Genomic DNA, 44,310 nt, shown 5'->3' on the forward strand with positions numbered 1-44,310 from the left:
CTCGAACCCAGGGGGCGCGATGACGCAACAAGGACCGATCCGCCACGATCTCCCTGGCCCAGCCGGTGAGGACCAGTCGCTCGGCTTCCGCGGATCGGGCGGGCGAGGCGAACAGGGCCGCGCATCCGGTTTCCGTGGCTCGCAGCAGCAGGACTTCACGGGCGTGGTGGTAGGGGGCACGCGGCTCCTGGTGAGCCGTATCGTGATCGTCCCACATGGCCACCAGACCCAATCTCGCCACCGGCGCGAAGGCGGCGTTCCGGGTGCCTGCCACGATCGACACCTCATCGCGCACCACCCGGAGAAAGGCTCGGTACCGCGCCGTGGGCCCGTCGTCCGCGCTCAGCCGCGCGTAACCGCCGGAACCGACCGCGTTGTCCAGGGCATCACACAGTCGGTCCAGGTCCCGGGCGTCAGGCACCACCACAACGCTGCCGCGCCCGGAACGGGCGGTGGCGGCCGCCGCAGCGGCCAAGCGGTCGGCCCAGCCCGCCCCTGAATCCGGCAGGAAGGAGGTCACGACCCTGTCGTCGCCTCCGGCGGCGAGGGTCGTGAGGAACTCGGTCCCACCATCGTCGTCCACCCAGCCCATCGGTTCCACCGGCCCGACGGCGCGGGGCACGGGAATCCCGCGACCCTCCTTCTCGACCTTGGCCACGCGGGCGGGAACCGCCTGCCGCACCACGTCCGCCACGGTTCCTGCGTAGCGCTCGGCCACGTCGCGGCAGAGGCGGAGAACATCCGGGTGCAGCACCGGGATGGGCGAGACCACGGCCTCCAAGGGCACCGGGTGCACGCCCGGCTCGGGTTCAGCGACCCTGTCGACCAGCCACCCGTTCAGTCGCCGTCCGCCGAAGCGCACGCGTACTCGCACTCCCGGCCGGGCGGAGTCGTCGAGCGCCTCCGTGACGAGGTAGTCGAAGGTCCGGTCGAGCTGCGGCAGCGGCGATTCCAGCGCGACCTTGGCGATGGGCAGTTCGGCGGCGGGCACGGGGGCCCCCAACCGCGCTCCCCGCTTCGTGGTCGCGGGCTCCTCCGGTAGGTCGAAAAGCCCCTCGGCTCCCCCGGTCATCGGCGGACGAGACTCATGGAACTCAGGAACCTCAGGCGTTGAACCAGGAGCGCAGCGCGTCGGCGCGGTCCACGTTCTCCCACGTGAAGTCCAGGTCGCTGCGTCCGAAGTGGCCGTGCGCGGCGGTCTTGCGGTAGATGGGACGCTTCAGGTTCAAGTCCTCGATGATGCCCAACGGGCGCAGGTCGAAGACCTCGCGGATCGCCGCGGGAATCTTGGCGGGGTCCACGGTCTCCGTGCCGAACGTTTCGACGTACAGGCCCACCGGGTGTGCCTTACCGATGGCGTAGGCCACCTGGACCTCGGCGCGGCGGGCCAGCCCTGCCGCGACGACGTTCTTGGCGACCCAGCGCATGGCGTAGGCGGCGGAACGGTCCACCTTGGACGGGTCCTTACCGGAGAAGGCGCCACCGCCGTGGCGGGCGAAGCCGCCGTAGGTGTCCACGATGATCTTGCGCCCGGTCAGACCGGCGTCTCCCACGGGTCCACCGATGATGAACGGGCCGGAGGGATTCAGGATGATGTCGGTGTTGGAGGTGTCGAGGTCCAGCGTGGACAGCAGTGGGCGGACCACCGCGTCCATCAGATCGTCCCGCACCGCAGCGATGTCGTAGTCGGCCGCATGCTGGCTGGAGACCACCACGGTCTCGAGGGAGACCGGCTTGTCACCGTCATAGCCCACGGTCACCTGCGTCTTGCCGTCGGGGCGCAGGCCGGTGAGGATACCGTCACGACGCACACGGGTCAGCTTCTCGGAGAGCTGGTGTGCCAGGTGGATGGGGGTGGGCATGTAGGCGGAGTTCTCGTCCGAGGCGTATCCGAACATGATGCCCTGGTCGCCTGCACCCTGCATGTCGCGGGCGTCCACGGCGGTGCCCTCGCGGGCCTCAAGGGACGTGAACACCCCATCGGAGATCTCGGCGGACTGCTGTCCGATCGAGATGTTGACGCCACACCGGGCGCCGTCGAACCCGTTGGCCGAGGAGTCGTAGCCGAGGTCGAGGATGGTGTTGCGCACCAGCTGCGGGATCTCCACGTAGCCGTTGGTGGTCACCTCCCCCGCCACCTGCACCAGGCCGGTGGTCGTGAGGGTCTCGACCGCGACCCGGGATTCCGGGTCCTGGGTCAGCAAGGCGTCGAGAATGGCGTCGGAGATCTGGTCGCAGATCTTGTCCGGGTGTCCCTCGGTCACTGATTCCGAGGAGAAGAGGCGCAGGTCGTTACTCGTCACCCACCCCACTTTACCGCCGCTCGGGGACCGGGCGCTGTGTCGGCGAGATCAGGTCAGCAACCCGGCCATGATCTTGGCCACCCCACGGGCCACCTCGACCTTGCTTCCCTCCAGGTGGGCCGGCTCGTCTCCCGCCGCGGAAAGGACATCAACGACGTTCTCGTCACGGCCGAATCCTCGTGTCAGACCCACCTCGTTGACCACCAACAGCTCGCAGCCCTTCTTGGCCAGCTTGGCCGTGGCGTAGTCGACGACGCTGTGCTCGGCGTCCCCGGTCTCGGCGGCGAAGCCAACGATGAGCCCGGGCCACGCGGGCCCGTCGCCCTCGTGCTCGGAACGGGATCGGACTGCGCCGGCCAGGATGTCCGGGTTCCTCACGAGCGTGATCACCGGGTCCTCGCCGTCGTCACGCTTCTTGATCTTGGTGTCCTGCACGTCCGCTGGACGGAAATCCGCCACGGCCGCGGCCATCACCAGGGCATCCGCCCCGGGTGCCGAATGCCCGACGGCGGTTTCCAGGTCCCGCGCGCTCGTCACCTGGGTGACCCGCACCCCTGCGGGGGCCGGCACCTCCAGGTTGGCCGCGATCAGGTCCACGTCGGCGCCGAGATCGCGCAGGGCGACGGCCAGGGCCACACCCTGCTTTCCGGAGGAACGATTACCGAGGTAACGCACCGGGTCGAGCGCCTCACGCGTGCCCCCCGCACTGACCACCACGCGGCGGCCCGCCAACGGTGCACCCGCACCAGCGGAGCGCTCTGCGGCCAGCAGTGGCGCAACCGCGGCCAGGATGTCGGAGGGTTCCGGCAGGCGCCCGGGGCCCGAGTCGGGGCCGGTCAGCCGGCCGACGGCGGGGTCCAACACGATGACGCCGCGGGAACGCAGAGTGGCCACATTCGTCACCGTGGCCGGGTGCTGCCACATCTCGGTGTGCATGGCAGGGGCCATGACCACCTGCGCCTTGGTGGCCAGCAGTGTCGCCGTCAGCAGATCGTCGGCACGCCCAGCGGCCGCGCGCGCGAGCAGGTCAGCGGTGGCCGGAGCAACCAGCACCAGATCGGCCTGCTGCCCCAGCGCCACATGGTTGACCCGGTCCACGGCCTCGAAGACCGAGGTGTGTACCGGCTGACCCGAGAGCGCCTCCCACGTGGGGGCGCCGACGAAGCGCAACGCGGAGTCGGTGGGGACCACGTCAACGTGGTGTCCGGCTTCCTTCAGCCCACGCACCAAGGCGGTGGCCTTGTACGCGGCAATGCCCCCGGCCACACCGAGCACCACACGGCGCACGGTCGGCTCGGGGGCGATCGTCACTTCTTCCACGGGTTTCACATCAGCACTGCCAGAGCCCGCAGGGCTCACTCTGCCGGAAGCTCAGCGGCGGCGTCGGCCGCTGCTGCGGCCTCGGCGGCCCGCTTCTCCGACAGCGGCACGACCTCCAGCAGACCCTCATCGAATTCGCGCAGGGCGATGGAGAGCGGCTTCTCGTTCATGTGGGTGTCCACGAGGGGACCCACGTGCTCGAAGAGGCCGTCGTGCAGCTGGGAGTAGTAGGCATTGATCTGACGAGCGCGCTGAGCGGCGTCGATCACCAGGGCGTACTTGGAACCGGCCCGCTTCAGCAGGTCGTCGATCGGCGGGTTGATGATGCCTTCGAGGTTCTCGGCCACAGGGTTCCTTCACAATTCATGTCTAGTGGTGGTTACCGACTCCAGGGTGCGGAATCGGCTCTTACGCATGTCAGGCGTCGTCGACGCCCATCACCCGAACCAGCTCCCGAGCGGCCCGTTCCACGTCGTCATTGACGATCGTGACATCGAACTCCGGCTCGGCAGCAAGTTCCAGTTTAGCGGTTTCCAGCCGACGCTGCTGTTCCTCGGGTGACTCCGTCCCGCGACCCACGAGTCGGTTCACGAGTTCCTCCCAGCTGGGAGGGGCAAGGAACACGAATCTGGCGTCTGGCATGGTCTGCTTGATCTGACGCGCTCCCTGCAGATCGATCTCCAGCAGCACGTGCTTTCCGTCTTCCGCCGCGGAGACCACGGTGGAGCGCGGGGTGCCGTAACTGTTGAGCCCGTGCACCACGGCCCACTCCAGCAGCTCCCCCTCGGCCTTCATGCGTTCGAAACGTTCGGGACCCACGAAGTGGTAGTGGACTCCGTCGATCTCCCCCGGCCGCGGCGACCGCGTGGTCGCCGAGACCGACAACCAGACCTGCGGGTAGTGCTCACGCACGTAGGCGGACACGGTGCCCTTCCCCACAGCGGTGGGTCCGGCCAGGACGGTGACGCGGGTGGGCTGCGCCTCGGATTCAAGCATGATCCCCAGACTACCTTTTCTCCTCAGCCCAGATCCCCGGCAGCGGCCGTGACCGCCGCCACGACGCCGTCCGGCCCGTTGGCAGCGAGCGAGCGCGACGCCGGGACCAGAACCTGATCCCACACGTGACCGAGATCCCTGCGCAGGTCCTCCCCCGTGGCACCCTGAGCGCCGTAACCGGGGGTGAGCAACGGTGGGGCACCCGCCGCCAGATCGATGCCGAGCCGCTGAGCGTCCCCGCCCACGGTGGCGCCGACCACCAGGCCGGCGTAACCAAGCCCGCTCCCGCCTGCCGCGAGGTTGGCCGCAGCCACGTCCTCCACGATCCGCTTGGCGGCCGAGTCGGCGCCGCCCGCATGCTGCACGCGCGCCCCGTCGGGGTTGGAAGTCAAGGCAAGGACGAACAGGCCGCGCCCGGTCTCACGCGCCAGGTCGAAGGCCGGAGCCAGCGCCCCGACCCCCAGATAGGGGGACACGGTCACGGAATCGGAGCGCAGCGGCGAATCATCGGACAGCCATGCCGAACCGTAGCCCGCCATGGTTGAACCGATGTCCCCTCGCTTGGCGTCGGCAACGCTGAGCACACCGAGCTCCCTGGCCCGAGCCAGGAGTTCCTCGAGTGCGGCGAAGCCGGCGGAACCGTGACGCTCGTAGAGCGCCACCTGCGGCTTGATGGCCGCGGCGCGGTCCACAGCGGCCTCCAACATCACGGTTCCGAAGCGCCTCAGCCCGTCCGCGTCGTCGGGCAGTCCCCACCCCGCCAACAGGCCGGGGTGGGGATCGATGCCGACGCAGAGGTGCGAGCGCTCCGCGATGGCGCGGCCGAGGCGTGAGCCGAAGGACTCAGACACGAGCCGACTCCGCCTCACGGGCCTCCGACAGAGTCACGGCGTGCTCCTGCAGGCTGGCGACGGACCACGGGTAGGTGCGCTGAGCCTCGATGGCCTGCACCGCTGCGGTCAACTCCGCCACGGTGGTGATCACCGGGACGCCCACGCTCGTGGCCGAGGCACGCAGCTCGTAACCATCGGATCGAGCGTCTCCGCCTGAGGGCGTGTTCACGATCATCGCGATCTCGCCCGCCTCGACCATCCGGATGATCTCCGGGGCCTCTCCCTGCTCCTCGTGCACCTTCGCCACGATGGTGGCGTCGATGTCATTGCGAGCCAGCACCTGGGCGGTGCCACCGGTGGAGACGATCTCGAAGCCGAGGTCGCCCAGACGCTTGACGGCCAGCACCATGGAGCGCTTGTCCTTGTTGGCCACGGACACGAAGATCTTCCCCTGCGTCGGCAGCGGATTGTTCGCGGCCGCCTGCGACTTGGCGAAGGACGTGTCGAAGTGGTGGTCGATACCCATGACCTCACCCGTTGACCGCATCTCGGGGCCCAGCAAGGAATCCACCACGTGCCCCTCGGGCGTGCGGAAGCGGGCGAAGGGCATCACGGCTTCCTTGACCGCCACCGGTGCGCCGGTGGGCAGCTTGCCGCCGTCGCCCTCAGCGGGCAGGATGTCGCCGCGCAGGGAGGCGATGGTGTGTCCCACACCGATCAGGGCGGCCGCCTTGGCCAGCTGCACGCCGGTGGCCTTGGAGACGAACGGCACCGTGCGGGAGGCGCGGGGATTGGCCTCGATCACGTAGAGCACGTCGGAGGCCAGGGCGAACTGGATGTTGATGAGGCCGCGAACTCCGACGCCCTCCGCGATGCTGCGGGTCGCCTCGGCCACGCGGGCCACGGCGTCCGGGCCCAACGTGATGGGGGGCAGGGTGCAGGCCGAGTCGCCGGAGTGGATGCCGGCCTCCTCGATGTGCTCCATGATGCCGCCGACGTAGAGGTCGGTGCCGTCGAAGAGCGCGTCGACGTCGATCTCGATGGCGTCCTCGAGGAAGCGGTCCACCAGCATGGGGTGCTCGGCCGTGATCTCGGTGGCCTCGCGGACGTACCGGGAAAGGTTGGCCTCGTCGTAGACGATCTCCATGCCACGGCCGCCCAGGACGTAGGAGGGACGTACCAGCACGGGGTAACCGATCTCGTCCGCGATGGCCTTGGCCTCGTCGAAGGACACCGCGGTGCCGTTCTTGGGGCTGATCAGACCGCCACGGTCCAACACCCGGGAGAACTCGCCACGATCCTCGGCGAGGTCGATGGCCTTGGGTGAGGTACCCAGGATCGGCACCCCGGCGTCCTGCAGCTGCTGCGCGAGCTTCAGCGGGGTCTGGCCACCCAGTTGGACGTACACACCGAGCACGCCACCGGAGACCTCCTCCGCGTGGATCACCTCGAGGACGTCCTCCAGGGTCAACGGTTCGAAGTACAGGCGGGTGGAGACGTCGTAATCCGTGGAGACCGTCTCCGGGTTGCAGTTGACCATGACCGTGTCGTACCCGGCCGAGCGCAACGCCATGGTGGCGTGCACACAGGAGTAGTCGAACTCGATGCCCTGACCGATCCGGTTGGGACCGGAACCGAGGATGATGATGGACGGCGTATCGTGCCGTGCGATCTCCGTCTCCTCGTCGTAGGAGGAGTAGTGATACGGGGTGAAGGCCTCGAACTCGGCGGCGCAGGTGTCCACCGTCTTGTAGACGGGACGCACGCCCAACGCATGACGGATGCCGCGCACCACGCCCTCACGCTGATGCGAGAGCTGCGCGATCTGTGCGTCGGAGAAGCCGTGGCGCTTGGCCAGACGCAGCGTCTCCTCGGTGAGGTCGGGATCGGCGGCGATCTGGGCCGCGACCTCGTTGATCAACTGCAACTGGTCAAGGTACCAGGGGTCGATACCCGAGACGTCGTAGAGCCGCTCGATGCTCGCACCGCCCAGCAGGGCGCGCTGGGTGTTGCGCAGGCGGTCCACGCTGCCGAGTCGGGTGGACTCCACGAGGGCATCCAGCTCCGTTTGGTCCGCGGGCGCCTGGAAGGAGAGTTCAGAACCCTTCTGCTCCAGGGAGCGCAGGGCCTTCTGCAACGCCTCGGTGAAGTTGCGGCCGATGGCCATGGCCTCGCCCACCGACTTCATGGTGGTGGTCAGGGTGGCGTCCGCCGCCGGGAACTTCTCGAAGGCGAAGCGAGGAACCTTCACCACCACGTAGTCGAGCGTTGGCTCGAAGGACGCGGGCGTCTTCAACGTGATGTCGTTGGGGATCTCGTCCAGGGTGTATCCCAGGGAGAGCTTGGTGGCGATCTTGGCGATCGGGAAGCCGGTGGCCTTGGAGGCCAGCGCGGAGGAACGAGACACGCGGGGGTTCATCTCGATGACCACCACGCGGCCCGTGTTGGGCTCCACAGCGAACTGGATGTTGCAGCCGCCGGTGTCCACACCCACGTTGCGGATCACCGCGATGGAGATGTCGCGCAGCTTCTGGTACTCGCGGTCGGTCAGGGTGAGGGCCGGGGCCACGGTGACGGAGTCGCCGGTGTGCACGCCCACGGGATCGAAGTTCTCGATGGAGCAGACCACCACGACGTTGTCGTTGCGGTCGCGCATCATCTCGAGTTCGTACTCCTTCCACCCCAGGATGGACTCCTCGAGGAGCACCTCTGTGGTGGGCGAATACTGCAGGCCGGCTCCGGCGATGCGGTGCAGGTCCTCCTCGTCATAGGCCATGCCGGAACCCAGACCGCCCATGGTGAAGGACGGGCGGACCACGAGGGGGTAGCCGAGCTCGTCCGCCGCGGCCAAGGCCTCCTTCATGGTGTGCACGATGATGGACTTCGCGGACTCTGCGCCGGAACGCTCCACCACGCCCTTGAACTTCTCGCGGTCCTCACCGAGTTCGATGGCCTCGATGTTGGCGCCGATCAGCTCGACGTCGTAGCGCTCCAACGCACCGGACTTGTCCAGAGCGATGGCGGTGTTCAGCGCCGTCTGGCCGCCCAGGGTCGGCAGGATCGCGTCGGGGCGTTCCTTGGCGATGATCTTCTCGACCACCTCTGCGGTGATGGGCTCCACGTAGGTGGCGTCCGCCAGCTCCGGGTCGGTCATGATGGTGGCCGGGTTCGAGTTGACGAGGATGACCCGCAGGCCTTCCTCCTTCAACACGCGCAGGGCCTGGGTGCCCGAGTAGTCGAACTCGGCCGCCTGCCCGATGACGATGGGGCCGGACCCGATGACGAGAACGGACTTCAGGTCTGTACGTTTGGGCACTTGGGTCAGCCTTCCTTGGGTGCTGCTGCCTGGCCGCTGTAGGCTGCCATGGCGTCTGCGAAACGATCGAAGAGGTAGGCGGCGTCGTGCGGGCCGGCCGCGGCCTCGGGGTGGTACTGGACGGAGAATGCGGGGATATCGAGGCAGCGCAGGCCCTCCACGACATCATCGTTGAGGCACACGTGGGAGACCTCGACCTGACCGAAACGCTCCTGCGGGGCGGTGACGGGCCCGTCCAGCGGGGCGTCGACGGCGAAGCCGTGGTTCTGCGCTGTGATCTCCACCTTGCCTGTGGTGCGGTCCATGACCGGCTGGTTGATGCCACGGTGGCCGAAGGGCAGCTTGTAGGTACCGAAGCCCAGCGCGCGGCCCAGGATCTGGTTGCCGAAGCAGATACCGAAGAACGGCAGCCCACGGTCCAGGACGTCACGGGTCAGTTCCACCTGTGCGTCCGCCGTGGAGGGGTCACCCGGTCCGTTGGAGAGGAACACGCCGTCCGGCTGCACGGCAAGGACGTCCTCCAGCGTGGAGTCGGCCGGCATCACGGCCACGCGGATACCGCGTTCCGCGAAACGGATGGGAGTCATGCCCTTGATGCCGAGGTCCAGGGCCGCCACGGTGAAGCGCGGCTCGCCCTCCCAGCCATGGTCCTTGGGCTCGACCCAGTAGGTTTCCTCAGCGCTGACCTCCTCGGCCAGACGGGAGCCGGCCATGGCGTCCTGACCCGCGACCTTCGCCACGAGCTCCGCCACGGGCGCCTTGGCGTCGTCACCGGAGAAGATGCCGGCCTTCAGCGCACCCTTGTCTCGCACGTGTCGAGTGATCGCACGGGTGTCGACGTCCTTGATACCCACGATGCCGTCGGCGATCAGGTCCTCGTCGAGGCTGCGCTGAGAGCGCCAGTTGGAGGGTCGGCGAGCAGCATCGCGGACCACGTAGCCTGCCACCCAGATCCGACGCGACTCGTCGTCCTCGTCGTTGACTCCGGTGTTGCCGATGTGCGGTGCGGTCTGCACCACGATCTGGCGGGCGAAGGAAGGATCGGTCAGGGTCTCCTGGTACCCGGTCATACCCGTGGTGAACACGAGCTCACCGAGCGTGGTGCCTGTGGCGCCGTACGGACGCCCGGAGAAGACCTTTCCGTCCTCGAGAACGATCAACGCCTCGGCAGTAGCGACGCGTGTGGGAGTGGGACTCACAGGTTTTCCTTCCCGGTGGAGTTCTTGGTCGTGTGCTCTCCGGGGCGACCCGGGAGCAGAGAGTTGAGTTCGGTGAGCAGTTCGATCTGCTGAGTGTGGTGGCGGACGCGGAAGCCAGTGTCGTAGCTTCTCTCCCCCACCGAATAGCGCATCACCACGATCCCGTCCTTCTCCACGGCCTTGCCGACCATGTTGGAGGTGGTGCCGATCAGTTCCAGATCGGTCGCCGGGATGAAGAACGAGGGGCTGCCCTGACGCAGTACCGCCACTCCGTCGGCTCCGACGGAGAGCAGCGCGTTGCCGCGGACACCGAGCCCGTGGGCGGCGATCCGGTCCAGGCGGTCACCGGCGGTGGTGGTCACCACGTAGGTGCCCTCGAAATCGGACCTTGGCTCCCCCAGGAGGTCCGGGACATCGGCCGGCCGGGGAAAGTCGGCCTGGCGCCTGCCTCGGCGGAACCAACCGAGCAGCATCAGGGCGCAGAGGCCGAGTCCGATGAGAACCGTCCAGAGAACGGCCCATCCGTATCCGCTCATGCGTGCACCAGTTCCCCGTTCGCCACGGTACGACGGCCGCGGAAGAACACGTGCCGGACGCTTCCCGGCAGTTCCAGACCGCGGAACGGCGAGTTGCGGCCCTTGGTGGCGTGGGTGCTCGGGTCCACGACGGTCCGGGCATCGGGATCGACCAGCGTCACGTTGGCGGGTTCACCCACCTGGAGCGGTCTGCCCTGGTCCGCGACCCGACCGATGGTGGCCGGGGTGGCTGACATGATCCGGGCCACGTCGGCCCAACCGATCAGGCCGGTGTCCACCAGGGTCTTCTGCACCACGGACAATGCGGTCTCGAGGCCGGTCATGCCCATCGCGGCCGCGGCCCATTCGCATTCCTTCGATTCGGAGGGGTGCGGGGCGTGGTCCGTTCCGATGACGTCGATGACGCCGTCGGCCACCGCTTGGCGCAGGGCCACCACGTCGGACTCGGTGCGCAGCGGTGGATTGACCTTGTAGACCGGGTCGTAGCCGCGCACCAATTCCTCGGTGAGCAGCAGATGGTGGGGAGTCACCTCAGCGGTGACATCGACGCCGTCCTCCTTGGCGCGGCGAATCAGGTCGACCGATCCGGCCGTGGAGACGTGGCACACGTGCAGGCGGGAGTTCACGTGCTTGGTCAGCAGGATGTCGCGGGCGATGATGGCTTCCTCGGCCACAGAGGGCCAGCCCGGCAATCCGAGTTCTGCGGAGACGCTGCCCTCGTTCATCTGGGCGCCTTCGGTCAGGCGGGGTTCCTGGGCGTGCTGCGCGATGACCCCGTCGAAGGCCTTCACGTACTCCAGAGCGCGACGCATGAGGGCCGGATCGGAGACGCAGATGCCGTCGTCGGAGAACATCCGCACCGCCGCACTGGAGTCCGCCATGGCGCCCAGCTCGGCCAGTTGCTTGCCCTCGAGGCCCACGGTGACCGCCCCGACGGGGCGGACCTCGACCCAACCCGACTCCTGTCCCAGGCGGAAGACCTGCTCAACCACGCCTGCGGTGTCGGCCACGGGCAGGGAGTTCGCCATCGCGTGCACCGCGGTGTAGCCGCCGCGTGCCGCGGCACGGGTGCCGGTCTCCACGGTCTCGGCGTCCTCACGACCGGGCTCCCGCAGATGAGTGTGGGTATCGACCAGGCCGGGCAGCGCGATGAGGCCGTCGGCGTCGACCACCTCGGCGTCACCGGCCGTCAGCGACCCAGGTGCGCCGATGGCGGCGATCACGCCGTCCGTCAACCGCAGGTCTGCCGGGTCGGCGCCCAGCGGGCGTACGCCCTTCAACAGGAACTCAGACAAGGCCGTCTCCTTCTTGGGTGGGTGCGGCAAGAACCAGGTACAGCACGGCCATGCGGACGGCCACCCCGTTCGAGACCTGGTTGAGCACCCTGGACCTGGCAGAATCCGCGGCCTCGGACGAGATCTCCAGGCCGCGGTTCATGGGTCCGGGATGCATGATGGTGGTCTGGGGAGGCAGCACCGTGAGGCGCTGCGCAGAGAGTCCCCAGCGGCGGGAGTATTCCGCCACCGAGGGGAAGTAGGAGCCGTGCATGCGCTCGGCCTGCACGCGCAGCATCATGACCGCGTCAGGTCCCTGCGCCAGCGCGAGGTCCAGGTCCGTCTCCACCGTGCACGGCCACGATTCGACGCCCACCGGAATGAGCGTGGGGGGCGAGACCAGGGTGACCGTGGCACCGAGATGATGCAGCAGCCACACGTCGGACCGGGCAACACGGGAGTGCAGAACGTCGCCGACGATGACCACATGGGCGCCGTCCAAGCCACGTCCGGTCGGGGACACGCCGTCGCGCTCGGCCAAGTCACGCCGTAGCGTGAGCGCATCCAGCAGGGCCTGCGTCGGGTGGGCGTGCGTGCCGTCGCCCGCGTTGACCACGGCGGCGTCGATCCAGTCCGTGCTCGCCAGCCGGTGCGGAGCGCCGGAGGCAGGGTGCCGGATGACCACGGCGTCGGCTCCGATGGCCTCGAGCGTCTGGGCTGTGTCCTTCAGCGACTCGCCCTTGGACACCGAAGAACCCTTGGCAGAGAAGTTGATGACATCGGCGGAGAGCCGCTTCGCTGCGGCCTCGAAGGAGGTTCGGGTCCGGGTGGAATCCTCGAAGAACAGGTTGACCACGGTGCGGCCGCGCAAGGCGGGAAGCTTCTTGACCTCGCGGGAGGCCACGTCTGCCATGGTGTCGGCCACGTCGAGGATGCGGATCGCGTCCTCGCGGCTGAGGTGGACGGTATCGAGCAGGTGCCTCATTCGCCCTCCCCTTGCGCGTCCACAGTCGGTGACGTCTCGGCGGTGGGCGCGGAGATCATCACCCGGTCGATCCCGTCGGTCTCCTCGAGTTCCACCAGGACGGATTCCGCGGCGGACGTCGGCAAGTTCTTGCCCACGAAGTCTGCACGGATGGGCAACTGCCTGTGTCCCCGGTCCACGAGCACCGCGAGGCTCACCACTGCGGGGCGGCCGAGGTCGTTGATGGCGTCGAGTGCCGCGCGGATGGTGCGGCCGGAGTAGAGCACGTCGTCCACCAGCACCACGTGGGCGCCGTCGATCCCGCGTTCGGGAATGCGGGTGGGTACCGGGGTCCGTGCCACCGAGTGGCGCAGGTCGTCGCGGTACATGGTCACGTCGAGGGCGCCGACCATGGAGTCCGCGGGATGCGAGGTGATGTCTTCCAGGCGCCCGGCCAGCCGTGAGGCCAGATGCACTCCCCGGGTGGGGATGCCGAGCAGAACGACGTTGTCCGCCCCCTTGGTCCGCTCCACGATCTCGTGCGCGATCCGGGTCAACGCCCTGGTGATCTCGGCTGCCGTCAAGACCTCGCGTGCCTGCGCGTCGCCGCGCGCACCTCGAATGTGGTCCTGGCTCATGCACCGACCTCCTTCCCCGCCTCTCCGGACGGAATTTAAAGGTTGTCCTCATGCTGACCCGCGCCAACTCACCCTTTTTCGGCGGTCTCGGGCGCGGATCTACCGCTCTCAAGAATCTACCACGCAGGCCCCTCCCGACACCGGTCGATGACGCCCCTCGCGACGTGATCTGCGCCAACCCGGATGGCCGTGCCGCCCGGAACGCGAAAGGTGCCCGACGACGGGTGGTCACCACACGTCGTCGGGCACCTTCGGTGCGTTGGCACTGGATGGTTTCAGAGCAGCGGCTGCCCCACGAAGGGATCCACGGCCACGGCCAGGAAGAGGAAGGTCAGGTAGATATTGGCCAGGTGGAACACCCGCATGGCCTTGCGGTTGATGGAGCGCGGATCCGGATCCGTCCGCGCCTCGCCGTAGAGGCGGTGGCATTCGATGACGAACCAGCCGCCGGCCAGCAGGGCCACCGCGGTGTAGACGATGCCCGCACTGCCCATGGGGATCAGCAGCAGGGAGCAGCCCACCGTGGCCCACGCGTAGAGCACCACCTGAGCGGAGACGGTACGACCGGCGGCGACGGCGCCGAGCATGGGCAACGATGCCGCCGAGTAGTCCTCGGAGTACTTCATGGACAGCGGCCAGTAGTGCGGTGGGGTCCACAGGAAGATGACCATGAACAGCACCACGGCAGGCCACTCGATGGTCTCGGTGACCGCGGCCCAGGCGATGAACACCGGCATGCAGCCAGCCACGCCGCCCCACACGATGTTCTGCGTGGTGTGACGCTTCAGGATCAAGGTGTAGAGCACCACGTACAGCAGGATCGCGGCGACGCCGAGGACGGCCGCGAGCCAGTTCGCGCCGAGCCACAGGATCGCCGTGGACACGATGGCGGTGACGAAGGAGAAGGTCAGCGCCTTGCCCGGCGTGATCTCACCGGTGACCAGCGGACGATCCTTGGTCCGCTTCATGAGGCGGTCGACGTCGCGGTCGAAGTAACAGTTGAAGGCGCCGGCACTGCCGGCTGCCAAGGCTCCCCCGACCATGGTGGCGACCATGGTCAGCACATCCGGCCACCCGCGCTGCGCGAAGATCATGGTGGGCAGCGTGGTCACCAGCAGGAGTTCGACGACCCGCGGTTTGGTGAGGGCCAGGTACGCGCGCGCTTTACGGGAGACGAAATCACCCATGCGCTCGCCTGGGGCACGAACGGACAGGTCCGTTTCCGACCCGGGCGCGATGGTGCTGGTCATGAAGATGCTTCTTCCTTCGTTCCTCGACAGGGCACTGTGACGATGCTTGTCGGTCAGTCTACCGCCTGTAGAAGTACGAAATAGTGACGAAACACGCGTGATACTGAGCACCGACCGCTAGGCTGGTCAATGACGTGCCACGAGGAAGTGGAGTACACCGGGAACCCGGCCCGCTTCTGCGGGTTGCGCCTTTCAAGTTCCCGGTCACGACTGTGAATCAATCCTTTCACCCCCAAGGAGCTTGACGGTGACTCAGCCCGAGCAGGAATTCGTGTGGACAGAGCAGGACGCACGCGCCGTGGACACGGCCCGTGTCCTGGCTGCCGATGCAGTGGAGAAGGTCGGGAACGGCCACCCCGGTACGGCCATGTCCTTGGCGCCGGCCGCCTACCTCCTGTATCAGCGCCACCTGCGCCACGACCCCACCGACCCTGATTGGGCCGGTCGTGACCGCTTCATCCTCTCCGCGGGGCACAGCTCCCTGACGCTGTACCTGCAGCTCTTCCTCTCCGGCTACGGCCTCGAGGTGGACGACCTTGCATCGCTGCGCACCTGGGGCTCGCTGACCCCGGGGCACCCCGAGTACGGCCACACCCCAGGCGTGGAGATGACCACCGGCCCGCTGGGTCAGGGTCTGGCGACCTCCGTGGGCTTCGCCTACGCCCAGCGTCGTCTGCGCGGCCTGTTCGATGCCGACGCCGAACAGGGGACCAGCCCGTTCGACCACCGCGTCTACGTGATCGCCTCCGACGGTGACCTCGAGGAGGGCGTGACATCCGAGGCCTCGTCCCTGGCCGGGCACCAGCAATTGGGCAACCTCGTGGTGATCTGGGACGACAACCGGATCTCCATCGAGGACGACACCGCCGTGGCCTTCTCCGAGGACGTCCTGGCCCGCTACGAGGCCTATGGCTGGCACACCCAGCGCGTGGACTGGACCGAGTCCGGTGAGTACGTCGAGGACGTGTCCGCTCTGGATGCCGCGCTGAACGCGGCAGAGAACGAGACCGGCCGCCCGTCCATCATCGCCCTGCGCACCATCATCGGTTGGCCCTCCCCCTCCAAGCAGAACACCGGCGGCATCCACGGCTCCAAGCTGGGCGGCGACGAGCTGGCGGGCCTGAAGCAGGCTCTTGGCTTCGACCCCGAGCAGCACTTCGTGATCGATCCAGCCGTTCTCGACCACGCTCGCGAGGTCAGCGCCCGCGGACAGGCCGCACACGAGGCGTGGAATGCGGACTTCGAGGCCTGGCGCGCCCGCACGGACGCGACCGTGGTGGCAGAGTACGACCGCATCACGCGTGGCGAGCTGCCGGACGGCTGGCTGGAGAACCTTCCCGAGTTCGAGGCCGGTAAGGACGTCTCCACCCGTGCAGCGTCCGGCAAGGTCATCAACGCTGTGGCCGATGTACTCCCCGAACTCTGGGGCGGCTCCGCCGACCTCGCAGGCTCCAACAACACCACCATCGAGTCCGCGAAGAGCTTCAACCCGGCCTCCGCCACCACGAAGACCTACACCGCGGATCCGTCCGGTCGCGTGCTGCACTTCGGCATCCGCGAGCACGCTGCCGCCGCGATCGTGAACGGCATCGTCACCTCTTCCACGACGCGCGCCTTCTCCGGCACGTTCCTGATCTTCTCCGATTACCAGCGCCCTGCCATCCGGCTCTCCGCGCTGATGGGTATCCCGTCCATCTACGTGTGGACCCATGACTCCATCGGCCTGGGCGAGGACGGACCGACGCACCAGCCCATCGAGCAGCTGGCCGCACTGCGTGCCATCCCCGGCCTGGACGTGATCCGCCCCGCAGACGCCAACGAGGTGGCCCAGGCCTGGCGCCGCATGTTGGAGATCCAGGACCACCCCACCGGCATCGTGCTCTCGCGTCAGAACCTGCCGGTCTACCCGCGCGGAATCGACGGCTTCGCTCAGGCCGAGCTGACCTCGCGCGGCGGTTACGTCCTGAAGGACGCCTCCGACGGCGCTCCGGACGTCATCCTGATCGGCACCGGTTCCGAGGTCGCCATCGCCGTCGAGGCACAGGAAGCGCTCGAGGCCGCAGGCACCCCCACCCGGGTGGTCTCCATGCCGAGTATCGAGTGGTTCCGCGCCCAGGATGCCGAGTACCGCGAACTGGTGCTCCCCAAGGCCGTGCGCGCCCGCGTGGCCGTCGAGGCCGCCTCCCCGCAGAGCTGGTTCGAGTGGGTCGGCGACGCCGGCCGGCTCGTCACCCTGGATCACTACGGTGCCTCCGCCGATCAAGCAACGCTCTACCGCGAGTTCGGCATCACGGCCGATGCCGTCCAGGCCGCCGCCCGCGAGTCCATCGCCGCCGCCGGCGCCTGATCACCACTTCTCACCGACCAGAAAGGTTGCACCTGATCATGAGTGCACACACTTCAGCCCTCGCCGCAGCAGGCGTCTCCCTGTGGCTCGACGACCTCTCACGCGAACGCCTGAACTCCGGCTCGCTCGCGGCACTGGTGGAGTCCTCCGACGTCTCCGGCGTGACCACGAACCCCTCCATCTTCGCTGCTGCCTTGAAGGACGGTGCCTCCTACGCCGAGCAGGTGGCCTCGCTCGCCGCCGCCGGTGCGGACGTGGATTCCGCGGTCTTCGAGATCACCACGGACGACGTCGCCGCAGCCTGTGACGTCATGGCACCGGTGGCCGCCGCCACCGACGGTGTGGACGGACGCGTGTCCATCGAGGTGGATCCCCGTTTTGCCCACGACACGGCAGCCACCGTGGCCCAGGCCAAGGAACTTGCCGCCAAGGTGGAGCGTTCCAACGTCCTCATCAAGATCCCCGCGACCGTGGAGGGTCTGCCGGCCATCACCGAGGTGCTCGCCGCCGGAATCAGCGTCAACGTGACCCTGATCTTCGACCTCGAGCGCTACCGCGGCGTCCTGAACGCCTACCAGCTGGGTCTGGAGCGCGCCCGCGACGCCGGGATCGACCTCAGCACCATCCACTCCGTCGCCTCCTTCTTCGTCTCCCGTGTTGACGCCGAGATCGATGCCCGTCTCGATGCCATCGGCACGGAGGAAGCGCTGGCGCTGCGCGGCAAGGCCGGCCTGGCCAACGCCCGCCTGGCCTACCAGGTCTTCGAGGAGGCACACTCCTCAGAACGGTGGGCTACCCTGGCCTCCGCAGGCGCCCGTCCGCAGCGTGCCCTCTGGGCCTCCACCGGCGTGAAGAACCCCGCCTACCCGGACACGCTCTACGTGGACGGCCTGGTGGCCCCCGACACCGTCAACACCATGCCCCAGGCCACCCTCGACGCAGTGGCTGATCACGGTGGCGACGGCTCCGAGACGGTGCGCGGCACCTACGAGGAGTCCGACCGGGTGCTCGATGCCCTGTCCGGCCTCGGCATCGACTACGACGAGGTCGTGTCCAAGCTGGAGACGGAGGGTGTCGAGAAGTTCATCGTCTCCTGGAACGAACTCTTGGAGAACCTCTCCGCTTCCCTCGAGGAGGCCAAGGGCGCCTGATGGCCGGTTTCACCAATCCCTTACGGGACCGCCATGACCGGCGCTTGGCCCGCATCGCAGGCCCCTCCACACTGATCTTCTTCGGTGTGACGGGCGACCTGGCGCGGAAGAAGCTTCTTCCTGCCGTCTACGATCTTGCCCACCGGGGGCTGTTGCCTGCCAGCTTCGGGGTCATCGGCTTCGGCCGCCGCGACTGGAGCCATGAGCAGTTCGTGGAGCAGGCACGCGGTTGGGTCAAGGAGCGCTCCAGGACCACGTTCGACGAGGACGTCTGGTCACAGCTGGCCGGCGGATTCCGGTTCGTGACCGGTGGTTTCGACGACGACAACGCCTTCGAAACCCTTGGTGAGGTGTTGGCCGAGCTCGACCGCGCACGCGGCACTCGCGGCAATCGGGCGTTCTACCTCTCCATCCCACCCAAGGCCTTCGAGGCGGTGTGCGGGAAGCTCAACGATCACGGTCTTGCCGCGGAGGGCGAGGTCGACCCCATCACCGGGATGCCGCCATGGCGCCGCGTGGTGATCGAGAAGCCGTTCGGCCACGACCTGGCCTCCGCCCGCGAGTTGAACTCCGTGGTCGAGTCCGTCTTCGCGCCGGACGACGTGTTCCGCATCGACCACTATCTGGGCAAGGAGACGGTCCAGAATCTGCTGGCGCTACGTTTCGCCAACCGACTCTTCGAACCGCTGTGGAACGCCGAGCACGTGGACCACGTGCAGATCACCATGGCGGAGGACATCGGGATCGGTGGCCGCGCGGGTTACTACGACGGTGTCGGCGCGGCCCGAGACGTGATCCAGAATCACCTGCTGCAGCTGTTGGCCCTGACGGCCATGGAGGAACCCATCGCCTTCGATGCCGACGCGCTGCGTGCGGAGAAGGAGAAGGTGCTCTCCGCCGTCAAGGTTCCGAACCATCTCCCTTACGCCTGCGCCCGTGGACAGTATGCGGGTGGTTGGCAGGGCGGCGAGAAGGTCAAGGGCTACCTCGAGGAGGAGGGTTTCGACCCCACCTCCCGTACCGAGACCTTCGCAGCAGTACGCCTGGAGATCGGCACCCGCCGTTGGGACGGGGTCCCGTTCTACCTGCGTGCAGGCAAACGCCTCGGCCGTCGGGTCACGGAGATCGCGGTGGTGTTCAAGAAGGCTCCGAATCTGCTCTTCCACGACAACACCGGCATGGAGTTCGGGCAGAACGCTGTGGTGATCCGTGTGCAGCCCGATGAGGGTGCCACACTGCGGATCGCCTCCAAGGTCCCTGGGACGCAGATGGAGGTGCGGGATGTGACCATGGACTTCTCCTACGGTTCCTCCTTCACCGAGTCCTCCCCCGAGGCCTACGAGCGGCTGATCCTCGATGTGTTGCTCGGGGAACCCCCGTTGTTCCCGCGGCACGCAGAGGTGGAGCAGTCCTGGCGTATCCTCGACCCGTTCGAGGAGTACTGGGCCTCATTGGAACAGCAGCCGGAACCCTACGCTCCAGGAAGTTGGGGACCGGATTCCGCCCATCTGCTCTTGGCCCGAGACGGAAGGACGTGGCGCCGTCCATGATCGTGGATCTGACGAACACCCTGACCTCAGAGGTCGCCAAGGCCTTGGTTCAATTGCGGCGCGGCGGCGGAGTCGGCGGTACCGCGCGTGTCCTGACTCTGCTGGTCCCCACCACTCCGGAGGCGGAGGCGCACGCCATCGAGACGGCCCAGTCCGCCGCGGTGGAACACCCCTGCCGCATCATCGTGATGGTGATCGGGGATCCGACCGCGCAAACCCGCATGGATGCTCGCGTCCTGGGCGGGGCCGACGTGGGCCCGTCGGAGATCGTGGTGCTGCGGCTCCACGGGGATCTCTGCCGTCTCAACGAGTCCCTGGTCTCTGCGCTGTTGCTTCCCGACGATCCGGTCTTCACGTGGTGGGCCGGCGAGTTCACGCCGAATCCTTCTGAGACCGAGCTGGGAAGCGTGTCACAGCGGCGCATCACCGATGCGTCACGGGCCAAGGATCCGTTCCGTGCGCTGGAGCAGCTCTCCACCTCCTGGCGACCGGGGGACACGGATCTCTCGTGGACCAGGCTGACGCTGTGGCGCACTCAGCTGACCTCCATCGTCGACCAGTTCGGCGTGACCGGGTTGAAGGACGTCACGGTGCGTGGGCACGTGGGCTCCCCCAGCACGGCCCTGCTCGCGGCCTGGCTGCAATGGGCGCTCCCGGAGGTCTCGGTCCATCTGGCTGAGGCTGAATCCGCTGCTCCCGTGGGCGGCGTGCGCTTCTCGCGTGAGGGCGGCGACATCGAGCTGCACCGTCCGCACGGCGATGTCGCCGACCTGCATCTTCCCGGTCAGCCGGTGCAGCTCGTTGCCCTGCCGGTCAGGACGGATCCGCTCTGCCTCGCCGAGGAATTGCGGCAATTGGACGACGACGTGGTGTTGGGGGCCGTCCTGCGTGACGGCCTGCCGCGCTGCGACCTCTCCCCCGTGGCTCCGAGCCCCCGCTGAGTCGCCGCTGAAGACGAGAAGGAGGGCCTCACCCGGTTTCCCGGGTGAGGCCCTCCTTCCGTGTGCTGCTTGAGTTGCCGACGGGTCAGCTGTCCATGCCGACGCCGAAGCGCAGGAACAGGGCCAGGGTGATGATGCAGATGATCCACACCAGAGCGATGGAGATCGTGATGCGGTTCAGGGTCTTCTCTGCGCCGCCCGAGGAACTCATGGAGGAGGACATGCCGCCGCCGAACAGGTCGGAGATGCCACCGCCACGACCCTTGTGCAGCAGGATGGTCAGCACCAGCAGGACGCTGGTGACGAGCACCAAGATCTGCAGGGTCAGGGTGAGAGCGGACACGTTGGTCCTTCCTTCCGTGGAAGTACGACTTCAGGTTCTGGGGTCCGGAGCACGGCCGGACCGGATGGATCAGGCCGAGGCGTGCTGCTCGAACCGTGCAATACTAGCAAATTCGGCTGCGTCGAGGCTGGCCCCGCCCACCAACACGCCGTCCACGTCTGGCTCGGCCATGATCGCGGCGACGTTTCCGGACTTCACCGAACCGCCGTAGAGCAGGCGAATGCCCTCCGCGGCCTCTTCTCCGTGCGAGTCGGCGATGGACGAACGCAGCGCGGCGCACATCTCTTGTGCGTCCTCGGGGCCGGCGACCTCACCGGTACCGATGGCCCAGACGGGCTCGTAGGCGATGACCAGGCGAGACACGGTGGCAGCGTCCAGATCCTTCAGGACGGCGGCGGACTGGGCCAGCGTGTGCTCCACGTGGTTACCTGCCTGACGAACCGTGAGGTCCTCGCCGACGCACAGCATGGGGGTGAGATCGTTACGAAGGGCTGCCGCGACCTTGGCCGCCGCCACATCGTCTCCCTCACCGTGGATGGTGCGACGTTCAGAGTGGCCCACGAGCGCGTAGGTGCACCCGAGCGCCTGCAGGAACTGACCGGAGATGTCTCCGGTGTAGGCACCGGAATCCTCCGAGGAGAGGTCCTGGCCACCGTAGACCACAGGCAGGTCGTCGCCTGAGACCAGCGTCTGCACGCCGCGCAGGTCGGTGAACGGTGGGAACACCGCCACCTCCACCCGGTCGAAGTCGTGCTTGGCGTCCTGCAGGGTCCAGACCGTCTTCTGCAGCAGGGTGATGCCCTGGCGGTGGTCCATGTTCATCTTCCAGTTGCCCGCGATCAGCGGGGTCCTGGCGAAGTTGCCGTTGGTGAGTTTGGCCATTGGTCTTACCTCAGCTGTTCTCTAGTGCGGTGAGTCCGGGGAGCTGTTTGCCCTCGAGGTACTCGAGGGAGGCGCCGCCTCCGGTGGAGATGTGGCCGAACGCATCGTCGCCGAAGCCCAGCGACCGCACGGCTGCGGCCGAGTCGCCGCCGCCCACCACGGTGAAGGCCGAGGAATCGGCCAGGGCCTTGGCCACCACGCGGGTGCCCTCGGCGAAGGCCGTCATCTCGAACACGCCCATGGGCCCGTTCCAGAAGACGGTCTTGGCTCCGGCGATGGCTTCCGCGAAGGAGGCGGCCGATTCGGGACCGATGTCGAGGCCGAGCCCGGTCGCTCCGATGGAACCGCCGGGGATGTCTGACGCCGGGCGGATCTCGTGGTCGGCGTCCGCGGCAAAGGCGGAGGCAAGCACCACGTCGGTGGGCAGGACGATCTTGGCCGCGCCCTGCTCCGAGCGGCGAAGGTATTCGCGCACGGTGTCGAGCTGGTCGGTCTCGAGCAGGCTGGAGGCCACGTCGTGGCCCTGCGCCTTCAAGAAGGTGAAGGCCATACCCCCGCCGATGAGCAGTTCGTCAGCGACGTCAAGCAGACGGTCGATCACCGCCAGCTTGTCGGAGACCTTCGAACCGCCGAGCACCACGACGAACGGACGCTCAGGTGTCTCGGTGAGACGCTTCAGGACCGTGAGCTCGTTGGTGACCAGGCGACCCTGGTAGCTGGGAAGCACGGAGGCGATGTCGTACACCGAAGCGTGCTTGCGGTGGACCGCCCCGAAGGCGTCATCGACGTAGGCGCCGTCCGGGCCGGCCAGGGCGGCGTACGCCTTGGCGAGGGCGGCACGGGCCGCGTCGTCCTTGCTGGTCTCTCCGGCCTCGAAGCGGACGTTCTCCACGACCAGGACCTGAGAATCCTTCAGGCCGGCGGCCAGTGCGGTGGCGGACTCCCCCACCACGTCGGTGGCGAGCTGCACGTCGACGTCTGCCAGTTCGGCGAGTCGATCGGCAGCGGGACGGATGGAGAACTTGGGATCCGGGGATCCCTTCGGGCGCCCGAGATGGGCCATCACGATGACCCGGGCGCCCGCGTGGGCCAGCTCCGAGATCACGGGGAGGGATGCGCGGACACGGCCGTCGTCGGTCACGTTGCCGTCGGCATCCAGTGGGACGTTCAGGTCGGAGCGCACCAGTACGGTACGCCCTTCGACGCCGGTTGCCAGAAGATCGTCAAGGGTCTGAGCGCTCATGTGTTCCACTCTAGTCGTCGTTGCATGGATTCGAATGCGTGTTGCCCTCAACACGCACGGCGAGGCCGTCTCGGCTCTTCCGAACGCGGAAGCGAACGGCAGAGCCGAGACGGCCTCACACGGTGTCTCGAGGACTCAGAGCTGCTCGCCGACGAAGGCGGCGAGGTCCACGAGCCGGTTGGTGTAACCCCACTCGTTGTCGTACCAGCCAAGGACCTTGACCTGGTTGCCCTTCACGAAGGTCAGAGGCGCGTCGTAGGTGACGGAAGCCGGGGAGGTCACGATGTCCGAGGAGACGATCGGGTCCTCGTTGTAGGCCAGGTAAGGAGCCAGCGGACCCTCTTCGGAGGCCTGCTTGAAGGCGGCGTTGACCTCGTCGACGGTGACCTCCTTGGAGAGCACTGCGGTGAGGTCGGTCAGCGAGCCGGTGATGACCGGGACACGCACGGCAGCACCGGAGAGCTTGCCGTCCAGTTCCGGGAGCACGGCTCCGATGGCCTTGGCGGCACCGGAGGAGGTGGGGATCAGGTTCTGGGCTGCGGCACGAGCGCGGCGCTGATCCGACTTGTGGACGTTGTCGTGGATGTTCTGGTCGCCGGTGTAGGCGTGGATGGTGGTCATGATGCCGGACTCGATACCGAAGGAGTCGTTGAGCACCTTGGCCATGGGCGCCAGGCAGTTGGTGGTGCAGGAGGCGTTGGAGATGACGTTCATGGTGGCAGCGTCGTAGCCGTCCTGGTTCACGCCGAGCACGAACGTGCCGTCGACGTTCTTGCCCGGTGCGGAGATGATGACCTTCTTGGCGCCACCCTGCAGATGGGCGGCAGCCTTGGTGCCATCGGTGAACAGGCCCGTGCACTCGAGCACGACGTCTGCGCCTGCGGAGGCCCAGTCGACCTCTGCCGGGTCGCGGTGCTGGGTCACGGGGATGGAACGACCGTCGAGGACGAGGTTCTGTCCGTCGCTGGCGACAGTACCCGGGTATGCGCCCAGGATCGTGTCGTACTTGATGAGCATCGCGATGTCGTCCACGGGTGCGAGGTCGTTGATGGCGACGATCTGCACATCCTGGCCCTGGGCCTCGATGACGCGCAGCACGTTGCGGCCGATGCGGCCGAACCCGTTGATTCCGATGCGTGTAGTCACTGCTTCACTCCTTGGATCAGCAGGCCGCGTCCTCGAACCCCACAAGGTGTCGCAGGGACATCGATTCACTCACCACCGCAGGTGCGGCAGACGTCTTCGACGCGGCCCGGTCAATAGCTGTTTAGAACCGGGGACACACCGTCGTGTCGTGAGTTCCCCACCGTGATGGTGGTTCGACCACACCCGGGATTCACGTGCCCGTGACTCCCAAGCAACATGGCCGTAAGACTCGGAAATCAGTCTACACACGCACCTACGGGTTGTCGTGAGGGACCTCACATTGATCGCTGCACGGATTTCCAGGCTTTCCGCGTCCGGATGCACATGTGGCCCGGGAGTTTCCTCCCGGGCCACATGTGCTCGACGACGGTGCCCGCCTATCGCTGAACGTTCACCGTGAACCGTGTGTCAGCTCAGGCACCCGGGACGATCAGCTGCTTGGCGCCGGCGCGGGCGGCCTCGAAGCGCTTGGAGACGTCCTCCCAGTTGACGATGTTCCAGAAGGCCTTGACGTAGTCGGCCTTGACGTTGACGTAGTCCAGGTAGAAGGCGTGCTCCCACATGTCCAGCATCAGCAGCGGGGTGGTGGCCACGGGGACGTTGCCCTGCTGATCGTAGAGCTGCTCGATCACCAGGTTGCCGCCGAGGCCCTCCACGGCCAGGAAGGCCCAGCCGGAGCCCTGGATGCCCAGTGCAGCCTGGGTGAAGTGCGCCTGGAAGGCTTCGAAGGAGCCGAAGGCGTCGTCGATGGCTGCGGCGAGCTCACCCTCCGGACGGTCGCCACCCTCCGGGGAGAGGTTGTTCCAGAAGATGGAGTGGTTGGTGTGACCACCGAGGTTGAAGGCCAGGTCCTTCGAGTACTTGGCGATGTTGGCGAAGTCGTTCTTCTCGCGGGCCTCGGCCAGCTGCTCCAGTGCCTTGTTGGCGCCGGCCACGTAGGTTGCATGGTGCTTGTCGTGGTGCAGCTCCATGATGCGCGCGGAGATGCTGGGCTCCAGCGCCGCGTAATCGTAGGGCAGTTCCGGCAGCGTGTACTGCGTCATGGTTCCTCCTGATCTGGGGCGGCAGCTTGAGACGTGTACCGCCCATGGTTCTTGGTTGGACACCGACACGGTGCGCCTCGACTGGGAGTCCGTCGAGTCCGTCCCGGAGTTCTCTTCCGACATTAGCGCGCCCGACCCCCGTTTGGGCAGGGATCGCGGCATGTGGCGTCACCTTGCGCGCAGGGCGAAATCGCCTCAGACGTCGTAGGTCTCCGGCGGCACGGCGGCCTCCGTGCCAGGTTCGCCCCGCTCCTGGGCCACCTTGTCCGCCATCGCCAGGAGTCTGCGGATGCGGCCCGCGATGGCGTCCTTGGTCAGCGGCGGGTCCGCCTTGTGACCCAATTCGTCCAGGCTCGCTTCCCGGTGGGTGAGGCGCAGTCGCCCGGCTTCCTTCAGATGCTCCGGCACGTCGTCGCCCAGGATGTCCAGGGCGCGCTCCACGCGGGCGCCTGCGGCGACGGCCGCCTGCGCGCTGCGGCGGAGGTTGGCGTCGTCGAAGTTGGCCAGGCGGTTCGCGGTGGCCCGGACCTCCTTGCGTTGGCGACGTGATTCCCAGACCTTCAGCGTGCTCAGTGCGCCCATCCGCTGAAGCAACTGGGCGATCGCGTCCCCGTCACGCACCACCACCCTGTCCACGCCGCGGACCTCACGGGCCTTGGCAGCGATGTCCATGCGACGTGCCGCCCCGACCAGGGCCAGCGCGGCTTCCGGGCCGGGGCAGGTGATCTCCAGCGCAGAGGACCGACCCGGTTCCGTGAGGGAGCCGTGGGCCAGGAACGCACCGCGCCATACGGCGGCGGCGTCGGCCTTGGCGCCGTTGACCACGGTGGACGGGAGTCCCCGGACCGGTCGCCCGCGCCCGTCGAGCAGTCCCGTCTGCCGTGCGAGCGACGCGGCGTCCCGCACCACGCGGACCACGAAGTGTTCTCCCTTGCGCAACCCCCCGCCGGTGAGCTGGATCAGCTCGGCGCGATGCCCGAAGACCTCCGCGATGGTGGTCCTGATACGGGTGGCCGTGTCTGCCCCGTCCACTTCGGCTTCGATCACGACGCGGCCGGACACCAGATGGAGCCCTCCGGCGAAGCGCAACAAGGTCGAGACCTCCGCCCGACGCTGAGAGGTCTGCCGGACCTCGACGCGGTTGAGTTCATCCTTGACCTGGGCGGTCAATGCCATGATCCGTTAAGTCCTTGTCTGTGTTCGGGAAAGTCTTGATTGGAGACTCGAGTATGCAGCAGTGTGCGGTCTAGGCGGAGTCGAAGGACTCGAAGACGTCGCGGTAGGCGGCACCCAGACGAAGGGGGTCGTGCACGGGGGCACCGCTGCGAACGCCTACTCTATCGAAGAACACGCGGGCACCCAGTCGGGCTGCCGCTTCTTCGAATCGTTGGACGTCATCGATCGAGGCGGGATCCGCGAGCACCGCATCGACGCGGATCCCCGGGGCGTAGTGCGCCAGGAGGTCCAGATGTGCGGCAGCGTCGACACCGTTGGTCTCGTCGGTGTCGGTCTGCAGGTTCATGGTCACGAGCGTCCTGGCCTCCGAACGCTTCAGGGCCTCCCTGATGGAGGGCAGAAGCAGATGCGGGAGCACCGACGTGTACCAGGATCCGGGTCCGAGGATGTTCCAGTCGGCGGCCAGGATGGAAGACTCGGCCTCGGGCGTTGCCATGGCGTTCTCCGGGGTGAGGCCGATTTCGCTGACCCGTCCGGACCGCGCGGCCACGGCCAGAGCGTCCTGGCCCACCACCCGCTTGGCGGTCAACGCGCCCGCCCCATCAGAGCCGAGCACCGTCCCGTGGATCACCAGCGGGGTGCAGCTCATGGGCAGCACGGTGCCGCGTGCACCGAGCAGTTGGCCTGCCCACTTCAGCCCCTCGACGGCGTCCCCCATCATCTCCCACAGGGCCACGATGAGGAGGTTACCCACGGCGTGACTGTCCAGGGTTCCCGGGGACTCCGGCAGGGTCTCGAAACGATGCTGCATGACCTTGGCCCACGTCTTCCCCCACTCGGAGTCGTCGCAGAGGGCCGCCAGCGCCATCCTGAGGTCACCGGGTGGAAGCACACCGAACTCCTCGCGGACTCGTCCCGATGAACCGCCGTCGTCGGCCACGGTCACCACCGCAGTGACGTCCGCGTCGAGGCGCGAGAGCGCCTGCAGTGACGAGGAAAGCCCGTGACCGCCGCCCAGTGCGGTGACCGACCAGCGTGGAGTGGCGCGCGAGTGCGTCAGTCGCGGCGCCAGCATGGGCAGATATCCGGTGGGGATGTCCATGTTCATTCCCTGCCCAGATCGCGGTGGACCACATTGATCCTGACGTCGGGCGCCTCGGACAGGCGACGCGCCAGTTCCTCTGCCACGGCGACGGAACGGTGTTTACCACCGGTGCAACCGACCGCGATCGTCGCGTAATGCTTACGTTCGCGGCGATACCCGTTCAGCACGGGCTGCAGCGCGGCGAGATAATGCTCGATGAATTCTTCCGTGCCATCGGCCGTCAGGACGAAGTCGGAGACCTCGGCTTCCCTCCCGGTGTGTGCCCTGAGTTCCGGAACCCAATGCGGATTCGGGATGAAGCGCATGTCCGCGACGAAGTTGGCGTCGGTGGGGATGCCGTACTTGAATCCGAAGCTCATCACGTTCAGCCGCACCACTACAGGACCGTCCTCGGAGAAGAGCTCCGTCATGGCCGCGGCCAACTCGTGGACGTTGAGGCTGGAGGTGTCGAGCACGATCTCCGCGGAATCCTTCAGGTCCGCCATCTCCTGGCGTTCCTTGGCGATCCCGTCGGGGATCCGGCCGTCGCCCTGCAGCGGATGAGGCCGGCGCCCCTGCTCGAAGCGGCGCACCAGAACGTCGTCCGAGGCATCGAGGAAGATGAGCCGGAAATTGGCACCGGCCGAACGCAGACCGTTGATGGCCTCCCGCAGTTCGGGGAAAAGTTTGCGTGAGCGGGAATCCACACCGATGGCCACACGCGGCAGCGCCTCCGGGTTACGGGCCAGCAGGTCCACGAGCGTCTGCAGCATCTGGGGCGGCAGGTTGTCCACCACGTACCACCCCATGTCCTCGAGTGCATGCCCGGCCGTGGTCCGCCCGGCCCCGGACATGCCGGTCAGGACGATCACCTCGGGCTGTTCGGGTTTGACGACCTCAGCTATGGCGCTCATGAGGCCCAAGTCTACGGGGCAAGCGCGGCGTGGACGGCCTGCGCCAGCGTGGGCCCCACACCCTTGACGCTCTGCAGCTGCTCCACGTCCGCCTGCCGCATGCGTTTCACGGAGCCGAAGTGCTTCAGCAGGGCCTTGCGCTTGGCAGGCCCGAGTCCCGGCACGGAGTCCAACACCGACTCGGTCATCCCCCGGCCGCGGCGCTCACGGTGGAACGTGATGGCGAACCGGTGCGACTCGTCACGCAGACGCTGCAGCAGGAACATGCCCTCCGAATTGCGCGGAAGGATCACCGGGAACTCCTCCCCCGGCACCCAGACCTCCTCCAAACGCTTGGCCAGGCCCACCACGGAAACATCCGTGATGCCGAGGTCGGTCAGCGCCTGCTGTGCTGCCGCCACCTGAGGCGGCCCGCCGTCCACCACCACGAGCGAGGGCGGGTAGGAGAAACGCTGTTCCGAGACGGCGGCGTCCTCCGCCGCGATCTCGCCGGAGGCGAGGTCGTCCTCCGCGCTCAATTCGTCCAGGTAGTGCTGGAAGCGGCGAGAGATGACGTCGTACATCGAGGACGTGTCGTCCCGGGCGGCCTCGCCCTTCACGGTGAAACGGCGGTAATCCTTCTTCTTGGGCAGTCCGTCCTCGAAGACCACCATGGATCCCACCACGTTGGTACCGGAGACGTGAGAGTTGTCGTAGCCCTCCATCCGTAAGGGCGGTTCCGGCAGGTCCAACGCATCCTGGATCTGCTGCAACCCTGCGCTGCGGACCGTGACGTCCCCCGCACGCCGCACCTTGTGCAGGTTCAGGGCCTGCTTGGCGTTCTGGTGAACGGTTTCCAGCAGCTCGTGCTTGGGCCCGCGTTGGGGAACGGTGAGCCGGACCCGCCGCCCGCGACGCCCGCTGATGAAGGCCTCCGTGGCCTCCACGTCTTCCGGTAGCCAGGGCACCCAGACCTGGGCGCCGATCCGGTCGGGATCGTCGAGGTCGCCGTAGACCTGCTCCAGCAGCTGCTGCAACAGGCCCGTGTCGGAGACGTCCTCGACCTTCTCCATGACCCAACCTCGCTGGCCCTTGATGCGGCCGCCGCGCACGTGGAACACCTGGACGGCGGCCTCCAGGTCGTCCTGTTCGATGCCGAACACATCGGCGTCCACGGACTCGTCGAGCACCACCACGTTGCGTTCGAAAACGCGTTGGAGTGCCTTGATGTCGTCCCGGATCCGAGCCGCTGACTCATAGTCCATCTCCGCTGCGGCGGCCTTCATCCTCCGCTGCAGCTCCGAGATGGCGGCCTTCCCGTCGCCGGCCATGAAGTCGCACAGCTGCTGGGCCAGATCCCGGTGGTCCTTGGGAGAGATCCGGCCGACACACGGAGCCGAGCACTTGCCGATGTACCCGAGCAGGCACGGGCGGTCCGAGCGTTCCGCGCGTTTGAAGACGCCCGGGGTGCAGGAGCGCACAGGGAAGACCCGGAGGAGCAGATCAAGAGTCTCCCTGACCGCCCGGGCAGGGTAGAAGGGGCCGAAGTACTTGGTTCCCTTGCGGCGGTCGCCGCGCATCACCATGGCCCTCGGGTACTGCTCCGACATGGTCACGGCGAGGTACGGATAGGTCTTGTCGTCGCGGAACATGATGTTGAACCGCGGGGAGAACTCCTTGATCCAGGTGTACTCCAGTTGCAGCGATTCCTGCTCCGACCCCACCACGGTCCACTCCACACTGCCGGCCGTGGTGACCATGGTGTGGGTCTTCGGCGTCAGGTGACGCGGGTGTTGGAAGTAGGAGGTCAGGCGCTGGCGAAGGTTCTTGGCCTTGCCGACGTAGATGACCCGGCCATGCGGGTCCCGGAACCGGTAGACCCCCGGTTCCGTCGGGATCTCGCTGGTCCTCGGGCGGTACGTGGACGGATCCGGCATGGCATCAAGTCTAGTGCCCGACGACGGGGCTCGCCTTCGCGACCCCCGTCACCTTCACTGGTCCACGGGGGCCTTGTTGTAGCCCTCTGCGCGCTCCTGTCCGCTCAACTGAGCGATCCGATCCACGATGGCCTCGGTGACCTTGCGCCGCATCGGTAGCGGGTGCTTGGGGCCCGGGTGCTCGAAGTGCATGGGCTCACCGACGTTGATCGTGAAGCGGTAACGGCGAATCCGATTGGATCCGCCCGGCTGAAGCTTGTCGGTGTCCACCAGACCCACCGGGATCACCGGGGCGCCGGTGGCCAACGTCAGCCAGCCAACGCCGGTACGCCCGCGGTAGAGCCGACCGTCGCGGGAGCGAGTGCCCTCGGGGTAGATCCCCACGCCCTCGTCTGCTTCCAACACGTCGACGAGCTTGTCGAGTGCCGCGGTGGCCGCACCCTGGTCCCCGCGTTCCACGGGGATGGAGCCCACCGCGGTGAAGAAGCTGCGCATGAACCAGCCCTTGAATCCCTTGGTGGTGAAGTACTCGGCCTTGGCGAAGAAGGCCACCTGCCGCGGGAAGAGGGACTGGATGATGACCGAGTCGAAGAAGGAGAGATGGTTGGATGCGGCAATGAACTTGCCGGTCTTCGGCACGTTCTTCATCCCGTTGATGTGAGGTCGGAAGATCATCCTGATGGCTCCGGACACGACTGGCCGGAGGACGAAGAGTTTGGTGCTCATGCGGTCTCCTTCGACACGCTGGAGGATGATTCTGTGGGGTTCGCGGCGGCGTTGGCGGCCTGGAACAGTTCCTGCAGGTCGTAGGGGGTCGACGCCACGGCGTCCGCCCCCGCTTCGTCGAATTCGCCCGGAGGTGCGAACCCCCAGGAGACGCCGACGCCCACGGCCCCGACGCTGTGGGCAGCGTCGATGTCGAAGACCCTGTCCCCCACCACGGCGACCAGCGCCGGGTCCAGGTCCAACCGACGGGCGGCTTCCCTGACCTGCCATTCCTTCGAGGAGTCCGTCCGGGGTCTACCGACCTCGTCGTCCGGGCTGCCGACGATCGCGGCGAAACGACCGCTGAGGCCGTGATGGTCCAACAGCATCTCGGCCGTGGACTGAGGCTTCGACGTGGTCACGGCCAGCCGGATCCCGCGTGAACCCAAGGTCTCCAGGGCATCGTCGATGCCGGTGTAGACCACGGAGGCCAACATGCCTTCGTCCCGGTACCAGGCCCGGTAGGTCTCCACGACCGGTTCGATGAGGTCCTCTGGCAGGCCGATGACCTCCCGAAGGCCGACCACGAGAGGCGGCCCCACGAGCCCGTCCAAGGTTTCCTGCGACGGCACCCGGAACCCGTGGAGTTTCAACGCACGGGCGATTCCACCCGTGATACCGCCGGCGGGGTCCACGAGCGTGCCGTCGAGGTCGAAGAAGACCGCGGGCACGGCCCAGCCTCCCGTCGCGGGGTCATGGGAGGTGGGGGTCACTAGCACGTTGGACATTCTGCCATCGGCATGCTCACGCGCACCGATGCATGCGTCATGCGGCATGCAGCGGCGTCACGTTCACGTCAGCCCAGCAGTTCCGCCAAGAACCTGCCCGTGTGGGAGTCCTTGACCTTGGCTACCTGTTCCGGGGTTCCCTGTGCCACGATGGTGCCTCCGCCCGAGCCGCCTTCCGGGCCCAGGTCGATGATCCAGTCCGCTGACTTGATCACGTCAAGGTTGTGCTCGATGACGAGGACGGAATTGCCCTTGTCCACCAGGCCCTGGATCACGTGCAAGAGCTTCCTGATGTCCTCGAAGTGCAGACCCGTGGTGGGCTCGTCGAGAACATAGATGCTGCGCCCGTTGGAGCGCTTCTGCAGCTCCGTGGCCAGCTTGACGCGCTGCGCCTCACCGCCGGAGAGGGTGGTGGCCGGCTGCCCCAACCGCACGTAACCCAGGCCGACATCCACGAGGGTGTCAAGGTGCCGGGCGATGGGACGGAAGGCTGCGAAGAACTCCGCGGCCTCCTCGATGGGCATGTCGAGGACGTCCGAGATGGTCTTGCCCTTGTAATGGACCTCGAGGGTCTCCCTGTTGTACCGCGCTCCGTGGCAGACCTCGCAGGGTACGTAGACATCCGGTAGGAAGTTCATCTCGATCTTCAGGGTGCCATCGCCGGAGCAGGCCTCACAGCGGCCGCCCTTGACGTTGAATGAGAACCGGCCGGGAAGATAGCCGCGGACCTTGGCCTCCTGGGTCTCCGCGAAGAGCTTGCGGATGTGATCGAAGACACCGGTGTAGGTGGCCGGGTTGGAACGCGGGGTCCGGCCGATGGGGCTCTGGTCCACGTGCACCACCTTGTCCAGGTGGTCCAGTCCCTCGACGCGCGTGTGCCGACCCGGAACCAATTTGGCGCGGTTCAGGCGGGTGGCCAGGACCTTGTAGAGGATGTCGTTGATGAGGGTGGACTTGCCGGAACCCGACACTCCGGTGACGGCGGTCAGGGTTCCGAGGGGAATGTCCACCGTGACGTTGTCCAGGTTGTTCTCACGTGCACCGACAACGCGCAGCTGTCGCTTCTTGTCCACCTTGCGCCGTTGCGTCGGCAGCTCGATGGCACGTCGGCCGGAGAGGTAGTCGCCGGTGATGGAGCGCTGGTTGGCCTTGAGCCCCTCCAAGGATCCTGAGTGGACGATCTCGCCACCGTGTTCGCCTGCACCGGGTCCTACGTCCACGATCCAGTCGGCCTCCGCGATGGTGTCCTCGTCGTGTTCCACCACGATCAGGGTGTTGCCGAGGTCCCGGAGCCGCGTCAGCGTCTCGATGAGCCTGCGGTTGTCTCGCTGGTGCAGGCCGATGGACGGCTCGTCGAGGACGTAGAGAACGCCCACCAGTCCGGAGCCGATCTGTGTGGCCAGCCGGATGCGCTGGGCCTCCCCGCCCGACAGGGTCGCGGAGGCGCGGGAGAGGGAGAGGTAGTCCAGGCCGACGTCCAGCAGGAACGTGAGGCGGGCCTTGATCTCCTTGACCACCTCGGAGGCGATCTTGGCCTCGCGATCGGTCAGGATCAGGGACTCGATGAACTCTAGCGCGTCCTGGAGTGCGAGCTCGGAGACGTAGGCGATGGACTTCCCGCCCACCAGCACCGAGAGCGCCGCCGGGTTCAGCCGCGCACCGTTGCAGTCCGGGCACGGGACCTCCCGCATGTACTCCTCATAGCGTTCACGCGCGTTGTCGGATTCCGTCTCCACGTGCTTGCGCTTGATGTAGGAGACCACACCCTCGAAGCCGGTCGAGTACTTGCGTTCGCGCCCGAAGCGGTTGCGGTAGGCCACCACGACCTTGTGATCCTTGCCGTGGAGCAGGGCCTTGCGTGCGGAGGCCGGCAGGTCCTCCCACGGGGTGTCCACGTCGAAGCCGAGTTCCTGGCCAAGGCCCTCCATGAGCCGCACCCAGTACTCCGCCACGGACTTGCCGATGGCCCAGGGGGCTATGGCACCCCCTGCCAGGGTCTGGGAAGGGTCTGGGACCACCAGGTCCTCGTCGACCTCGAGGCGCATGCCGATTCCCGAGCACGTGGCGCAGGCGCCGAAGGGGTTGTTGAAGGAGAACGTCCGCGGCTCCACCTCGTCCAGCGTGATGGGGTGGTCGTTGGGGCAGGCCAGCTTCTCGGAGAAGGTCCTGGTGCGGTGGGGCGCGTCCTGGTCGAGGTCGACGAATTCGACGACCACACGCCCGTCGGCCAGTCCGAGAGCGGTCTCGACGGAATCGGTGATGCGTTGACGGGCGGAGGCCTTCAGGGAGATGCGGTCCACCACCACCTCGATGGTGTGCTTGTACTGCTTGGCCAGCTTGGGCGGGTCGGAGAGCTGAATGGTCTCCCCGTCGACGCGCGCACGGGCGTAGCCGGAGACCTGCAACTCCTTGAAGAGGTCAACGAACTCGCCCTTGCGGGCGCGGACCACGGGGGCCAGTACCTGCACGCGGGTGCGCTCGGGCTCCTCCAGCAGCCGGTCCACGATCTGCTGCGGCGTCTGCTTGGTGATCTCTGCACCGCACTCGGGGCAGTGCGGGTGGCCGATGCGGGCGAAGAGCAGGCGCAGGTAGTCGTGGATCTCGGTGACGGTACCGACCGTGGAACGCGGGTTCTTCGACGTGGACTTCTGGTCGATCGACACCGCAGGCGAGAGTCCCTCGATGAAGTCCACATCTGGCTTGTCCACCTGGCCGAGGAATTGGCGTGCGTAGGCGGAGAGCGACTCGACGTAGCGGCGCTGGCCTTCGGCGAAGATGGTGTCGAAGGCCAGGGAGGACTTACCGGAGCCGGAGAGGCCGGTGAAGACGATCATCTTGTCCCGCGGAAGATCCACTGAGACGTTCTTGAGGTTGTGTTCGCGGGCGCCCTGCACCACGAGTCGGGTCAGGTCCACCCGGCCGGAACCGGGCTGCGAGGAACGGTGGCTGAGCGCAGAAGTATTCGAAGAAGTGTTCGGCACGCACTCCAGTGTAGTGCCCTACTCGGCCGCGTTCAGTGCCGCCCTCGTCACAGCCAACACGGCGTCCTCACTCATGCCTGCCCGACGTGCCTCCGTCGCCAGTCGCTCCGCGGCGCGGAGCACTCCGACGGGCGCCTTGGCTCCTGCACCGGTCACCACGGTGCCCGCACGGCCCGCGGTGCGGACCAAGCCGTCCGCCTCGAGTTCCTTGTACACCTTGGCCACGGTGTTGGGGGCCATCCCCAGAGTGGTGGCCAGGGCGCGGACGCTGGGCAGCTTCTCCCCCACCGCCAATTCGCCTGCCGCGATATCGGCCGCGATCCGGCGCCGCAGTTGCCGGTACGGTGGCGTGTCGTCGGCGGGGTCCGGGCTGAAGGTCTCCAGTGGTGAACTCATCAGGGTCAAGGTTAGCCGCGAACCCGTCCGGCATGTCATGGTGATGCCATGACGAATCCCGCCTCGATCCCAGACGAGCTCATCTACTCCGACGCCGGCCTGGAGGTCCGCCGCCTCTCCGTCTCGGAGATGGACAACCGCTGCTACCTCCTCACGGACACGGCCTCCGGGGAGCAGGTGCTCATCGACGCCGCCGATGACCCCGAGACGCTGCTGGCCTGGGCCGGCCAGCACGGCGACGGCACCCTGCTCGCGGTGCTCACCACCCACTCGCATTGGGACCACACCCGGGCCTTGGCCGTGGTCGCAGAGTCCACCGAGGCCTTCACCATCTCCGGAGAGGAGGACGTGGACGCCATTGCGGAGCAGCGCGACGTCGTCATCGAGGCGGCTGTGTCACACGGTGAGGATCTCGCCTTCGGCGACGACGGCGCCTTGAAGCTCACCTGCGTGGGTCTGCGCGGGCACACGCCTGGTTCCATCGCGTACGTGCTCCAGCGACCGGACGCGGAGTCCCCCGCGGCCACGCTGATCTTCAGTGGGGACAGCCTGTTCCCGGGCGGGGTCGGCAACACCGACCACGATCCGGCGCGGTTCGCTTCGCTGCTGGACGACGTGACGCACCGGCTGTTCGACGTCTACCCGGACTCCGCGCAGGTGTTCCCCGGCCATGGGGAGGGAACCACACTCGGCACCGAACGCCCCCATCTGGAGCAGTGGCGCGAGCGGGGCTGGTGAGCCCAGGATCGCAGGTGCGCCGAGCCCGGATCGTCGGGGCTTCGTCTCCTCAGGGTTTCGTCTCCTCAGGGCTTCGTCGCCACCACGAAGATCCGACGGAAGGGCAGCGCGGTGAGCTCTTGGCGCTCGTCGCCCGCGCCGATGGAGCGGGACGGATAGGCCTCCCGCAGGCGCCGCGTGTAGGTCTCGACGTAGGAATCCAGCAGGTCCGGGGCGCGTTCCTCCAGTGCGGCGAGGGCCGGGCGCAGGCCGGTGCCCCGGACCCACTCCAGGACGGGGTCCGGGCCGGTGAGCCACTGGAGGTAGGTGGTCTCCCATGCGTCCACTCGAAGGCCACTGTCCATCAGCGCCGAGGCATAGCCCGCCGGGGTGTCCACGCTCTCCGGCCCTCTCAGGACGCCGTGGAGGGCCGTGGCCCACGGACCGTCGTCCGCGGTCTCCCGCATCAGCCGGTGGCTCGGCGCGTCGAAGTTTCCTGGGACCTGAAAAGCCAGCCAGGCCCCTGAGCGGAGGTCGTTGGCCCAGTGGTCGAGCAGCTCACGATGGTCGGGTATCCATTGCAGCATCGCATTGCTGACCACGACGTCGGCCTGCGCCACGTCCACGTCGTGGGCGTCCTCGACAGAGAACTCCAAGCGGCCGCCCCCAGGAGTGCTGCGTTCGAGCGGCCGGGCCGACCGGATCATCTCCTCGGAGGAGTCAAACCCGGTCACGGTGGCCGAAGGCCACCGCTGAAGCAACGTGGCTGTGGCAGTGCCGGGACCGCACCCCACGTCGAGCACGGTCCCCGGCGCCGTGGCGCCGACCCGGGCAAGCAACTCGTGGAAGGGCCGTTCCCTCTGGCTGATGAACTTGGTGTATTGCGTCGGATCCCAGGCCATGCCGCCATCCCACCGCCTCGGGTGCCGACGGTCAAGGGCGGGCAGCGAGGTGTCGGCTGCCCCCAGTAGGCTGGGGAGCATCATGAACCTCGCAGACCGCGTCCCTTCGGCGCCCACCTCCCGCCTCCCAGAAGCCACCTATGACGCCTTCACCGGTTGGGTCTCCGACCGCGGACTGAATCTGTACCCGGCACAGGACGAGTCCGTGATGGAGCTCGTGGGGGGTAACCACGTCATCCTCGCGACCCCGACGGGGTCGGGCAAGTCCATGGTCGCGGTGGCCGCCCACTTCGCCGCGATGGCCAGGGGCGAGCGCAGCTACTACACCGCGCCCATCAAGGCGCTGGTCTCCGAGAAGTTCTTCGACCTGATCTCCATCTTCGGAGCCAAGAACGTCGGCATGGTGACCGGCGACTCCTCCGTGAACCCGGACGCGCCCATCATCTGCTGCACAGCGGAGATCGTGGCCAACCTCGCCCTGCGCCATGGATCGGAGGCGGACGTGGGTGTGGTCATCATGGACGAGTTCCACTTCTACGCCGATCCGCAGCGTGGATGGGCGTGGCAGGTGCCGCTGCTGACCCTCCCCCAGGTCCAGTTCCTGCTGCTCTCAGCGACCTTGGGACCCACCGAGTTCTTCGAGAACGACCTCGCCGAGCGCACCGGACGCAAGGCCGTCACGGTCTCGGGTGCAGAGCGTCCCATCCCCCTGCACCACCACTGGGGAACCGAGCCCATCCAGGAGACCCTGGAGGAACTGGTGAGCACGCACCGCGCGCCGGTGTACGTGGTGCACTTCAGCCAATTGGAGGCCATCGAACGCGCCCAGGGATTGCTCTCGGTGAACCTGTGCACCAAGGAGGAGAAGGCGCGCATCGCCGAGTTGCTCGGCGGATTCCGCTTCGCCTCCGGATTCGGCAAGACGCTGTCCAAGATGCTGCGCCAAGGCATCGGTGTGCACCACGCAGGCATGCTGCCCAAATACCGCCGGCTCGTGGAGCAGCTGGCCCAGGCCGGCCTGCTGAAGGTCATCTGCGGAACGGACACCCTCGGTGTGGGTATCAATGTGCCCATCCGGACCGTGCTGATCACGGCCCTGTCCAAGTTCGACGGTGAACGCACCCGGCACCTCACCGCTCGTGAGTACCACCAGATCGCTGGTCGCGCCGGGCGCGCGGGCTACGACACCGCGGGCGACGTCGTGGTGCAGGCACCCGAGCACGAGATCGAGAACGCGCGCGCCATGGCGAAGGCGCGGGGCAAGTTCGGTGACGATCAGAAGAAGTTGAGGCAGGTCAAGAAGAAGTCAGCGCCGCAAGGCTTCGTGTCCTGGTCAGAGAAGACCTTCGAACGCCTGGTGCACGCAGACCCGGAGCCGCTGACCAGCTCCTTCAAGGTCACCCACTCCATGCTGCTGAACCTGATGGCCCGCGACGGGGACTCGTTCACCGCCGCAGCGACGCTGCTCACCGACAACCACGAGCCGCCGGTGCGTCGCCGCTCGCACGTGCTTCGGGCCCTCGGCATTCTCCGCGAACTCCTGGCGACCGGCGTCGTGGAACGCACCGAGCCGGACCGTTGGGGCAACGTTCTGGCGCTGACCGTGACGTTGCAGGAGAACTTCGCGCTGAACCAGCCGCTCTCCAGCTTCGCCGTGGCTGCCCTCGACCTCTTCGACCCGGAGGATCCGGCCTACGCCTTGGACGTCCTCACGGTCATCGAATCCACGCTCGAGTCCCCGCACCAGGTGATCGGCGCCCAGGTACGTTTCGCCAAGGGTGAGGCCATCGCCGCCATGAAGGCAGACGGCGTGGACTACAACGAGCGCATGGCCCGCCTGGACGATGTCCACGAGCCGCGCCCGCTGGAGAACCGCCTGCAGCCGGCCTTCGAGCAGTACCGGGAGGGTGCCGGCTGGTTGGCAGATCAGGAGCTCAAGCCCAAGTCCGTGGTGCGGGACATGTTCGAGCGTGCCTGCGACTTCGGCGACTACATCCGCCTCTACCAGCTGGCCCGCTCCGAGGGCGTACTGCTGCGCTACCTGACCGACGCCTACAAGGCCCTGCGCCAGACCGTCCCGCAGGACGAACGCACCGAGGCCCTGCAGGACCTCGTCGCCTGGCTGGGCGAGATCATCGAACAGACCGACTCCTCCCTGTTGGACGAATGGGAAGCCCTCGCGGCGGGCAGGACGCCTGCGCAGGCGGACGAGGAATTGGCCAAGCAACCGGCCCGTCTCACCGACAACGAACGCGCCTTCCGCGTGTTGGTACGCAACCAGCTCTTCCGCAGGGTTCAGCTCTTCGGCCGCGAGGACGACCGCGGCCTGGCCGCGCTGGACCCGGACGACGGCTTCGACGCCGATGACTGGGCAGACCTGCTTGACGACTACTTCGCCGACCACGAAGATTTGGACGACGGTCCTGCAGGCCGTTCACCCGCACTGCTCAAGATCACCCCCGGCAAGGAAACCGATGGCCGACGCGTGTGGCGCTGCCGTCAGACGTTCGCCGATCCCGAGGGGGACCACGACTGGGGCTTCGACGCCATCGTGGATCTCGATGCCTCTGACGAGGCAGGAGAGGCCGTGGTCCGCGTGACGGGCATGGGACGGCTCGACGGCTGACCCACGAGACGGCGCATCGGCATTAGACTTGGATACATGTCGAACTTCGCCACTGCTCGCCGCGTCCGCACCGCGGCCATCATCGCCGCCCCGTTGACCGTCCTGGCCCTGGGTCTGTCCGCATGCGCCCCGAAGCACATCACCACCATGGACTCCCCCACCCCCAAGGCTTCCGACACCGCACACGCTTCCGCCGCTGCGGAAGAGCACGCGGAGGAGTCGGAGGAGACCGGGGAGACCTCCGGTTCGGAGACCCTGGCTCCCGAGCCCTCCGAGGCTGCTGCACCCACCGACGCGGCTTCGTTCCTGAAGGCGGAGGACGCCACGTACGAGGTGACCTCCTTCACCCTCGACGGTGCCAAGGTCGACCCCGGTACCTTCACCGGGGTGAGCGTCAGCGGTGACGCCACGAGCGACGACGGCGCCCTGGTGACCACCATCGGACTCTGCGCGGGCACCGTCTACACGGTGACCACCTCCGGATCCGGGTACACCTTCGACGAGGCGGGCAGCTCCAACCTGGACAAGTGCGCCGATGACGACGCCGCTACGGTCGCCCAGAGCCTCGACGACGCCCTCAGCGGCGACGTCGACGTGACGGTGAACGGCAACAAGGTGACCCTGGCCGGCGCTCAGGGCGAGCTCGTCCTGACCGTGGCCCGCTGAGGAGTCCGCACCACACGATGACGTTCGCACGCCCCGCCACGCCCCTGTCCACCTCGACGCCCCGGGCCTGGCGGGGCGTCGTCACGTCCGGGCACCATTTCGAGGTGCCCTTGGTCCACGCCGAACCGTCGCGCGGTTCCCTGCGCGTGTTCGCACGCACCGCCCGCGCCGACGAGCCCGGCGCGGAGCGCCGCCCATGGCTCGTCTTCCTCCAGGGCGGCCCCGGCATGGCCGCACTCAGGCCCGACGGCGGTGCTTCCGGCTGGCTCGCCACCCTCCTTCCGCACTTCCAGGTCGTTTTGCTCGACCAACGCGGAACGGGGCTGTCCTCCCCCATCGACGCGCGTTCCATCGCGGCCGTGGGCAATCTCGATGCTCAGGTCGAGTACCTTTCGCACTTCCGTGCGCCGGACATCGTCGCGGATGCCGAGGCGGTTCGGCAGGGCCTCGGGATCGAATCCTGGTCCACGCTCGGCCAGTCCTACGGCGGGTTCATCACCCTGTCCTACCTCTCCTTCGCCCCAGAGCACCTGGACCGCAGCCTCATCACGGCGGGCCTGGGCAGCATGAGCGGGGACGCCACCGACGTCTACCGAGCCACGTATCGGCGGATCGGGGAACGCGAGGACGAGTTCTTCGCCTGGCACCCGGAGGACGAGGAACGCCTGGCCGAGGTGTACGACGTCGTGCGTTCACGCCGCGCCGCCGGCGCGCCGGAACGGCTGGCCGACGGTGGCGAGGTCACCGAGACCACGGTGGCGCACCTGGGCATGATGCTGGGTGGGAACACCCGGGTGCAGGGGCTTCACCACGCGTTGGAGGAGGCCGTGGTGACCATCGCGGGAGAACGCAGGCTCTCCGCAGCCTTCCTCTCCACGCTCGCCGCACAGTTCGATCACTTGGCCTCACCGCTGTACTGGCTGCTCCAGGAGTCCATCTATTCCGAAGGTGCCGCCACGGACTGGGCCGCCGACCGGGTACGTCGCGAGGACTTCCCGCAGTATGTTCCGGACGCGGAACGCCCACGGTTGCTCGGCGAGCACGCCGTCCCGCAGGATTTCGACGAGGTGCCGTCCCTGCGTCCGGTCCGGGATCTGGCCCACGCGCTGCATGCAACCACGCAGTGGGGCCCGCTATACGACCGAGAGCAGCTGGCACGCAATTGCGTCCCAGTGGCTGCAGCCGTGTACACACCTGATATCTACGTGGACCGGGAACTGTCCCTGACCACTGCGGCGCAGGTGAGCGGCCTGCAGGTCTGGGAGAGCCCCGATTATCACCACGACGGGATCCGGGACGATCCGGACACCATCCTGCCCCAGCTGTTCACCAGGACCGGGGTCGCCGGCGCCTGACGACTCGGGTCGGGATCAGTTGCACGGCTCGTAGACGTATCCGTCCTCGTCCGGCGTGAGCAGGTCGCGGTCCCTCAGGATCATGAGTTCCGGCGCACCGTGCTTCTTGCACATCTCGGAGAAGGACGTCGGAAGGTTGTCCGTGTACTCCACGTCCACGACCTGCGTGCCGTAGGCGCTCGAGTACTGAGCACACTCCTCGTTCGCAGCGCATTCCTCCGCCACGACCAGGTCGAAGCCCGCGCTCCGTTTCAGTTGAGTCGACCGTTCGGCGACATTCTTCTGAGCGGCCGCGAGCCCGGACTCGTGGGACACCTCCACGAGGCTCTTGGCCAGTGCGGCGTTGTGCTCGTACTTCAGGGCCTTGCCTGAGCGGGTGTAGGAATCGAGGTTGTCGAACTCCACCGCTGCGTAGCCGCTACGCGCGCACCCCTTGATCCAGGGGGTCAACACCTTCACGATGTCCGCCCGCTTGCTCGCGGTGGACGTATCGAGCAGGATCTCATCCGGCCAGTCCGGGTCCGTGACCGGGTTGCCGTTCTTCTTCAACAACAGCGAGGACTTCCAGAGCTTGGTGTCACCCGGCTGGGTCTGGAAGGCGTTGACGTAACAGATCGAGTATCCGTCTTCCAACGGGGCCGCGCTTCGATCCCGCGCCACGACGCCCACGCCGTCGGGCGCGTCGTAGGCGCCACCCAGCTGGTAGTCGAAGCCCGTGCCCGTCGGGACCGGGGACACGGATGAGTCGGCGCCGGACACCGCGGTGATGGACGCTGGGGAGTCGGAACCGTCATCTGACGCGGCGCCCGATGCACCGGCGCAGCCGACGATCCCGAGCACCAGCGCCCCCGCTCCGAGGATGGCGACGACGCTGCTGACGAAAGACGACGATTCACGAAGATTCACGTACACAAGCGTAGTCAGTGATCCCCTGTGCTCCGGACCGGCTCCGTTGCATCACTGCGCTCAGGCTCGGCCGACGCAGTCTGTTGGTGCAGCGATTCTCCCTTGGCACGCAATGCCGCCATCTTCTTGCCCTGCGGGGACAGCAGCGAGGTCACCACGCTGAGGCCAATCACCCCTACGATCACCACCAGGGACAACGCGGTACTGATCTCAGGCACCGGAACGTGGTGCCCACCGTTGACGAAGGCCAACTCGTTGTGGCCCAGAGCGTGCAACACCAGCTTCACGCCGATGAAGCCGAGCACAATGGCGATGCCGTAGCTCAAGTAGATCAGCCGATCCAACAGGCCGCCGAGCAGGAAGTAGAGCTGGCGCAGTCCCATCAGCGCGAAGAGGTTGGCCGTCATGACGATGAACGGGTCCTGGGTGATGCCGAAGATCGCCGGAATCGAATCCACGGCGAACATCAGGTCGGTGAGACCCAAGGCCAGGATCACGGCCAGAACCGGGGTGAACCGCTTCACGCCGTCCACCACGGTGCGGGTGCGCATGCCGTCGAACTCCTGCACCACGTTCAGTCTCCGGGACAGCTTCTGCGCGATGCCCTCCTTCTGAGGCTCGGGTTCGCCCGTGGCCGAGGTGACGTGGCGGCGTTCAGCGACCGCGGAGCGGAACTGGTGGACAGCGGTGAAGAGGAGGAAGGCGCCGAAGAGGTAGAAGACCCAGGAGAAGCGGGCGATCACGCCGGCACCGATGAGGATGAAGACCGCACGTAGCACCAGCGCGATGATGATGCCGACAAGCAGGATCCGCTGCTGCAATTCACGAGGTACGGCGAAGCCGGAGAGGATCACGATGAAGACGAAGAGATTGTCGATGGACAACGAGTATTCGGTGAGCCAACCGGTGAGGAACTCGGTGGCCGGGCCACTACCTTCCAACCACCACATCAGCCCGAAGAAGACGATGGCGAGGCCGGTGTAGGCCGACACCCAGACCGCCGATTCCTTCATGGACGGAGTGTGGGGCCTGAGGGTGACATAGAGGAGATCCAGGATAATGACCAGGATCAGGACGGCAATGGAGACGGTGGCGAACAAGTCACGCGCCTTTCGGGAGTTTTGGATACGGCCATGAGCCGTACGTCTTCCCGCCTGTCCCGGATGTTCGAAACCATGGGTCAGGCCGTTTCACCCGGCTGGACGTCGTCGTCCTAGCGTGCTGACGGATGAGGCGTTGAAGGGTACTCCCGTACGTTGCGGACAAGCCTACCGGATCGTGGTGGGGTTTCAGGCACTGAACTTCTTGAACAACCCGTGCTCCAGCGCTGCGTGGAACTGATCGTGCTTGTGATCGCGGAGCTCGAGCACGTCGGGAGGCGCAGCGTCCTTGGCAATCTTGGGTGTGATGGCCAGGTAAGTGACCCTCTCGCCGTCCGTGGGCCAGTAGAGATGTAGTTGATGCAGTGCGTTCCCGTTGGGGCGCTCTTCCACCTTCAGTGGCGTGTAATAGAGGACGTCACCCGTGGCCAGTCGCCTCCATGCTTCCTCGGCGTCCTCCCGCAAGGGCAGCTTGCGGCTGTTCAGCCCCCGGCCATCCCGGAGGGCCCATTCCTTGGCGTCACCGGCCCACTTGCGCATCGTAAAGAAGCCGACAGCGCCGGCCACCACCAGGATCAGGCCGATCACGAGGTAGCTTGTGGATCCCCGAGTCAGAAACCAGGCAGCGACCAACAGGAACAGTACCGGCTGCGTCCAGGCGAGGATCCGGCCGTTCTTCGCGAGACGTGCCGAAGGAACCGTCTGGAAAAGGTCCGGCCTGGACGCCAACGCCAACTCGTCTTGAAGTGTCATGGTGTGTCCACACTAACAATTCCTCGTTCAGCCGATCGCCGATCATCGAC

Annotated in this window: 37 protein-coding genes and 1 pseudogene; 8 read left to right on the plus strand and 30 right to left on the minus strand. The window is 67.1% G+C overall.

The window, feature by feature from the left end:
- The 13 genes and pseudogenes from Q0A15_RS04790 to Q0A15_RS04850 form a co-directional block, all read right to left on the minus strand.
- Nucleotides 1-1,072, minus strand: a pseudogene (locus Q0A15_RS04790) (primosomal protein PriA); the annotation flags it as partial.
- 31 nt (nucleotides 1,073-1,103) lie between these two features.
- Complete coding sequence (gene metK / locus Q0A15_RS04795; protein ID WP_291278390.1) at nucleotides 1,104-2,303, minus strand: methionine adenosyltransferase; 1,200 nt, start codon at nucleotides 2,301-2,303, stop codon at nucleotides 1,104-1,106.
- A 48-nt stretch (nucleotides 2,304-2,351) separates the two neighbouring features.
- A complete protein-coding gene (gene coaBC / locus Q0A15_RS04800; protein ID WP_291278391.1) occupies nucleotides 2,352-3,614 on the minus strand; it encodes a bifunctional phosphopantothenoylcysteine decarboxylase/phosphopantothenate--cysteine ligase CoaBC in 1,263 nt (420 codons plus the stop codon).
- 44 nt (nucleotides 3,615-3,658) lie between these two features.
- Nucleotides 3,659-3,970, minus strand: coding sequence for a DNA-directed RNA polymerase subunit omega (rpoZ, locus tag Q0A15_RS04805; RefSeq protein WP_291278392.1), 312 nt, complete (start codon nucleotides 3,968-3,970; stop codon nucleotides 3,659-3,661).
- 70 nt (nucleotides 3,971-4,040) lie between these two features.
- Nucleotides 4,041-4,619, minus strand: a complete 579-nt coding sequence (gene gmk, locus Q0A15_RS04810) for a guanylate kinase (protein WP_291278393.1) — start codon at nucleotides 4,617-4,619, stop codon at nucleotides 4,041-4,043.
- Between the two features lie 23 nt (nucleotides 4,620-4,642).
- Nucleotides 4,643-5,470 carry an orotidine-5'-phosphate decarboxylase gene (gene pyrF, locus Q0A15_RS04815; protein ID WP_291278394.1) on the minus strand — a complete coding sequence of 276 codons (828 nt, stop codon included), beginning with the start codon at nucleotides 5,468-5,470 and terminating at the stop codon, nucleotides 4,643-4,645.
- Nucleotides 5,463-8,768: a carbamoyl-phosphate synthase large subunit gene (gene carB / locus Q0A15_RS04820; protein ID WP_291278395.1), complete on the minus strand. Its 3,306-nt coding sequence runs from the start codon at nucleotides 8,766-8,768 to the stop codon at nucleotides 5,463-5,465. The genes pyrF and carB overlap by 8 nt, the downstream gene beginning before the upstream one ends.
- 5 nt (nucleotides 8,769-8,773) lie before the next feature.
- Nucleotides 8,774-9,967: a glutamine-hydrolyzing carbamoyl-phosphate synthase small subunit gene (gene carA, locus Q0A15_RS04825; RefSeq protein WP_291278396.1), complete on the minus strand. Its 1,194-nt coding sequence runs from the start codon at nucleotides 9,965-9,967 to the stop codon at nucleotides 8,774-8,776.
- Nucleotides 9,964-10,503 carry a hypothetical protein gene (locus Q0A15_RS04830; RefSeq protein ID WP_291278397.1) on the minus strand — a complete coding sequence of 180 codons (540 nt, stop codon included), beginning with the start codon at nucleotides 10,501-10,503 and terminating at the stop codon, nucleotides 9,964-9,966. Before Q0A15_RS04830 ends, carA begins: the two co-directional genes overlap by 4 nt.
- Complete coding sequence (locus Q0A15_RS04835) at nucleotides 10,500-11,798, minus strand: dihydroorotase (RefSeq protein ID WP_291278398.1); 1,299 nt, start codon at nucleotides 11,796-11,798, stop codon at nucleotides 10,500-10,502. Before Q0A15_RS04835 ends, Q0A15_RS04830 begins: the two co-directional genes overlap by 4 nt.
- Nucleotides 11,791-12,762, minus strand: coding sequence for an aspartate carbamoyltransferase catalytic subunit (locus Q0A15_RS04840; RefSeq protein WP_291278399.1), 972 nt, complete (start codon nucleotides 12,760-12,762; stop codon nucleotides 11,791-11,793). Before Q0A15_RS04840 ends, Q0A15_RS04835 begins: the two co-directional genes overlap by 8 nt.
- Complete coding sequence (gene pyrR, locus Q0A15_RS04845; protein ID WP_291278400.1) at nucleotides 12,759-13,379, minus strand: bifunctional pyr operon transcriptional regulator/uracil phosphoribosyltransferase PyrR; 621 nt, start codon at nucleotides 13,377-13,379, stop codon at nucleotides 12,759-12,761. Before pyrR ends, Q0A15_RS04840 begins: the two co-directional genes overlap by 4 nt.
- A gap of 275 nt (nucleotides 13,380-13,654) precedes the next feature.
- Nucleotides 13,655-14,629: a heme o synthase gene (locus Q0A15_RS04850; RefSeq protein WP_291278401.1), complete on the minus strand. Its 975-nt coding sequence runs from the start codon at nucleotides 14,627-14,629 to the stop codon at nucleotides 13,655-13,657.
- A 247-nt stretch (nucleotides 14,630-14,876) separates the two neighbouring features.
- On the opposite strand from Q0A15_RS04850, the gene tkt reads away from it, so the two are divergent.
- The 4 genes from tkt to Q0A15_RS04870 are packed head-to-tail and all read left to right on the plus strand — an operon-like array spanning nucleotide 14,877 to nucleotide 20,618.
- Nucleotides 14,877-16,976: a transketolase gene (gene tkt, locus Q0A15_RS04855; protein WP_291278402.1), complete on the plus strand. Its 2,100-nt coding sequence runs from the start codon at nucleotides 14,877-14,879 to the stop codon at nucleotides 16,974-16,976.
- Between the two features lie 38 nt (nucleotides 16,977-17,014).
- The gene (gene tal, locus Q0A15_RS04860) at nucleotides 17,015-18,127 is read left to right on the plus strand and encodes a transaldolase (RefSeq protein WP_291278403.1); all 1,113 of its coding nucleotides are present in this window, start codon (nucleotides 17,015-17,017) and stop codon (nucleotides 18,125-18,127) included.
- Entirely contained in the window at nucleotides 18,127-19,677 is a 1,551-nt protein-coding gene (zwf, locus tag Q0A15_RS04865; RefSeq protein ID WP_291278404.1) for a glucose-6-phosphate dehydrogenase, read from the plus strand. The genes tal and zwf overlap by 1 nt, the downstream gene beginning before the upstream one ends.
- Nucleotides 19,674-20,618, plus strand: coding sequence for a glucose-6-phosphate dehydrogenase assembly protein OpcA (locus Q0A15_RS04870; RefSeq protein ID WP_291278405.1), 945 nt, complete (start codon nucleotides 19,674-19,676; stop codon nucleotides 20,616-20,618). The genes zwf and Q0A15_RS04870 overlap by 4 nt, the downstream gene beginning before the upstream one ends.
- Before the next feature lie 85 nt (nucleotides 20,619-20,703).
- On the opposite strand, the gene secG is transcribed toward Q0A15_RS04870, so the two are convergent.
- From secG to Q0A15_RS04935, 13 genes are all read right to left on the minus strand, one after another.
- A complete protein-coding gene (gene secG / locus Q0A15_RS04875; protein WP_291278406.1) occupies nucleotides 20,704-20,961 on the minus strand; it encodes a preprotein translocase subunit SecG in 258 nt (85 codons plus the stop codon).
- Between the two features lie 69 nt (nucleotides 20,962-21,030).
- Nucleotides 21,031-21,843: a triose-phosphate isomerase gene (gene tpiA / locus Q0A15_RS04880; protein WP_291278407.1), complete on the minus strand. Its 813-nt coding sequence runs from the start codon at nucleotides 21,841-21,843 to the stop codon at nucleotides 21,031-21,033.
- A gap of 10 nt (nucleotides 21,844-21,853) precedes the next feature.
- A complete protein-coding gene (gene pgk, locus Q0A15_RS04885) occupies nucleotides 21,854-23,086 on the minus strand; it encodes a phosphoglycerate kinase (RefSeq protein ID WP_291278408.1) in 1,233 nt (410 codons plus the stop codon).
- 135 nt (nucleotides 23,087-23,221) lie between these two features.
- The gene (gap, locus tag Q0A15_RS04890) at nucleotides 23,222-24,232 is read right to left on the minus strand and encodes a type I glyceraldehyde-3-phosphate dehydrogenase (RefSeq protein ID WP_291278409.1); all 1,011 of its coding nucleotides are present in this window, start codon (nucleotides 24,230-24,232) and stop codon (nucleotides 23,222-23,224) included.
- Between the two features lie 413 nt (nucleotides 24,233-24,645).
- A complete protein-coding gene (locus Q0A15_RS04895) occupies nucleotides 24,646-25,275 on the minus strand; it encodes a superoxide dismutase (RefSeq protein ID WP_291278410.1) in 630 nt (209 codons plus the stop codon).
- A 195-nt stretch (nucleotides 25,276-25,470) separates the two neighbouring features.
- Nucleotides 25,471-26,451: a DNA-binding protein WhiA gene (whiA, locus tag Q0A15_RS04900; protein WP_291278411.1), complete on the minus strand. Its 981-nt coding sequence runs from the start codon at nucleotides 26,449-26,451 to the stop codon at nucleotides 25,471-25,473.
- 70 nt (nucleotides 26,452-26,521) lie between these two features.
- Nucleotides 26,522-27,553, minus strand: a complete 1,032-nt coding sequence (yvcK, locus tag Q0A15_RS04905; RefSeq protein ID WP_291278412.1) for a gluconeogenesis factor YvcK family protein — start codon at nucleotides 27,551-27,553, stop codon at nucleotides 26,522-26,524.
- A 2-nt stretch (nucleotides 27,554-27,555) separates the two neighbouring features.
- Nucleotides 27,556-28,449: an RNase adapter RapZ gene (gene rapZ / locus Q0A15_RS04910; protein ID WP_291278413.1), complete on the minus strand. Its 894-nt coding sequence runs from the start codon at nucleotides 28,447-28,449 to the stop codon at nucleotides 27,556-27,558.
- An 11-nt stretch (nucleotides 28,450-28,460) separates the two neighbouring features.
- Nucleotides 28,461-30,365 carry an excinuclease ABC subunit UvrC gene (uvrC, locus tag Q0A15_RS04915; RefSeq protein ID WP_291278414.1) on the minus strand — a complete coding sequence of 635 codons (1,905 nt, stop codon included), beginning with the start codon at nucleotides 30,363-30,365 and terminating at the stop codon, nucleotides 28,461-28,463.
- A gap of 54 nt (nucleotides 30,366-30,419) precedes the next feature.
- Nucleotides 30,420-31,091, minus strand: coding sequence for a 1-acyl-sn-glycerol-3-phosphate acyltransferase (locus tag Q0A15_RS04920; protein ID WP_291278415.1), 672 nt, complete (start codon nucleotides 31,089-31,091; stop codon nucleotides 30,420-30,422).
- Complete coding sequence (locus Q0A15_RS04925) at nucleotides 31,088-31,858, minus strand: HAD hydrolase-like protein (protein ID WP_291278416.1); 771 nt, start codon at nucleotides 31,856-31,858, stop codon at nucleotides 31,088-31,090. Before Q0A15_RS04925 ends, Q0A15_RS04920 begins: the two co-directional genes overlap by 4 nt.
- 68 nt (nucleotides 31,859-31,926) lie before the next feature.
- On the minus strand, nucleotides 31,927-34,773 hold the full coding sequence (gene uvrA / locus Q0A15_RS04930; protein WP_291278426.1) for an excinuclease ABC subunit UvrA: 2,847 nt from the start codon (nucleotides 34,771-34,773) through the stop codon (nucleotides 31,927-31,929).
- 84 nt (nucleotides 34,774-34,857) lie between these two features.
- Complete coding sequence (locus Q0A15_RS04935; RefSeq protein WP_291278417.1) at nucleotides 34,858-35,235, minus strand: GntR family transcriptional regulator; 378 nt, start codon at nucleotides 35,233-35,235, stop codon at nucleotides 34,858-34,860.
- 48 nt (nucleotides 35,236-35,283) lie between these two features.
- Here Q0A15_RS04935 and Q0A15_RS04940 point away from each other — a divergent pair, with 48 nt between their 5' ends.
- Complete coding sequence (locus tag Q0A15_RS04940; protein ID WP_291278418.1) at nucleotides 35,284-35,973, plus strand: MBL fold metallo-hydrolase; 690 nt, start codon at nucleotides 35,284-35,286, stop codon at nucleotides 35,971-35,973.
- 65 nt (nucleotides 35,974-36,038) lie between these two features.
- Here Q0A15_RS04940 and Q0A15_RS04945 read toward each other — a convergent pair whose 3' ends face one another.
- On the minus strand, nucleotides 36,039-36,938 hold the full coding sequence (locus Q0A15_RS04945; RefSeq protein ID WP_291278419.1) for a methyltransferase domain-containing protein: 900 nt from the start codon (nucleotides 36,936-36,938) through the stop codon (nucleotides 36,039-36,041).
- Between Q0A15_RS04945 and Q0A15_RS04950 the strand changes: the two genes are divergently transcribed.
- Genes Q0A15_RS04950 through Q0A15_RS04960 form a run of 3 tightly spaced genes read left to right on the plus strand, consistent with a single transcriptional unit; the run spans nucleotide 36,937 to nucleotide 41,501 of the window.
- Nucleotides 36,937-39,480, plus strand: coding sequence for an RNA helicase (locus Q0A15_RS04950; RefSeq protein WP_291278420.1), 2,544 nt, complete (start codon nucleotides 36,937-36,939; stop codon nucleotides 39,478-39,480). The two genes, Q0A15_RS04945 and Q0A15_RS04950, sit on opposite strands and share 2 nt — an antisense overlap.
- A gap of 36 nt (nucleotides 39,481-39,516) precedes the next feature.
- The gene (locus Q0A15_RS04955) at nucleotides 39,517-40,146 is read left to right on the plus strand and encodes a hypothetical protein (RefSeq protein WP_291278421.1); all 630 of its coding nucleotides are present in this window, start codon (nucleotides 39,517-39,519) and stop codon (nucleotides 40,144-40,146) included.
- A gap of 17 nt (nucleotides 40,147-40,163) precedes the next feature.
- On the plus strand, nucleotides 40,164-41,501 hold the full coding sequence (locus tag Q0A15_RS04960; RefSeq protein WP_291278422.1) for an alpha/beta fold hydrolase: 1,338 nt from the start codon (nucleotides 40,164-40,166) through the stop codon (nucleotides 41,499-41,501).
- Between the two features lie 15 nt (nucleotides 41,502-41,516).
- On the opposite strand, the gene Q0A15_RS04965 is transcribed toward Q0A15_RS04960, so the two are convergent.
- The 3 genes from Q0A15_RS04965 to Q0A15_RS04975 form a co-directional block, all read right to left on the minus strand.
- Nucleotides 41,517-42,407: an endo alpha-1,4 polygalactosaminidase gene (locus Q0A15_RS04965; RefSeq protein WP_291278423.1), complete on the minus strand. Its 891-nt coding sequence runs from the start codon at nucleotides 42,405-42,407 to the stop codon at nucleotides 41,517-41,519.
- 14 nt (nucleotides 42,408-42,421) lie between these two features.
- Nucleotides 42,422-43,507, minus strand: a complete 1,086-nt coding sequence (locus Q0A15_RS04970; RefSeq protein ID WP_291278424.1) for a TerC/Alx family metal homeostasis membrane protein — start codon at nucleotides 43,505-43,507, stop codon at nucleotides 42,422-42,424.
- 189 nt (nucleotides 43,508-43,696) lie between these two features.
- On the minus strand, nucleotides 43,697-44,260 hold the full coding sequence (locus Q0A15_RS04975; RefSeq protein ID WP_291278425.1) for a hypothetical protein: 564 nt from the start codon (nucleotides 44,258-44,260) through the stop codon (nucleotides 43,697-43,699).
- Nucleotides 44,261-44,310: the final 50 nt, after the last annotated feature.

The sequence above is a fragment of the Galactobacter sp. genome (assembly GCF_022712295.1).
Classification (GTDB): domain Bacteria; phylum Actinomycetota; class Actinomycetes; order Actinomycetales; family Micrococcaceae; genus Galactobacter.

Excerpts from the sequence above, each read along its gene's own strand:
- Q0A15_RS04850 (WP_291278401.1), bottom strand. The coding sequence starts at position 14,629 with ATGACCAGCACCATCGCGCCCGGGTCGGAAACGGACCTGTCCGTTCGT.
- Q0A15_RS04870 (WP_291278405.1), top strand. The coding sequence starts at position 19,674 with ATGATCGTGGATCTGACGAACACCCTGACCTCAGAGGTCGCCAAGGCC.
- Q0A15_RS04895 (WP_291278410.1), bottom strand. The coding sequence starts at position 25,275 with ATGACGCAGTACACGCTGCCGGAACTGCCCTACGATTACGCGGCGCTG.
- whiA (WP_291278411.1), bottom strand. The coding sequence starts at position 26,451 with ATGGCATTGACCGCCCAGGTCAAGGATGAACTCAACCGCGTCGAGGTC.
- zwf (WP_291278404.1), top strand. The coding sequence starts at position 18,127 with ATGGCCGGTTTCACCAATCCCTTACGGGACCGCCATGACCGGCGCTTG.
- yvcK (WP_291278412.1), bottom strand. The coding sequence starts at position 27,553 with ATGGACATCCCCACCGGATATCTGCCCATGCTGGCGCCGCGACTGACG.
- Q0A15_RS04955 (WP_291278421.1), top strand. The coding sequence starts at position 39,517 with ATGTCGAACTTCGCCACTGCTCGCCGCGTCCGCACCGCGGCCATCATC.
- uvrC (WP_291278414.1), bottom strand. The coding sequence starts at position 30,365 with ATGCCGGATCCGTCCACGTACCGCCCGAGGACCAGCGAGATCCCGACG.
- gmk (WP_291278393.1), bottom strand. The coding sequence starts at position 4,619 with ATGCTTGAATCCGAGGCGCAGCCCACCCGCGTCACCGTCCTGGCCGGA.
- Q0A15_RS04920 (WP_291278415.1), bottom strand. The coding sequence starts at position 31,091 with ATGAGCACCAAACTCTTCGTCCTCCGGCCAGTCGTGTCCGGAGCCATC.
- Q0A15_RS04960 (WP_291278422.1), top strand. The coding sequence starts at position 40,164 with ATGACGTTCGCACGCCCCGCCACGCCCCTGTCCACCTCGACGCCCCGG.
- Q0A15_RS04975 (WP_291278425.1), bottom strand. The coding sequence starts at position 44,260 with ATGACACTTCAAGACGAGTTGGCGTTGGCGTCCAGGCCGGACCTTTTC.
- Q0A15_RS04830 (WP_291278397.1), bottom strand. The coding sequence starts at position 10,503 with ATGAGCGGATACGGATGGGCCGTTCTCTGGACGGTTCTCATCGGACTC.
- Q0A15_RS04840 (WP_291278399.1), bottom strand. The coding sequence starts at position 12,762 with ATGAGGCACCTGCTCGATACCGTCCACCTCAGCCGCGAGGACGCGATC.
- pgk (WP_291278408.1), bottom strand. The coding sequence starts at position 23,086 with ATGAGCGCTCAGACCCTTGACGATCTTCTGGCAACCGGCGTCGAAGGG.
- Q0A15_RS04945 (WP_291278419.1), bottom strand. The coding sequence starts at position 36,938 with ATGATGCTCCCCAGCCTACTGGGGGCAGCCGACACCTCGCTGCCCGCC.
- tpiA (WP_291278407.1), bottom strand. The coding sequence starts at position 21,843 with ATGGCCAAACTCACCAACGGCAACTTCGCCAGGACCCCGCTGATCGCG.
- tal (WP_291278403.1), top strand. The coding sequence starts at position 17,015 with ATGAGTGCACACACTTCAGCCCTCGCCGCAGCAGGCGTCTCCCTGTGG.
- Q0A15_RS04950 (WP_291278420.1), top strand. The coding sequence starts at position 36,937 with ATGAACCTCGCAGACCGCGTCCCTTCGGCGCCCACCTCCCGCCTCCCA.
- Q0A15_RS04935 (WP_291278417.1), bottom strand. The coding sequence starts at position 35,235 with ATGAGTTCACCACTGGAGACCTTCAGCCCGGACCCCGCCGACGACACG.
- Q0A15_RS04925 (WP_291278416.1), bottom strand. The coding sequence starts at position 31,858 with ATGTCCAACGTGCTAGTGACCCCCACCTCCCATGACCCCGCGACGGGA.
- rapZ (WP_291278413.1), bottom strand. The coding sequence starts at position 28,449 with ATGAGCGCCATAGCTGAGGTCGTCAAACCCGAACAGCCCGAGGTGATC.
- Q0A15_RS04940 (WP_291278418.1), top strand. The coding sequence starts at position 35,284 with ATGACGAATCCCGCCTCGATCCCAGACGAGCTCATCTACTCCGACGCC.
- pyrR (WP_291278400.1), bottom strand. The coding sequence starts at position 13,379 with ATGAGCCAGGACCACATTCGAGGTGCGCGCGGCGACGCGCAGGCACGC.